Origin of the sequence: Clostridioides sp. ES-S-0048-02 (assembly GCF_020658495.1) — a bacterium.
In the GTDB taxonomy this organism is placed as follows: domain Bacteria; phylum Bacillota; class Clostridia; order Peptostreptococcales; family Peptostreptococcaceae; genus Clostridioides.
The window spans coordinates 57,672-113,362 of sequence record NZ_JACVWH010000012.1; the positions used below are offsets into that span (position 1 = coordinate 57,672).

Genomic DNA, 55,691 nt, shown 5'->3' on the forward strand with positions numbered 1-55,691 from the left:
CTTCACTCTTTTTAAGCTCTTGCTCTAATAATTTAGCAGAAGTAATATCGACAATTACACTACATAGTACTGAGTTTCCATTTTCATCAACTATTTTTCTTCCTTTTAATAAAATCCATATAATACTACCATCTCGTTTTTCAACTCTTCGTTCGCATGCAAATGTATCATTTACTTTAAGTTGCTTATTTATATCATCAATCATTCCAGCTCTATCATCTCTTAAAATCAGCTTGATTAATTTATTATCTAATTCATCTTCTAACTGTTTACGTGTGTATCCAATCATATTTAAATAACCTTCATTTAAATATATACTATCAAAATCATCATTTATCTCAGTTATCACTATTCCACCAACAATGCTATCATTGATAGTCTCTATTTCAAACCTTTTTGAGTCTAATTCTTCTTGTATTTTCTTGAGTTCTGTTATATCAGTTAAAACTCCCTGTATATACTCATTCCCTTTACTATCTTTTATAGATTTACTTCTATCTAAAACCCAAATTATACTTCCATCTTTTTTTACAATTCTATATTCAACTTCAATTTTATCTTGTCTTTTTAATTGATTCAAAACGATACTATTAACCTTGTCTACATCTTCTTTATAAATCATATTTTTAAATTTATTTTTAAAAACTACATCTAAATCCTCTTCAGAATAACCTGTAAGTTCCAAAAACCCCTGACTTACATAAGTCATAGTCATATATTTATCTTTTAAGCAGTTTTTAACACCTCCTAATATATTATCAGTAAGTGCCTTAAATTTTTCTTTTTCATTTATAATAGTCTTAGTATTGTTATTTATAATATAAGCTATATATACAACAAAAATTAATATAACTAATAATATTTCTAATGCAAATATGTATACATCATACGAAATATTATCTGACTGAATATATACTACTTCACTTGGTACAACAGAAAAAATATACCAATCATTAATTCCAAGTGGTTGATAATTTAACATAAATTTCTTATTATCTAAATTATAGTTAGAATATCCAGATTTATCATTTTTAATATTTTCTTTTATAACTTTTAAACAATTTACTTCCTCACAATTATCCTTATTAAAAAGTTTAAATACACATGATAACATTTTGCTATTTTCGTTTGTATTTTGAGCAATTACATCTCCATTTTTTTTGGCAATATAAACGTGTGCTTTTTTATCAAATGCAGATAAGCCTAATAATTCATTCAATTTAGTTGAATCATAAGCTCCACTTAAAACACCTGCTACTTTTCCATCTTTATAGATAGGAGTAGCTAAAACTATTATTTCTTTCTTATCAATAATGGATTTTAAAGATTCTGATATGTTTTTTTCTCCATTTTTAGCTTTTTTAAAATAATCTCTATCTTTTAAATTAGTAATAATTCCATCATTAGAATAACTTTTTCCATCCAGTGTAGAAACAGACATTCTAATTAAAGAACTTCGCTTTACTCCAGACTCCATTAAATTAATCATCATATCATTATTTATATTATCTAAATTTCCCATAAAACTAGCAATAGATTCAAGCATGTCAAATTGACCACTAAGTTTTGTCTTAAGATTAATTATGTTATGCTCCGTAAATTCTGACAAATATGTATGCGTGGTCTCTTTCAACTTATTATCCAATTTAAACTTAAACTTAAAAATAGCCCCACAGGTTAAAATAATTATAATAATAAACAAGATACTAATACCTAAAATTTTTGGCTTTAGTCTGTTCACCATACTCACATCCTCATTACATATAATATATTATATGTTTATATTATATCTTCCTATTTTTATACATATTTTATTTCTTCCTATATTAGAATCAAACAACATATAGTTAAATTTATCTATAAAATTTTCATTTTACACTTCTTTTAATTATATATTAATTGATGTATAAAAATTATTCTCTTTTGTAATACTTATATTAATAAATTCCTTATAATTCTTTTCATGCTTATAAATACCTCAATCAATTTTTTAAGTTCCTCTTAGATAAGATACTATTTAACATTGTCCCACTTTAATTTAAAGATAAAATTAAACTCAATATATCCTCATTTTCAACACTTTAATTTTAATGAATATTTTAAAAATATAACTTAATTTTCTTTTGATTTTAATAAGGCTTAATAACATAGTATATACTAATTATTATTCATTATTTTTCTAATTAATCACTATACTTTTTATATAATCAATCCTGTTTCCAGATTGAATTACCATTTTCTTAAGCTTCAACACTATAAAATAATTATAAGCTTCATACTCATCCTTGAAACTTAGTTTCCGAATAATAATTCTAGCATGTCACTTTAATATCCTTTTATTTTTCTAATTTTGCTCATATAACAATATAGTCTATAATAATAACAAATATCTTTTAACGCTTATTATAAATACTGTTTATATAAATTTCCATTCTAAATTATAACATACAATATTACTCTATTTCTGTTAAATGTAAATTTTTACTATATAAAAATCTAAAAAAAAGATAGCTTTTTAGAAAAACTATCTCTTATAATTTAAAATTACTATACTATTATTTTTAATTAAAAATTAAAGGCTAAAAAGTAGTAGAGTTTACTTTTTAGCCTTTAATTTTATTAATTATTCATTTATTTCGTGTAAGAATAGCCCACATCTTACCTTAGGTTCAAACCATGTTGACTTAGCTGGCATTATCTTGCCTGCATCTGCTACTTTTATTAAATCCTCAATACTAGTAGGATACATTGCAAACGCTACCTTCATATCTTCATTAACTCTTCTTTCTAATTCCTCAATACCTCTAATTCCACCAATAAAATCAATTCTTTTATCTACTCTAGGATTTTCAATTCCTAAAATAGCATCAATCACATAATTTTGTAGTATAGAAATATCTAATGAGTCAACTGGGTCTTCTATGTCTAATAAATTCTTATTTGCCTTCATTTTGTACCATTTATCACCCAGATACATTCCGAAAGTTCCTTTTTTGTCAGGTTTATATTTTTCTTTACCTTTCATTTGTTCTACATCAAAATTTTCTTTTATTTTATTTATAAATTCTTCTTCATTTAAACCATTTAAGTCTTTGATAACTCTATTATAATCTAAAACCATTAGATTTTCATCTGGTGCAATCATTGCTATAAAATAATTAAATTCTTCTTTTCCAGTATAGTTTGGATTTTTAACTCTCATTTCTTTAGCTACATTTTCTGCTGAAGCTGTTCTATGATGACCATCTGCAATATATAAATAATCTAATTTTCCAAATGCATTTACTAAATTACATATTATATCATCATTATCAATCTTCCACACTGTATGCTCTATCTTGTCATCTGTTATAAAATCATATAAAGGCTCATGATTATCCATAAAATCATTTATCATATCATCTATTAATCTTTGATGTTTGTAAGTTACAAGTATAGTTCCCGTATTAGCATCACAGTATTTTATATGATTAGTTCTATCAACTTCCTTTTCTGGTCTAGTGTACTCATGTTTTTTTATTGTTCCATCTAAGCTTTCATCAACTGAAATACATGCAACTATACCAACTTGAGCTCTGCCATCCATAACTTGTTTGTATATATATATACAATCTTTTTCCTCTTTTACTAGAATTTCTTGTTTTCGAAATTCGTCCAAATTTTCTCGTGCTTTTAAATAAACTTTTTCATCATATAAATTTATATTTTCATCTAAATCAATTTCTGATTTATCTATATGCAAAAATGAATATGGATTCCCTTTTGCAATTTCTCTAGCTTCTTCACTATTCATAACATCGTAAGGAAGTGCTGCTACTTTATCTACTATATATTTATTTGGTCTAATCGCCTTAAATGGTTTAATCGTTGCCATTACTAAATTCCTCCTAATTGTATAAAATATTTTATAATGCTACCCCTATTAGATTGTTGAAGTCAAGAAAGTAGTCTTGAATCACATTTACAATTTCTTCTCCAATTCTTTCTTGAGCCTCTACTGTAGATGCACCAATATGAGGTGTAGGAGAAACTCTTGGGTGATTTACTAAATCTAGATTTAATGTAGGTTCTTGCTCATAAACATCTATAGCTGCTGCTGATAATTTACCCTCATCTAATGCTTTTAGTAAATCTTTTTCGTCCACCAAACCGCCTCTTGCACAGTTTATTAAATAAGCTCCATTTTTCATCTTATTTATTTCTTTTTCAGTTATTACTGCCCCCTTATTCTTATCAAAAGGTATGTGTAAAGATAAGAAATCTGCTTTTTGTAAAACTTCTTCCATATCACAGAATCTATATTTGTTAAAGCCTTGTGCTTCACCCATTATATCAGTATATATGACATTCATTCCTAATAGTTCTGCCCTCTTTGCAACTTCTTTTGCAATTCTTCCAAAACCTATAAGTCCTAATGTTTTTCCATTAATTTCTGTACCTTTGTATTTTTTCTTTTCCCATTTTCCATCTCTCATAGTTACATTTGCAGTATTTATGAATCTTGCAAGTACAAATAATTGACCTATTGTAAGTTCTGCAACAGATATACTGCTTGCATTTGGAGTATTCATGACTTTTATTCCATTAGCTTCTGCATATTTAACATCTATATTGTCTAATCCTACCCCACCTCTTACTATCAATTTTAACTTTTTACCTTCTAATGCTTTGTCTATTACATCCTTAGTAACCTTAGTAGCTGAACGTACTACAAGCACATCAACATCTTTAAGTTTATCTCCTAAAACATCTTTTTCATAAAACTCTTCTATCACATTAAAATCTAACTCTCTCAATTTTCTCGCTGCATCTTTCTCTATTCCATCAGTAATTAATATATTATACATAACAAACTCCTCCAATTATATTCACTTAATTTTTCCAATTTTTATTTTTTAAAGTATTTTCATCACTAAAAAACTTTATTTAAATTACACTTTCTATTTATATAATTTTCAAAATATTTTTTATTAAAGTCATATCAAATTTCATTAATGTTTGTTAAAAATTTAATATGTAATTTTCATAAAACACATTTTATTTTATATATTTTAAATTTAACTTAAAATACACATAATTTTGTAATATTACTTATTAAAACCTAATATATCATCAATATTATCTAATAATTCTTGTACATCTTCGACAGTATAGTCACCCATATGTGAAATTCTAAAAGTTTTTTCTTTTAAATTGCCATAGCCATTTGCTATTTGGAATCCTCGTTCTTGTAATTTTGAATTTAAATTTGATACACTAATACCTTGAGTATTTTCTATAACAGTAAGTGTATTGGATAAGTGATTTTCATTGGTAAAAATTTGGAAGTGTTTTTTAGCCCAGATTCTAACTAAGTTTGCCATGTCTTCATGTCGTTTGAATCTGTTATCTAGGCCTTCATCTAATATATTATCTAATTGGAAATCTAAAGCGAACATGTGAGAAAGAGATGGTGTTGAAGGGTATTGGTAGTTTTTCTTGATTAAGTATTCATACATTTCTAACAAATCAAAATAAACTCCTCTAAAAGGTACTTGCTTAGCTCTATCGATTGCTTTTTGAGAAAATGTGCAAATAGACATTCCTGGTGGTAATCCCAGTGCTTTTTGTAATGATGTTATACAAATATCTATTCCAATCTTATCAACCTCGACTTTTATTCCACCGGCTGAACTTACAGTGTCTACACAGTAGACCACATCTTTATATTTTTTAACAACTTCTCCAATTTCTTCTATTGGATTTCTTATTCCAGTTGAAGTTTCATTGTGAGTTACGGTTATTAAATCATATTCTCCGGTAGAAAGCACCTTATCAACCATTTCTGGTGTTGTTGCCTCTCCTAATTCAACTTTAAATATATCCGCTGGGACATTATTAGCCACTGCCATTTTGTACCATCTATCACCAAAGGACCCACAGGAAAATACTGCTGCCTTTTTGGATGTACAGGAACGAATGGAGCCTTCCATTAAACCAGTTCCGGACGACGTGGATAAAAGTATCGTGTTGTTGGTATAGAATAGTTTTTGCATTTTTTCACTTATACTTTTTTGAAGTATAGATGCATCTTTCCCTCTATGTCCTATCATTGGTGTAGCCATCTTTTCCAAGACTTCTGCTCTAACATCAATAGGACCAGGAATAAATAATTTCTTACTCATTATAATTCCCTCCTTTTTTAGTTTGTAATATGGATAGTGTGTTTACTGTCCTTATTTTTAATATCTATAATATCAAGCTAAATTAAGTATGTCAACATAAAAATTATATTTTATATATAATTTATTTTCTATATTTTGTGAAATCATCCATTTTACACCTCATCATTAGTTTGAATTTTCTGAATTTTACCTATAAAAAAAATACACTTTTTAAATATATAAATTATTTTTTTTAACGTGTAAATTTAATGCTATTATAAGAATTTTTTTTAAGTATAGCTAAGTTATTTTTATCTTATGTTTTTCAATTTTATATTTTTTTACACATCATTTTACATAGCAAATATGTAATCACTTAAATCTCAATATATTCAACTTTTTCTTCTGATTCAGCAAAGAACCATTCTTCATCAGAAAAATCACCTTCTGCTATTTGACCAATAGGCATCTTCATATATTTTCCAGTTGCTGTTACTGCTATCTCTCCATTTGGCAAAATTATTTCTCCTGTACCTTCAAATAATTTTCTATTTTCTTTAGTTATCCTTCCAACTACTTTTATAGTAGCATCTGTTGGTACTGGCTTTTTATATTTCAATTCCAAAGATACTGTAACCCCCCATATTTGGTCATCATTTATACTTACAGCTCTTCCAATAGTCTCATCTAATATTGCAGCAGACATACCTCCATGAACTCTTCCTGGATAACTCTGATGCCAATCTTTTGTATTACAAATTGATACAAGTTCTCTATTTTCAAGTTCATAAAAATCTGCTTTTAATCCTAATTCATTTTGCGTTCCACAAACTAAACAAGATTTACTACTATTTTGCTTTTTTAAAACCTTATATTTTCCCAAAAACTCCATCTCCTAACTAATATTGACAGTCACTTAATATTCATAATACTAAAATATATTATATAATATTAATTAAATCCCTGCAAATTTCTAATAAACAAAAATAGGCTATTTCAGCATTAAAATCTTAATCCAAAGTGTTATTTTATAAAAAAGCACAACGTGATTTTATGTAATTAAAATTACCTAAAATCATGTTGTGCTTTAAAAATAAAATATCTCTTCTACCCCAAATATAAAACTATTTCACAATAAATTTTTTACTAATGCCCCCCATTATATGACCAAATCGTATTATATAAATTAAACTATAATTCTAAATTTCATTTACTATTAATTCTCCCATTTTCTTTGTACCAACAACAGTTCCTATACTATTATATATATCACTAGTTCTGTATCCTTTTCTAAGTACATTTTGTACTGCATCTTCAATGCATTTAGCTTCATCTTCTAGATTAAAGCTATGTCTTAACATCATTGCGACAGATAAAATAGTTGCAATTGGATTTACAATATCTTTTCCAGCTATATCAGGAGCACTCCCATGTATTGGTTCATACATTCCAAAGCTATCTTCTCGAAGTGATGCAGATGGTAACATACCTATAGAACCTGTAACCATGGATGCTTCGTCAGATATTATATCTCCAAAGATGTTATTAGTCACTATTACATCAAATTGGCTAGGGTCTTTCACAACTTGCATAGCAGCATTATCAACATACATATGTGATAGCTCTACATCATCAAATTCTTTAGCTAAGTTCTCCATAATACCTCTCCAAAGTCTTGAACTTTCAAGCACATTTGCTTTATCTATACTGACAAGCTTCTTCTTTCTATCTCTAGCGATTTCAAAAGCCCTTCTTCCAATTCTTCTTATTTCATTTTCATTGTATACCTCTACATCATAAGCCTCTTCAACACCATCAATAATCTTTCTTCCACGTTCTCCAAAATAAATGCCCCCTGTTAACTCCCTCACAACAACAAAATCAATGCCTTTTTCTACTATATCTGCTCTAAGTGGCGAAGATTCCTTTATACTTTCATATATAGTTGCTGGTCTCAAATTTGCAAATAAGCCTAAGGATTCTCTCAATTTCAAAAGACCTGCTTCTGGTCTTGCATCCCCTTTACATTTATCCCACTTTGGACCCCCAACAGCTCCAAGTAATACCGCCTCGTTTTTTCGACATATTTCAACAGTTTTATCAGGTAGAGGTTCTCCAGTTTCATCAATTGCACATCCTCCAGCCAATACATATTCACAATCAAATTTATGATTAAATTTATAACAAATTTTATTTAAGACCTTTATACCTTCTTTTATAATTTCTGGCCCAACACCATCACCTTTTATGACTGCTACTTTACAATTCATACACCATTACCCCCTGTTTACCTTTATTGAGTTAATTAAACCTTCATTTGTTATGATATTTTGCATAAACTCAGGAAATGGTTCAGCCTTATATTTTGTTCCTTTTGTTATGTTTTTTATTACACCTGTTGAAAAATCCACTTCTATAGTATCACCTTCTTCTATGCTATTAGCTGCTTCCTCACATTCAAGTATTGGAAGCCCTATATTTATAGAATTTCTAAAAAATATTCTAGCAAAAGTTGATGCAATTACACAGGATACTCCACTTTCTTTTATTACGATTGGAGCATGTTCTCTTGATGAACCACATCCAAAATTTTTAGTTGCAACTATAATATCTCCTGCCTTTACTTTAGATACAAACTTATCATCAATATCTTCCATACAGTGTGTTGATAGTTCCTTATAATCAGCTATATTTAAATATCTAGCTGGTATTATTACATCTGTATCTATATTATCACCAAATTTAAAAACTCTTCCATTAGCAATCATAAACTTTACCTCCCTTAAATTATTTCTGATGGTTTTGATATTTTTCCAGTTATAGCTGATGCTGCTGCTACAGCTGGACTGGCAAGATAGACTTCTGAATCAACATGACCCATTCTTCCTACAAAGTTCCTATTTGTTGTTGAAACTGACCTTTCTCCTGCTGCAAGTATACCCATATGACCTCCAAGACATGGTCCACATGTTGGTGTAGAAACAGCTGCTCCTGCTTCTATAAAGATAGTAATATATCCTTTTTCTATTGCTTCAAGATATACTTTTTGAGTTCCAGGAAATATCATCACTCTAACCCCATCTGCAACTTTTTTACCTTTCATGATTTCAGCTGCAACTTCAAGGTCTGATATTCTTCCATTTGTACAAGAGCCTATTACAACTTGGTCTATCTTTATATCGTTATCAATCTCATCTACTGTTTTAGTATTTTCAGGAAGATGTGGAAAAGCTACTGTTTCTTTTAATGTAGCTAAGTCAATTTCATATACTTCATCATAAATTGCATCTTCATCTGCTTCGTATACATTTACAACTTTTTCTGTTGTTGTACATTTATGTGAATTTATATATTCTATAGTTTTATCATCTACTGGAAAAATTCCATTTTTAGCCCCTGCTTCTATTGCCATATTACAAATAGTAAATCTATCATCCATAGATAGATTACTTACTCCATCTCCACAAAATTCCATTGATTTGTAAAGTGCCCCATCAACACCTATCTTCCCTATTATATGAAGTATCACATCTTTTCCAGTTATCCATTTATTTGGCTTATTCTTTAGGACAAATTTTATTGCACCAGGTACCTTAAACCAACATTTTCCTGTAGCCATGCCAGCTCCCATATCAGTTGAACCTACGCCAGTGGAAAAAGCGCCTAATGCTCCATATGTGCAAGTATGAGAATCGGCACCTATGACTACATCTCCTGCTGTTACTATACCTTTTTCAGGAAGAAGAACATGTTCTATTCCCATATCCCCTACATCAAAGAAATTGACCACTCCTTTGGATTTTGCAAAACTTCTTGTAAACTTACACTGCTCTGCACTCTTTATATCTTTATTAGGTGTAAAATGGTCCAAAACTATTGCCACTTTAGATTTATCATAAACATCCTCAATTCCTAACTTTTCAAATTCTCTAATAGCTACTGGTGATGTTATATCATTGCCTAAAACTATATCTAAGTTTGCTTCAATCAATTGTCCTTTCTTAACCTCATTTAAATTAGCATGTTTCGCTAAGATTTTCTGCGTCATAGTCATCCCCATTTTCTGCTTCCTCCTCAATATAACTTTTATTTATTGCATTCATAAGAGCATTAATAGCTGCTGTATTTATATTTTCTGATATGCTTACCCCAAAATAAACTTTATCATTATGTTCTATTCCCACATAGGCCACACCTCTTGAATGTGAACCTTCCTCTAATGCATGTTCCCAATAATATCTAAATTTATAATCTTTCATTCCACATTGTTTTAATGCATTATTAAATGAATCTACTGGCCCATTTCCTATTCCAACAATCCTTTGTTCATTACCCATATAAGTTACTCTTGCAGTCATCTCAATCATATTAGTATCATCAGAATCATCACTTTCATAGTTTATCTCATCCATTGATTTTATCTTATATTTCTTAACTTTATATGGACTCTCAACATCAATATATTCCTTCTTGAATAAGTTAAATATTGACTCACTGCTAAGTTCCGCTCCTATTCTATCAGATTCCATTTTAACCACATTTCCAAAATCAGCATGCATATTTTTAGGTATCATGAAACCATAATCTGTTTCCATTATATAAACAGCTCCACCTTTTCCAGATTGGCTGTTTATTCTAATGATTTCTTTGTATTCTCTTCCTATATCATGAGGGTCTATTGGTAAATATGGAACTTCCCAACAACCATCATTTCTATTGCTAATTGCTATCATACCTTTTCTAATAGCATCCTGGTGAGAACCTGAAAAGGCACAATGTACAAGATTTCCTGCATATGGATGTCTATCATGTACTGTAAGTTTTGTACAGTCTTCATATATTTCTATCATTTTATCAATATTACTAAAGTCTAATTCTGGGTTTATTCCTTGTGTATAAAGATTAAGACCCACATTTACTATGTCCATATTACCAGTTCTTTCACCATTTCCAAATAATGTACCTTCAAGTCTATCTGCTCCAGCTAATAATCCAAGTTCACTTGCTGCTGTACAAGTTCCCCTATCATTATGAGTGTGTAAACTCATTATAATAGAATCTCTACAGCTTATATTTTCACAAAACCATTCTATTTGGTCTGCATATATATTTGGTGTTGCCATTTCTACTGTTGATGGAAGATTTATTATAACTTTCTTTTGTGGCGTTGGTTTCCACACATCTATAACTGCCTCACATATCTCAAGTGCATAATCCATTTCTGTACCTGTGAAACTTTCAGGTGAGTATTCAAAAATAAACTCTGTTTCAGGATATTTCTTTGCTTCTTCATTGAATAATCTTGCTCCCTCAACTGCTATATCTATGATTTCTTGTTTACTCATATTAAAAACCACTTCTCTTTGAAGGACAGATGTAGAATTATATAAATGTATTATTGCTTTCTTACATCCTTTTACTGATTCAAATGTTTTTTCTATAAGATGAGCTCTAGATTGTGTAAGTACTTGTATAGTTACATCATCTGGAATCATATTTTCATCTATTAGCTTTCTTAAAAATGTATACTCTGTATTTGATGCTGATGGAAAGCCTACTTCTATTTCTTTAAACCCTGTATCCAAAAGCATTCGGAACATTCTGACTTTTTCTTCTACATTCATAGGTGTTGGCAGTGATTGATTTCCATCTCTTAAATCGACACTACACCAAACTGGAGCTTTTGTTATTTCGTTATCTGGCCATTTACGATTTACCATTTTCATTCTATTATATTTTTTATATTTTCCATATTTCATGTTATTTTCCCCCTTTTCTGTTTTTTGTATTCAGTATACCTTATATCGACGCAATTCTACCCCTTTTCAATTCATAAGTACAAATGTTAGATTTATCATTAGAATAAAAATAACCCCATCTCTAGTAAAACTAGAGACGAGGTTTTGCTCGCGGTACCACTCTATTTAGCTTTTTAAAAAGCTCCCTTAGTAATAGCTACTACTAATTATTATAATAGCTATTTTTCCTATAACGTGGAAATACGGTTATCCTAAGTTACACAACTCAGGAAACAGCTCCTAGACAAGTTCAGAATTATCAACTGCTAAATCACACCATACTTTAGCTCTCTGGAAGTTTCATGATTCTTACTACTTCTATTCATCGCTTTTAAAATCATTTAAATTTTCTAAATATTTTGATTTAATAGTTATTATATACACATTAAAATGTATTGTCAACATAAAAAAATAATTATCTGTATTTTTTTATTATTTATTTTTGTCAAGTAATATTCTAAATCATGCTAACTATTGAAAATAGTATGGTATTACCCCTTAAATTTTTTTATCTTTTCATCTATTGTACTCAATAATTTTTTTTCATCTTCCAAACTCAATGCATTTAATCTAATTTTGTAATTAAAATTATCAGCACATATATTTAATATATTTTTTGTTACTTCTATTTTTTCTATTACTTTATAGTTAAATTTTTGATTTTTTCTAGCTTTTATACTGAAAATACATTGATTATTTATTGATATTGAATGATTATCAAGAGTAAGATATACTTTTCCCTTATATCTATTTGAAAAATCACGACCTTGCTTAAAAAGAAAAACCGCTGTTATTATACATAAAAGATATAAAAATGTTGTTGAGTATATAAAAATTGTGGCCAAAATTATAAGAGCTAAAACCATATTTATAACCATTCCCTTTTTGAAATAACCATTGTCATAATAATTCATGTAGATAAACTTATTTTTACTCAAATTTTCTCACTCCTAAAATTCTAAAAATTTATATTAAAAAACTCTACAATTTCATCTTCATGATAATTTATTACTAGTTCTTCTGGAAAATCCACTGATTTTAAAACTTTCTCTGCACTTTCAAATTCACCTATAGAGTAACATATATGCGAATCTGTACCAAGAATAACTCTTACACCATATTGTTTACATAATAGTAACATTTCACTTGCATTTTCCCAAGTTCCAGTTCTATGAGAATTTGAACTTAATGAAGAGTTATTTATTTCTAAAAGAATATTTTTATCCTTTGCTTTTTTTACTATAGACTCATAATCTAAAGGATATCTACTATCATCTGGATGCCCAATTATCTTTACTCTAGGTTTATCCATCACTTTTAAAATAGCATTTGTATTTTCTTCTTTTGTACCTGAAGCTATACAAGGTCTATGCAAACTTGCAATTATATAATCTAAATGTTGTAGCATGTCTTCTGGAACATCTAAGTTTCCATCATAATCCATGATATTTCCTTCTATACCTCTAAGAATTTTTAAATCTTGTATTTGGCGTGGAAGTAGATGTAAATTATAGAAGTAAAATGGATGTGGTCCTCCTGGCATATTAGGACCATGGTCTGATATGCCTAAATATTTTATATTTTTTTGAATTGCTTCTTCAACATTTTCTTTAAAAGTACTATGTGCATGTCCACTTATTAAAGTATGACAATGTACATCTATAATAGCTTTTTTCATTAATTTTCCTCCTAATACTGTATATAAATTTTTATAGATAGTTGAAGGGCTATTTTAAAACTAAAGCTGTCAAAATAGACAGAGTAATGTTTTAAAACAGCCCCCCTTTTTGATTATTTTATATTTCTAAGTCTTTAAATTTATCTTTAAATAATTCTCCAATACTTCCTAGAGATTCTTCTACTTCTAAAAACTCTGTTATATCCTCTTCTGGCTCTCTAGTTGCTTCTTTTATCGAAACTAACATTCTCTTAGTTTTTGGTTTAAAATCAAGAATTTTAACTTTAATTTCGTCTCCAATATTAACAACATTAGTAACTTTAGCTACTCTAGTATCACTCAATTCAGAAATTGGTAAATAAGCATCTACACCTTCTTCGATTTGAACAAAAGCTCCCTTTTCTATAATTCTAAGAACTTTAGCATTAACAACATCATCAACTTGTAATTCTTTTGCTATTAAATCCCATGGGTCATTGTTTATATCTTTTAATGCTAGTGCAATTTTTTTAGTTTCTTGATTTACATCTAATACATAAACTTCCACTTCTTGACCTTCAGAGACAACATCTTCCACACTTTCAACTCTTGTCCAAGATAGGTTATTTATATGTGCTAATCCTTCAATTCCACCAATATCTATGAATGCACCATAAGACATTATCTTTGTTACTTTACCATCTCTTTTCTGACCAACTTCAAGGGAATTAAACAATTCTTCTTTAGCTAATCTAATACGAGCTTTTTCTTCTTCTCTTTCATGTTTTATTCTAGCTCTTTCGGCTTCCTTTTCTGCCTTAATTTGAACTCTTCTTTCTTCTCTCTCTTTATTTATACGTTCTTGTAATACGTCTCTATGAGATGCTACAAATCTATTTTTTCTAGCATCCATTTCTTTTATATATACTTCTAAGTTACGACCAACAAATTTAGACGTATCTGTAATAAACTTTGTGTCAAGCTGAGAAATTGGTATAAAAAATGTATATGTATTGTAATTAGCAAATACACCTTTTTCTATATTTTTTTCAACGTTTACAGTTATTATTCTATGTTCATCATAAGCTTTGTGTAAATCAGCAAAATCATTTTTTCTATCTAATTGTAACTTAGATAAAGTTATTGTTCCATCTTTTTGAGATACTTTTGTTATTATAGCAGTTATTTCATCATTTATATGATATAACTCTTCTATAGATTGATTTTTTTCTATGTTTAATTCACTTATAGGTATTATTCCATCAAACCCATAACCTAATTCTAGTTGTACTTCATCATTTCTCACTGCAGTTATTTTTCCAGTTATCAATTCCCCAACTTTCACTTTGCTGAACACTTGCTCTTGTTGCTCAAGTAGCTCTTGCATTGTTAAATCATTTTCCATTATATAAACATCCTTTCCTCTTATTGATTATCATATCTGTAAATATTATACCATTAATATTGCAAATACTTACATTTTTCTTACTATAATTTTAAATTTTAATTCTAGTTTGTATCTTTGTAAATTATAAAAAATATCTTCTTAAATTAAAATACAAATTTTAATTTTTAACTAATAATATATGCTCCTAAAAACTTTCTACTATTTATATTTTACTCCTCTATTACTTTAGGTTTTGATAGAGAACATTTATAAAACACAAAGAAACAAATTGCTGTAATAGTGGCTGCTGTTATATCTGCAATTGGCTCTGCTAAAAGTACAGCAAAAAGTTTTTCATCAAAAAACATTGGAAGTATAAATATTAAAGGTATCAAAAGTACAACTTTTCTAAGAAGAGCTAAAATTAAAGATATTTTTGCTTTTCCAAGCGCTAAAAATGTCTGCTGGCAAGCTAATTGTATTCCAAACATAAAAGAGCCAGCAAAATATATTTTTATACTCCAACTAGTCATACTAAGTAATTGTGGGTTTTTGTTAAATATACTTACAAAGAACGTAGGGAATATCATAAGTAAAATCCACAAAATTGCAGAGTATGTAAAACATGACAATAAACATAACTTAAAAGTCTTTTTTACTCTGTCAATCTGTCCTGAACCATAATTGTAACTTATTATTGGTTGTGCCCCTTGTGTAGATCCCATGTTAGGAAGCATAAGAATTTGCATTATACTACTCATTATTGCCATTGAACCTACTGCTAAATCTCCTCCATACATCTGTAATTTGCTATTTAGGGCTATAAGCACTAAACTTTCTGTAGATTGCATTATAAATGGAGAAATTCCCAGACCTAATACTGGCAAAATAATACTTGCTTTAGGCATCATGTATTTCTTTTTTATCTTAAGTATACTTTTCTTTCCAAATAGAAATACCAATACCCAAATAGCAGAAACTCCTTGTGCAATTATAGTGGCTAATGCAGCTCCTTTTACCCCCATACCAAATCCAAATATAAAAATTGGGTCTAGTATTATGTTTATCAAAGCTCCTATAGCAACCGTAATCATACCAGTTGTCGCAAATCCTTGAGTATTTATAAAGGTATTCATACCTAGTGAAATTTGAACAAATACTGTCCCTATTAAATAAATATTCAAATAATCCATTGAATATCCAATTGTAGATTCGCTTGCTCCAAATAGCCAAAGTAAGGGTTCTTTTCCAATCTGAAAACCTATAGTCAATAGTATCGCCAAAATAACTAATACAGAAAAACTATTACTCATTATTTTCTCTGCCCCATCATTATCTTGTTCCCCCATTTTTATAGCAGCTAAAGGTCCTCCCCCCATACCAATTAAATAACTACATGAAGTTATTATAATTATTATAGGAAATGCTACTCCAACACCTGCCATAGCAACTTCGCCACTTTCCATTCTACCAATAAAGATTCTATCTACTATGTTGTACAAAACATTCACAATTTGTGCAATAATAGCTGGTGTAGCCAATTTAAAAAGCAATTTGCCTACATTCTCACGACCTAAATCAGTATTTGAATTTTCCATCTTAAAACCTCCTTAATAATTTAATGTTTAAATCTATTACTATTAAAAATACATTTTATATAAAAACTTTATTTTATTGATAGGCAAGTTTAAATTAATTTCCTCATAAATACTACTATACTATATTTCTTTTATGATAGTAAACATTTTAAGACCAAATGAATTTAAATATTTTGTCTAAATAAAAAATATTTTTCACATATTTTCATAAAAAAACTATCCAATAGTATATTTGGATAGTTTTATATTATATGTAGAGAAAGGGCTGACACTATGACTCCAGACAATAAATTTCCTAAAAATACTCCTATAAAAGCATCTTTTATTCTCATTTTTAGTATTGAGGCTATCGCAGACGCAGTCCATGTTCCTGTTGTTGGAAGTGGTATGCCTACAAATAGTATTATACCTATTATTGAAACGCTTTTTAATTTCTTCATTCTTGAATTTATTTTTTTATCAATTGTGTTAGCAAGTCCCTTAAATAACTTTTTACCTTTCAAAAATTGCAATATATGTCTAAATGTCAATATCAAAGGAATTGATACTAATGTAGAACCAATCACACTAAATACATAAACCCATATAGGATTTAAGCCCATTGCAATACCTATAGGAATGGCTCCTCTTAACTCTGTTACAGGAACCATAGACAAAATTAATATGTGCAAATATCCCAAACTATCCCCTCCTATTCTAAGTGATATAAAGCTATGAATTTATTTGTTCTATAACCTCACCATTTTTCTTATTAACCAAAAATGCATTTTTAGCTAAGGAAAGCATAGGTAAATCACTTTTAGAGTCTGAATATGCATATGAATTTTCATAATCAATCTCAATTCCAAGCTTATCTAATACAGTATTTATTCTCTGTATTTTTTCAATTCCCTTGCAGTTTTCGCCAATGAATTGGTTTTTGTATCTTGAATTTTCACAAAATAGCTCAGTGCCTATAACCTCATCTGCGAAATCATAATACTTAAAGTACTTCATATATGCATATGGAGATGCAGTTATCATAATTACAACATTATGCTCTTCTTTGTTTTTATAAATTACTTTTTTTATAGACTCATTAATTTTTTTCATTATACAACTATCAAAAAAATCTTTTAACTCGTCTTCGCTAAAATCTACTATTGGATAAAAGATTGCCTCTTTTGCTTTTTTCAAAGGTACTATTTTAACCAAATACATCATTAGAGTAAAAATTATGTATGGCAATTTTATAATAGTCTTAAGTGTTTTATTTTTTAAAGAATAAATAAAAAAGTCTACCATACTATCAGTATTTATAACAGTATAATCTATATCGAGCAATAATACACTTTTTTTCATAAGTATTTTCCCATCCTATCACTAAAAAATTAATATTATTAAACATGTAATTACCCATAAGATTACGTTTATTTTTAAAGCATTATCTTTTAGTATAATGTCAGTAGGATTTCCTTCATTTGTTTTGTTAATTATATAATTATATCTAAGTACACCATAAACTACAAATATTGTTGTAAATATCATATCTGGTTTTTCTGGATTACTTGTAGAATATAATGCATAGCATACAATTGTAGAACTTAGTATAACTATCATCATTTGATTTAAATTTTCTATATCATAATCTTCTAGTATTTTTCTATGCTCAACTGCATTATCTTTTAAAATTATGATTTCTTTTTTGCGCTTTCCAAGAGCTAAATACAGAGATAAAAAAAATGTACATAATATTATCCAGTTTGATAATCTAACATCTATAGCTACACATCCTGCATAAACTCTAAGTATAAAACCAAGAGATATAGAAAACACATCTAATAGAATTATATTCTTTAACTTAAGAGAATATAATATATTATTTATCAAATATAAAATGAGAATTATAGTTAATTTAAAATTAATAACCGTTGACAAGCAAATTGAAATTAAAGCTAAAACAACAAATAATATATTCGCACTTCTTTTACTTATTCTTCCACTTGCTACTGGTCTATTACGTTTTTTAGGATGTCTTTTATCTTTATCCATATCTATAGCATCATTTAATGCATATGCTGATGATGATATCAAACAAAAACACACAAAAGCTATAAATGTATTTAACAATAGACTTATATTTAGTATATTGTTTGAAAATATTATAGCAGCAAATATAAATAAATTCTTTATATACTGCTTTATTCTCATTAATCTTATATAATCTGAAATTTTAGTAAGAAGATTAATTATTGTATTTGTCTGTTTCATAAACTTACTACCCTTTCAACATTATTTTTTAAACAGGATATGATTTTATCCCAATATTTAAAATTTCTATAAATCCATTTATATTACTAATTATTATAGTGACTAGCAACAATGATAAAAATATATTGTACATACTTTTTTCATTTTTTCTAAGTGCTTTAGTAAAGTAAGCTAACAAAACTATAACAGCAAAACTAAAATTTATAGTCATTATACTTGAATTAGTCAGATTGTACCCTATTATACCATGTAAAACTAAATTAAATAAAATTATTCCCATACACAATTTAGGAACTCTTTTTTCTGAGTTCTCAATAACAGCTAAAACACAAAAACAAAATGCTAATAAAGTAAGGATAACTGGTATCGTTGCAACTTCTCCATTTTGTAAAAATAGTCCTTTTTTAATCTCTGCTCCAGGAAAATAAAAAACTGAATACAATAATCTTTCTATAATCATTGCAACTTTTTCTAAAATAGGCTCTCCACTTATAAACTTTGTATCATATTGTATTACATTTCCAAGATTCATAAAACTTTCATAAGATTTTGTTGAAACTACACAAATATATGCCATTAAAATAAATGTAATTAAATGCTTTAATATTTTTCCTATTTTTAATTTAAATTCAAATATTATGTTGAGCAAATACAAATATATATTACTAATAGTTATTCCAAATAATGGTATAGCTGCTAATTCTACTAAATAAGAGTTTTTTCCGTTCATTTTATTTGCAATAAATATAAAAAATATTAATGTAAACTGACTATATATAAATCTTTCTACATTTAAGGTCATAAATAGTTGTGGAAAAGAAAATATCATTATCATAGTAAGTAAAATTAAGGTTAACCTCTGCATTTTTATTTTTTTAATATGATTAAAAACTAAAGTTATAGATATAGCACTAGTTACTATTTGTAGACAAATCAATCCAAATCCATAAGCAGTATTAAAATCAGTTGTCCCTGGATTTGCTATCGAAGTACATAGTAAATATATTGGATATGCAAAAATTGATATAATAGCTGAAAATAATACGTGCTTGCTATTGTCTTGATTTATAGCAAATACATTTAAATTGAATAGTACACCTGTATCTGTATCTAATAACACATCATAAGTGTTGTTCAAATCATAAAATATTGTAGTTTTAGAAAAGAATGCTATTGTTATTATTAAATAAGTTATTATGACTAATATAAATAAAAACATCTCATTTTTATATTTAAATATATTATTTTTCAATATATATCACCCTCCATTCATTATATAGGATTTGTTACTACCTACAATTTATTCTTTTAATTATAATAATCACTTTTATAATATCCTTACTTGTTTTATTGTAATTGAATAATTCCTTATTTACAACCACAATATTTACTTTATTAAAAGCTATAATTAAATAAAAATTATTTGTGTAATATATATTGAAAGCTTATAAAATTAGAGTTTGCAAGTAATTTTATTGTAAAATATTGGAATAATTCAATGTGAAAATAGATACTGTCAGTTAGTATAGATAAAATTTACCCATAATAAATTAAAGCATAATATATAAGGAGACAAAATCATAATTTGTCTCCTTATATATTAAACCTTATTAAATACTATACAAATTTTAAGTACAATATAAACTGACTATACTGTGACATTATTAACTCCATGTTCTTCCCATTGCTTAATTTCTCTTAATCTGTCAATTATCGGTAAATGTTGAGTACACTCAATTTCACATTTTCCGCAAGCTATACATTCTTTAGCTTTTGCTTTACTATTCATTGTATAATTCCAATGTGCTAGCCCATAGACCGATTTTGTCATTTCTTCATCACTCTTTTTAAACATCTGTTTTTCATTATAAAAAAGCATATATGCTGGAGTGTTTATATCTTTTGGACATACTTTACAATATCCACAACCTGTACATATTTCATTCATATTTTTACTTAATCTAGTTTCAATATCATGTATATCTTCATCTGAATATATTTTATGCTCATCTGCAATTTTACAAGCATCATCTATATCCTGCTTTTTATTAACTCCTATTAACGATATATTTATTTGTGGAATTCCTATGTTAAATCTTAAGGCTGATTCTATAGTACTTTCACCTTCTCTTGCTAGAAAAGAAAGCTCTTCATTGTACTTTGGAATAGTTCCACCACTTAATGGATTCATAGCTACAACACCATATCCATTTTCAATAGCATGTTTAGCACCTTTTAATCTATATGGAAAGTTTAGTATATTAATTCCCATAGTAACACCTTCAAACTTATTTTCATCAAGAACCTTTATGACTTCATCTCCTGGCTGATGAGATGAAAATACTATGTGGTCTATCAATCCTTCTTCTTTACATTTTAATAGACCCTCATACTGACCTCCAGGTCTCATTGCAAATTCATAATGTTCCATCTTTCTAATATTCCATATATGATAGAAATTTATTTTAGATACGCCCAATCTTTCTATTGACTTTTTCACAGCATCTACTGCTTTTTCTGCTGTGTCGTATACTTTTGGCTTTCCTTTTGTAGATACGTAAAAGTCTGTTTTACCTTCTTTTATCATTTGTCTAAAAGCTAGTCCAAATATATCTTCGCTTCTGTCATCACAATACCCTGGTGCTGTATCAAAATAATTAATGCCCTTTTCATATGCATATTTAATTAAATCTGCATTTTCTTGGTCATTTTTTTCTAAATCAAATCTTAATCCTCCATATCCAACTACCGAAACCATTTTCCCAGTCTTTCCATATTCAACGTATCTCATAATAAATTCCTCCTTAGGTATATTAAGACTTAATTTCTCTATAAAAAATATTATACCATAAATATTTTCTGAAAATATTTATGGTATAATATTTTTTTTATGAATTATAAATTTTTATACTTATGTCTTTATAATCAAATTAAAAGCTATAAAAAGGTTCAATATGCACTATTACCTGAGCATTTTCATTAATTTCTTCTTGTATTTGTTTCTCAATTTTATGTGTTAAGTCATGTGATTGCTCTACACTTATAAATGGGTCTACCATTACATGCATATCAATATAAATAACACTCTTACTACCTCTACTTCTAATATTATGAACATCTCTCACTTCATTAAATTCAAATACAATTTCCCTTATATACTCTTCATCTACAGCTACTCTATCAACTAAAATTCCAATAGACGGTTTAAATATTCCATAAGCTGAATAAATTATAAACCCAGAAATAATAATAGGAACTACAGATTCTATTATTACTGGAAATCCTAACTTAACACCAACTAAAGTAACCAATACTCCTAAAGACACAAATATATCACTTCTTGTATGCAATGAGTCTGAAATTAAGACATAACTATTCAGTTTAGTTCCAACTCTATACTCATATATACAGACAAAAATATTTATAAAAAGAGTAATGACTAGAGCAATTAAACTTTCTATAGTTATAGAAGGTGTAACTGGGTTTGCCAGTCTTGATATAGAACTAAGAATTATCTTAACTGCTATAACAAATAGCATACCACTAATAAATAAACTGGTTATAATTTCAAATTTTTTATGCCCATAAGGATGATCTTTATCTTTTGGTTTAGATGCAAAAAAAATACCTATTAATCCTACTATATTAGATGCTCCATCTGACAGAGAATGAAACCCATCTGCTGTCATACTATAACTTTTAATTTTATTACCAATAATTATTTTTAATAATGCTACAGCAAAATTGGCAAATAAAATTATCCATAACACTTGCTTCACTTTTTTATAATTATCCATAACTGTATACCTCCTCCCTTCGACTTAATCGAAAAAAGACTATGTATCAATATCAATTGACTAGATAAAGCAAATTGTATATATGCACACTTACTATATTTATATTCAAAGTTGGTTGTACTTGTTCATTCAATTTAAAAATTAATTATGAATTAAAAATCATAATATAGGTTTTGTATACAAAAAAATAAGTTATAAATAGTATTTAAAATACTATCTATAACTTAAGTTCATAATATAAACTATTAATTTTCTATACTAAACCTTCTTTAACTAAGAATGAATGAGCAACCTCTTCTGGTGATTTTCCAAGCTCATCAACTTGATAGTTAAGTTCTCTCATAGTTTCTTCATTTATTTTTCCTGAAAGCATATTCATCACTTTTTCTAACTCAGGATATTTCTTAAGAGTATCTTGTCTCACTAATGGAGCCGCATAATATGGAACAAAGAAGTTTTTGTCATCTTCTAATATCTTAAGATTAAACTTCTTAATAAGACCATCAGTTAAAAACGCATCTACAACTTGAGATTCATTATTATCTAAAGCTGTATATCTTAAACTTCCATTCATAGCTTTTATATCTTTGAATTTTAGACCATAATCTCTAGAAATACCTACAAAACCATCTTCTCTATTTTCAAACTCTAAAGTTGGTGAGAAAGTAAAGTCACTACTATATTTAGTTAAATCAGAAATAGTGTTTATTCCATATTTCTCAGCAGTTTTAGGCATCATGGCTAATGTATAAGTATTGTTAAATCCAATAGGGTCAAGTAAAGTTAATTGATTCTCTTTTTCCATAGTATCTTTAACAACTTTATATGCTTCATCAGCATCTTTAATTGGAGCATGCTTCATTACATTTACTAAAAGTGTACCTGTATAATCTACATACATATCAAGTTCACCAGATTTAATAGCATTAAATGCAACAGATGAACCACCTAGATTTAAATTCTTTTTAACATTAAGGTCTGTATTTTTCTCTATCAATTCAGCATAAACATTACCAAGAATAAGTTGTTCTGTATAATCTTTTGAACCTATAGTTATTGTCTCTTTTTTGCTTGAAAAACTTGAACCAAAAGTAACAAATAACATTGCAATAATTATTATAGCAGATACTACTTTAAGCCCTATATAATTTTTCTTTGGAGCCTTTGGATTTAAGCCTTTTGGAGTAACTGCAACTTCAATCTTACTAAATAAATAATCAACTAGCAATGCAATTATACATGATGGAATTGCTCCTGCTAAAATCATATTGTTATTTACAGTTTGTACACCTGAAAATACTAAATATCCCAGACCACCAGCACCTATAAATGCTGCAAGAGTCATAAGACCAACCGCTGTAACAGCAGAAATTCTAACCCCACCCATTATTATAGGCAAAGCTAAAGGAAACTGTATTTTAAATAAAGTTTGATTTCTTGTAAGACCAATACCTTTAGCCGATTCTAATACTACTGGGTCAATACTTGTTATACCTATATATGTGTTCTTTACAATTGGTAATAATGAATATACTACTACCATAAATATTGCTGGTTTGCTTCCTATACCAAGTACTGGTACAAGAAGACCCAAAAGTGCCATTGATGGAACTGCTTGAACTAAGTTTACAAATCCAAGCACAATTTTTCTAAGAGATGGTATTCTTGAAATAATTATTCCTAGAGGAACACCCACTAGTATAGCTATCAAAATAGATGTAACAGTTAAGCTCATATGTTGTATCAAAAGCTCTATAATCTTATCTTTTTGCAATAGTATAAAATTAAAAAAATTATCCAAGAACACTCACCTCCATCTCTAGGAATTGCTCACTTAAAACAGAAAGTAAACTACTTCTAGTAATCAGTCCTACTAATTTATTTTCACTTGAAACAACTGGAATATATCCAACTGAATTACAGTTCATTATATTTAGTATTTCTACTAAATTATCACCTTCATTTACATGCAAAGGCTCTCTTGACATAATATCACCAAGCAATGTCGATTTATCATGACGGTCTTTCATATCTTTTACAGTGACAATACCTTTTAGTGTTCTAGCTCTATCTATGATTAGTAAGCTATCAACCTTACTCGTTCTCATAATTTCTATACCTTGAGTTACAGTTCTTGTTGAATTAACAGCAATAGGATTTTTTATCATAATATCTTTTGCTTTTATATATTCTGGATTATCCCAGACTCTATCTTCTCCAATAAAGTCTTTTACAAAATCATTTGCTGGATTTCTAAGTATGTTCTCTGGAGTATCATACTGCGCTATTCTTCCATCTTTCATAATACAAATCTTATCAGCTATCTTTAAAGCTTCATCCATATCATGAGTTACAAATATTATAGTTTTTTTCAGTTCATCTTGAAGAGAAAATAATTGTTCTTGTAAAGATGTTCTTGTTATTGGGTCTAAAGCACTAAAAGGCTCATCCATTAATATTATTTCAGCATCAGTTGCAATGGCTCTTGCAACACCAATTCTTTGCTGTTGACCCCCACTAAGCTCTGAAGGATACTTATTTAAAAAATCATCACTATCAAGACCTACCATTTCAAGTAATTGTAAAGTTCTTGCCTCAATTTCTTCAACTGACTTTTCCTTTTTTAAACGTGGAATTAACTCTATATTCTCTTTTATTGTAAGATGAGGAAATAGACCTGTGTTCTGTATAACATATCCTATTTTCCTTCTAAGTTCTATTTCATTTTCTTGAGAAATTGGTTTACCATTAATATATATTTCACCAGATGTAGGTTTTATTAATTTGTTTATAAGCTTCAAAGTAGTAGTTTTCCCACAACCACTTGAGCCAATTAAAACTACCAATGTGCCTGTTTCGACAGCTAGAGAAATATCATCTAATATTACATTATTTCCCATTTTCTTGGTTACGTTTCTTATCTCTATCATAATTTATCATCCCCTCTTTCGACAAGCAACCCTTGCCAACGCAATAAGTTGTTTTTATAATTATATCACAATATCCCCTTTATGTAAACAAAGTACGACTTTTGGGTTAATACATATTAGTAAACATTACTATAAATATCAAGTATTTGTATACAATACTCAAATTTAAAAGATATAAAAAAAAATAAAAAAATCTTAATAAAACAATACAACACTAGCCTTAATTATATATAATTAAGGCTAGTGTTAATTCATTCATTTAAACAAATAGTCATCACTGAATACTATCCATATACTCAAATAAAGTAATGTCTTTGTAAGTTTCTTTTTTGTCGCTTAAGTTTGATATTGTAACTCCTAATAGTCTAATTTGTTTTCCATTCATTTCAACATTTCTCAATAAATTGTCAACACTATTTCTTATATCATTATATTCATCAATATAATGTTCTAAACTAAGACTTCTAGTTATCTGTGTAAAATCCTCATACTTAACTTTTAATGTCAACGTCTTTCCAAATTTCTCAGAGTTTTTTAATCTATGGCACACTTCCTCACAAAGTTCATCAAGGATATTACGTGTTTCCTCTTCGTCAATATCCAAGTTATGACTTAGTGTAGTCTCTGCTCCAACAGATTTTCTAACTCTATTTGGCTCTACTGGTCTATCATCTATACCCCTTGCAAATTTATATAAGTCATATCCTTTTTTCTTAAATATGTTCTCAAGTTCAAATAAATCTAAACACCTTAAATCATATCCTGTTTTTATCCCTAAATTTTTAAGAGTATTTGAAGTGACTTTTCCAACACCAAAAAATTTATTTACAGGCAATTTATCTAAAAAATCCTGAGCATTTTCTTCATTTATTACAGTCAAACCATTAGGCTTTTTTAAGTCTGATGCTATCTTAGCAAGAAACTTATTATATGAGATACCCGCTGAAGATGTAAGTCCAACTTCCCTAAATATATCTCTTTTAATTTGCTTTGCTATTTCAATTGATGAATCAATATTCTTTTTATTTTTTGTTACATCTAAATATGCTTCATCTAAAGATAGTGGCTCTACTAAATCTGTGTATCTATAAAATATATTTCTTATTTGATTTGATACACTTTTATATACCTCAAATCTAGGTCTTACAAAAACTGCATATGGACATCTATTGTAAGCTACAGTGGATGGCATAGCTGAATGTATGCCAAATTTTCTAGCCTCATAAGAACACGTTGCAACTACTCCTCTGCTTTGTGGATTTCCACCAACAACCACAGGTCTACCTTTTAATTTTTTATTGTCTCTTTGTTCTATAGACGCATAAAAAGCATCCATATCTATATGAATTATTTTTCTATAAAATTCCATTCTTATCACCTTAAAGTATAACTAGATTAAATTTATTTACATCACTGTTTTAATTATACCAAACTTATGTTTCTTTATGCTATTTTTTCATCTATTTTATTTATATGTCAATACTTTCTCTTACTAAAACAGTTTATAATCAATTAATTCAATACAATTTATAAAAAATCATAAAAAACACTTGCAAAAACTAGGTAAAAGCTTTACAATAGGTATTCCAAGGAACTAAATTAAAATTCCTTATGGATAACAGTATATATATTAATTTAAATGGGATGTTTTAAAAATAAAAGACTGCCTTATACAAGACAGTCTACTGATTTTATTATAATTGTAATGGACTGCTCAAACTATTACTTTAAAACAGCCCATATTTTTTTGTATAATTATATTTTTAGCTATAGTAAAGATTTTGTGAAGGATACTCTGGGTCACAAGTTACATCTATACCAAGCTTTCTAAATGTTTGTTCATCATCTCTATTTAATATAGTAGTAGAATGTGCTTGACACCCTTTTAATAAAGCTAACTTTTCCATAGCAAATTGTGCAGTTGGATTAGTTACAGCACAAATACTAAGAGCAGTTAAAACCTCTTGACAACTAAGTGAAACATTTCTACTTGCTAAAGTTTTTGTTTTTAAATTTATAATAGGCTCTAATATTACAGGTGATATTAAGTGCATATCATCAGATATATTAGCTAAATGCTTAATTGCATTCAGTACTGCTGCTGCTGTTCCATTCATTAAGTCAGAACCTTTACCAGTTAATATTGTCCCATCTTCTAATTCTAGTGCCACTACAGGACAAGTATCATTTTTATCAGCATTTTCTTTTAACTTATTACTGTAATTTCTAGCAGGTAAAACAACGTTTCTATCTTCTGGCTTTAAATTAAGCTCTTCCATAATCATTTTCATTCTATCATAAGCACCTTTATCAACTTGTCCCTTTTTATACTCACAAGCAGTTTTAAAGTATCTTCTTATAATTTCTTCTATAGAAGCTTTTCTTATTACTTCATCATCTATTATTCCAAAACCAACTCTATTAACACCCATGTCAGTTGGAGATTGGAAAATTGATTCTTTTCCAGTTATTTTTTCTATTATTTTTTTTAGCACTGGGAATAACTCTAAATCTCTATTATAGTTTACTGACATTTCACCATACGTTTCAAGATGGAATGAATCTATCATATTTACGTCTTTTAAATCTACTGTAGCTGCCTCATAAGCTATGTTTAAAGGATGTTTCACAGGTATATTCCAAACTGGGAATGTTTCAAATTTAGAATATCCAACTACATTTCCTCTTTTATTTTCATGGTATAACTGACTTAAACAAGTACCAAGTTTTCCACTATTAGGTCCTGGTGCTGTTACTACTACAATTGGCTTTGTAGTTTCTATATAATCATTTGCTCCATATCCTTCATCACTAACTATAGTTTCAACATCTGAAGGATATCCCTTTGTTGGATAATGTTTATAAACTTTGATTCCTCTACGCTCTAACTTATTTATGAATACAGTCGTTGCAGGTTGTCCCTCAAATCTAGTGATTACTACACTGTTTACATCTAGCTCATAACCTCTTAAATCATCTATTAATCTTAAAACTTCCATATCATAAGTGATACCAAAGTCACCTCTTATTTTATTTCTTTCTATATCTCCTGCATACACACAAATTACAACTTCAACTTTTTCTTTCATATGTTGTAATACTTTTATCTTTGCATTTTCATCAAACCCTGGAAGTACTCTTTTTGCATGAAGGTCTCCCATTAATTTTCCTCCAAACTCCAAATAAAGCTTGTCAAAATTATTTACTCTTTCTAAGATATATTTAGACTGCTCTTCTAAATATTTTTTGTGGTCAAATCCTATTTTCATCTTAACACCTCACTAAATTAAATTTCTTTTTGATAACAGTATATTTATATATATTTTTTTAGTAAAACATCTTATAAAAAAATGTTAATACTTTTTCACTCAAAGTAATATTATACATTTAAGATTAATTTTTTTCAAGATAGTTTTATGGTAAATAAGATATACTTATATTATTAATAAAATAAGAATATTATATTTAAATATATAAAATATAATATTCTCATCTTAACATTAATTTATTTTAATATATTTATACATGCTTTATTCTAAATTTAAAACTTTCCTAATATCTTCTATCCCTTGATAAACTTCTTGTTTAGAAAAATTCATAGCCTCTAATTCTTCATCAGTTTTTTCCATAAGCATAGTATAAAATTCTATTGCTATATACTGCATATTTTCACTATTTACAGTTTTAGCTTTATCAAATAAAATTTCTTCTGCTTCATTCACATTTCCCTGGAAAACTAATCTTTTCAAGGTTATTAATATAACTTCTTCTTCAGTATTATATACTAAATCTTTCTCTTCATATTCACTGTATTTTTTCCCCAATAAGAATCTTGCAACCATCAATTTTATCTCATTGAAAATCTTATCCACTATAGCCATATTTACATCTCCTATAAATAAAATTTATTTTCTTTTTAATTATACCAAACTTTATAGAAAAAATTATTGTATGTAAATAAAATGATGAATAAATAAATTTTAAATAATAAAAAAAAGAAGGTAGCGGGGGATCTCCGACTACCTTCAAACACTAGATTGTGATTGGTTTGGTATTTTGTTTATACCCACCATAAGCTTTTTTAAATCATTTAAATTGATTTTTTTAGCATCCACATCCTCCATCAAAACCGTCACCACATTCGCAAAGTATTAATAATAATATTAAGAAAGGTATCCATGCACATAAGTCCATCTCAGCCCAACAGTCTTGGAATGCTAAGAATAAGAAAAATAATATTATTATCCACCAAGCACATCCGCCAAATCCGCCTTCACCAAAAAATCTATCCAACATAATATGTTACCTCCTAGTTATTTTGTATGTGGAGTTTCAGCTCCTAAAATATACTATGTTTAAGGTCTTATATTTGCTAATGATTTTTTTAAATTTTTTTATACAATTTTTCAGAAAACACTATTGACTTACACTTAATTTATTTCCATCACTATCTATAACTATCTCTCCATTATTAAGTAAGAAAAGTTTTTATATCTAATTTTTTTAATATTTCTAATACTTCTTTATCAGGTTCTTTTTTTTGTGAGCAAGTAATAGCAGCATATTTTGGTGAAATAGATTTTAAAAATGCTTCACTTAATTTATCATACCTTCCATGATGAGGAATTTTCACAAAATCGTATTTTAAAGTATTTTCACTTATAAATTCAGCTAAACGTTCTTCTTCTGCATCTCCTGCAAATAAAAAATTGTGTGTGCCATAATTTATACTAGTGATTATTGAGTAATCGTTTGAACTCTCATACTCACTTTTTAAAGCTGGTTGTATGCTTATATTTGCATTATTAACTACAATATTCATTTTTTCTTTCAATATTATGGGCTCTATACCAGTTTTTTTAAGTGAGTTAACATATTCATCATATTGTTTACTGTCTTTTTTATAATTTGCTTGTATTAAATTATTCACTTTAACACTGGACAACACACTATCAACTCCACCTATATGGTCTTTATCTAAATGAGTTAAAATTAGATAATCAAGTGTATTTATTCCTTTTTCTTTTAACTTATTAACTATTTGTTCACCATCTTTATCTTCTCCTGTATCAATCATTATGGCTTTTTTGCCTATCTCAATTAATATGCAATCTGACTTTCCAGTATTTAGTATAGTAGTTTTAAATGCAGTATTTCCTATATCATTTTGAATATTATTTTGACTCATACTATTTTTCTCACTATCTAAATAAGATTTACTTGTTGACTCTGTCTTACCATTAGCAGTTACATTTACTACAATCAATAGAACTGCAATCAAAGATACTGTTGTAATTAAAAACATGATGTCTTTTAATATTATTTTCTTCATCCAAAAGCTCCTATAAATTTTATTTATTACATATTTATAGTATAGCAATGCTGACATAATAAAATACACCTAGAAAAAGGGCAAATTCTAGGCATATTTGTGGCATTAAATATAACAAATAGTTTAGTTTTATAATTGTAACTAAGTATTTTTTAAAATATTAATTAATACTATCTTTCTAAATTTAAATCTTCAAACTCTTTTATTTTATCATTAGATAAAACACTCTTCTTAGTTGACTGTCCATTTTTTCTATCAAAAGTATTTTTAGCTTTTGCACCTGATAAGAACTTACCAGCTCCATTAATACAGCCTTCTTCGCACATCATTCCTTCTATAAAATTACCTTCTAATCTACCTAATTTAGCCATTGTCATTGTTTTCTTAATTTGTCTTGGTCCAGAAACTTTTATAGGCTCAAAATCAAAACTGATACCTTTTTCAGCAATATAATTTTGTATTGATTTTGTGAACCCACCAGATGCTCCAAATCCTCTTCCAAAAATTGAACCATCATTTATATCATCATTTGAGCATTTTGACAAATCTACATTAAAAGCTTCAAATAATGCCATTAATTCTTCAAAAGTAAGTACATAATCTACTGCATCTTTTAAACATTCCTCAGTTGCCTCACTCTTTTTTGCAGTACATGGACCTATAAATACTACCTTAGCATCAGAATCAAATTTTTTTACGAATCTTCCTGTGGCTACCATAGGTGATACTGTAGAAGATATTTTATCAACTTCATCTGGGAACATCTTCTCTATATACTTAAAGAAGCCAGGACAACATGAATTGGTCATATACTTATCTCCAGATTTTATTCTTTCAATAAATTCATTACTTTCATGAACTGTAACTGCATCTGCTCCACAAGAAGCTTCTATCATATCTATAAATCCTAGTGATTTTACAGCATTTTTTAATTGTCCATATGTAATATTACTATCAATTTGACCTGTTATTGCTGGAGCTACTATAGCATACATATTTTCTTTTCTTGCAAGTTTTTTTGCAACTGGTGCTATCAAACTCTTGTCACATATTGCTCCAAATGGACAGGCTGACATGCATGCACCACAATTTATACAATTATCTTCATGTATCATAGCCTTCATAGTATCCCTGTTAAAATCTAACGCCCCAGTTGGGCATACACTTTTACATGGTCTTACAACTTCTGAGATAGCATCATATTGACATGAACTTTTACACATTCCACAAGCTTTGCATAAATCATGGTTTATATAAGCTCTTCCATTTATATAAGAAATTGCTCCAAACTTACAAGCTTCTTTACATCTATGTGCCAAACACCCTCTACAAAGTTCTGTTACTGTAAATTCATTTATTGGACATCTATCACATGCAGCTTCTACTATATACATAATTTGCTCATTAGAACCTAAATTTACTGAATCTGGATTTATATTTTCATATTTAGCATTTGGTGTCAAACTCAGTGCAAGCTGTGCTCGTTCAAGAACTACCTCTCTCTCTTTATAAACGCAACATCTATATCTTGCTTTCTCTCCTTTAATTATTTCATATGGAATTTTTTCTATATTTTCTTTTGTTAAATTTTCTTCAATTGATAACTTTGCTACAACTGTTAAAACTTCATGTTTTAATCTTTTTAGCTGTGTTTCGAACTCAAACATAAGTACTCCTCCCTATAAATCACCTATTTCACCTATATTTATACTATTATGTATATTGTATTTTTTATTTATTTCCATAAATTATTATAACACAGGCATAGTTTTTGTTAAGTTATATACAAAATATTATATATCTAATTTTTATTTTAAGTACTTAAACATCTTGATATAAATCTAAATAAAAATAGAGTTATCCTAATGTTAAATTACAACTTAGAACAACTCTATTCTCCATCTATATTTTTTATGATTATCTATAGATTTATTTTTCTAGATTTATATCACTAAAATCTTTTATTTTTGTATTTGCTAAAACACTTTTCTTAGTTGATTGAGAATTTTTTCTATCAAATGTAGCTTTAGCTTTTGCTCCTAGTAAGAACTTACCAGAACCATTAATACATCCACCTTCGCACATCATACCTTCTATAAAGTTTCCTTCTAATTTCCCTAAATTAGCCATAGTAATTGTCTTCTTAATCTCTCTTGAACCAGAAATTTTTACAGGTTCGAAATTAACTCCAATACCTTTTTCAGCAAGATAATTTTCTATAGCTTTTGTAAGTCCACCAGCAGCACCAAAGCCTCTTCCAAATATTGATGCATCATCTATATCTTCATTTGAACACTTAGCTAAGTCTATATCAAAGGCTTCAAATAGTGCCATTATTTCTTCAAAAGTTAGTACATAGTCAACAGCTCCTTTTAATTCCTTTTTAGCTGCTTCATTCTTTTTAGCTGTACAAGGACCTATAAATACTACTTTTGCATCAGGTTCATAATTTTTTATAAATCTTCCACTAGCTATCATAGGAGATACAGTAGAAGATATTTTTCCTACAAGGTCTGGGAATGTCTTTTCTATGTAACCAACAAATCCTGGGCAACAAGAGTTTGTCATAAAAGTGTCTCCTTTTTCCATTCTTTCAGCAAACTCTAAACTTTCATGAACTGTAACTGCATCTGCTCCACAAGCTGCCTCTAGTACATCGACAAAACCTAATGATTTTATAGCATTTTTTATTTGACCATATGTAACATTTGCTTCAACTTGACCTGTTATAGCTGGAGCTACTACTGCGTACATTTTTTCTTTTTGTACTAATTTTCTAGCTACTGGAGCTATCAAACTCTTATCAGATATCGCTCCAAATGGGCATGCTGACATACAAGCACCACAGTTTAAACATTTATCTTCATGTATCATAGCTTTCATATTTTCTCTATCAAACCCTAAAGCATTAGTTGGACATACGCTCTTACATGGTCTTACAACCTCTGAGATGGCATCATACTGACAAGCTTTTTTACACATTCCACAAGCCTTACATAATTCATGATTTATATAAGCCATTCCTCCAACATGTGTAATAGCCCCAAATTTACAAGCTTCTTTACATCTATGTGCTAAACAACCTCTACAGATATCAGTTACTGTAAATTCATTTATTGGGCAACTATCACATGCTGCTTCTAAAATATATATTATTTGTTCATCTTCTCCTACATCCATTGTATCTAAATCTATTTTATCTTGACCTGGCAATAGTCCCATACTTACATTTACTCTTTCAGATATTATAGCTCTTTCTTTATAAACACAACATCTGTATGTAGGTTTCTCGCCTTTTATTATTTCATATTGAATATTATCCATTGCTTCTCTTGTAAGGTTATCTTCTTTTCCAAGCCTAGCTATTGCAGTTAAAACATCATGTCTTAATTTGTGTATTTGTGTTTCAAATTGAAACATGTTAATACCACCCCCGTAAATAATTTTATACGGTATTATTATAGCATAATATTTCCTTTTATTAATATATATGTAAAATATTATATATTTAATTTTTATTTTATCGAATTCATATATTGTTTTTTTATTTTATTATATAATAATAGTGATATTTCTGAAATTTCACTATTTTTAAATTTTATTTTTAACCTATTTTATAATATTTTTTATTATTTTTTTAAATTTTATTTTTTATTTTTCAATTTATATATTACATTTTTTGATATTAAATTTACCAGACTCTCTCAGATTTCTATTTTATTTTCTTTCATTATTAATATATTTTTTAATAAATTTTTTTAAATTATAAAATTGATTAACTTTTTTTAAAATTTCAATTGCTTTTTTTTAAAATTTATGCTATATTAATAGAACAGACTTAATTTATTTAGTTTGTATTTTTTAATAAAGCGGAGGTTTTTTTATAATGAAAAACGGAATAGTAAAATGGTTTAATAGTGAAAAAGGATTTGGATTCATATCAGTAGAAGGAGAAGATGATGTTTTTGTACATTTCTCAGCTATACAAACTGATGGATACAAAACTTTAGAAGAAGGCGAAAAGGTTAGCTTTGATATAACTCAAGGTAATAGAGGACCTCAAGCTGAAAACGTAAATAGAATATAATTATTTAATTTAAATATATATATTTTAGAAAAAGGAGCTACATAAGGCTCTTTTTTATTGTTTAAATTTATTGTTTAAAAAATAAAGAAGTTACCTTAAAAAAGTGCTAAGCTTAAAACAACTTATTTAAAGTAACTTCTTTATTTTATAGTATATTATTTATACAGACTTCTCTACCTAAATTTACTTGATATTATTAAACATAATTCTCTCAATACTTTGCATGCTATAACTGTTGATACTCCTGTCGTATCATAATCAGGGCTAAGCTCTACAATATCACAACCAACTATATTTATATTAGATTTTTTTATAATCTTAAAAACATCTTGAAATTCTCTATAATTTATACCACCAGGTTCTGGCGTGCCTGTTCCTGGAAATACAGATGCATCCAACACATCTAAATCTATAGTTAAATAAACATTTTTCCCATTCAATTTATTAATTATCTTTTCAAATGTATTTATTCCACCGACTTCCATATAGGTATGTTTTTGTTCTATTGCAAACTTAAATTCTTCTCTTGTTCCAGACCTTATTCCAAATTGAAATATTTTATCATCTCCAACAATATCCCATACTCTTTTAATTACTGTTGCATGAGAATTTTTACTGTTATTATATTCTTCTCTTAAATCTGTGTGAGCATCAAAATGAATTACATACACATCATTATACTTCTCATAAACTGCTTTAAAGGCTGGTAAAGTAACTAGATGTTCTCCACCAATCATAAATGGAATCTTTAAATCTTCAACTATACTAGCAGTTTCATCATATATTTCTTTCAAAACTTGTTCTGTATCTCCAACACTAATTTCCAAATCTCCATAATCACATATATTATAATCTTCTAAATCCAAGTCTAAAAAAGGACTATATGTCTCAAGACCATAAAATTCTTTTCTCATTGAGCTACTTGCAAATCTAGCTCCAGGTCTATTTGAAGTAGTTCCATCAAACCCTACTCCAAACACTATCAGATTTGATTCTTCATAACTTTTATCCATACCCATAAATGTATTTATATGATAGAAATTACTCTTCATTTAGCATCTCCTTTACATATTGAGGTAACATAAATGAACCTAAATGGATATCACTATTATAATACTTCGTTTTTAAATTTAATTTTTCCCAGCCATCTCTATCTTGATTCTTTATTGGGTCTAGTTTTTTTGAAGCAAAGCCAAATAACCAATGTCCAGATGGATATGTTGGTATATGTGCTTGATAAACTTTAGCTATTGGAAATATCCCTTTTAACTTATCGTTGGCTCTTTTCATTTCCTTAGCATTAAACTCGAAATAAGGACTTTCACTTTGATTTACCAAAATTCCATCATCAGTTAGTATTCTATAACAATCTCTATAAAAATCATTTGAAAAAAGTCCTTCTCCTGGTCCTATTGGGTCAGTTGAATCTACTATTATCAGGTCATAAGATTTGTCATAAGCTTCCTTAACAAATTTAACTCCATCTTCAAAATATAAATTTACTCTTTCATCATCTAATTTACACGAACATATATCTATATACTCTTTAGACACATCCACAACCATTTTATCTATTTCAACCATATCAATTTTTTCTATTTTAGGATAACGACTTAACTCTCTTACTGTACCGCCATCTCCACCACCTATAACTAAGACTTTTTTAATATTTAGATTTGTAGCCATAGGAACATGAGTTATCATGTCATGATATATAAACTCATCTTTATATGTCACCATCATTAAACCATCTATTGTCAGAAACTTACCAAATTCCTCACTATCAAACACATCTATTCTTTGAAATTCAGATTTTCCTTCAAACAAATGTCTATCTACTTTTATAGAAAATCTTACATTTTTTGTCCATTCCTCTGTATACCAAAGTTCCATATAATAATCCTCACTTTCATTTATCTATTTTACGTTTATACTGCTTCAGGTTTATGAGTGATTTTACCTAAATCTTTTTTTGAATATTTTTTTATTTTTGTTGTCAATCCTCTTGGAATTTCTGTGGACTCACTTCTTTCTGATTTTAGAAGCTGTTCCAATAATTCAAAACTTTTCCATGGGTCTATATCACCACAAGTGAAAAAATCCGCCGCTGCATAACCATATTCAGGCCAAGTATGTATTGTCAAATGAGATTCAGCAATTATTACAGCACCTGAAACCCCCCAAGGATTAAAATGGTGAAATACAGAATCAACAATTGTAGCCTTTGCGTTTAATGCTGAATCATTCATAAAATTTTCTATAAGATGTGGGTCTTTAAGTATACTCTCATCACAGTTATAGTATTCTACTAGTATATGTCTTCCTAGTGTTTCAAATTTCATTTCAATCCCAACTCCTTTTACATATTTATATGTACTATTGTATTTATCCAATAACACAATTTATTTTATAACGAGTATTGTATCTAAGTTTTTATCTTGCATATCAGTCAAATATGCATTACTCTTTTTTAAAAAAACAATATACTCCATAATTTCTTTTGTTATTAATTCTCCTGGAGTAACAATTGGTATGCCTGGTGGGTATGCCATTATTGATTCTCCACAAATTCTACCTATGCATGACTTAATATCTATGCTTTCTTTAGATGCATAAAAAGCTTCTCGCGGATTAAGCTCAATAGTTGGATTTATTTGAATCATATTAAACTCATTTAACTTGGTTTCTTTTCTATAATTTTTTTCAATTATAGAAAGAGCCTTAACCAATCTGTCAATATCTGATTTGTTGGTTCCAATAGACACAAGTGCCAAGATATTGTACAAATCGCCTAGTTCTACTTGAATTGAAAACTTTTTATACAACAAATCATACACTTCAAAACCAGTTAAATTTAACCCTTTTACATTTATACATAATTTAGTTTCATCTATAAATTTAACACCTTTTCTTTTTAATATTTCGGTAGACAAAACATCTATTCCATCTATTTTATTTAATCTAGCTTTTGCATATCTAGATAAATTTAATGCTTTTGATAATTGTTCTTCTCCATTTTCAACTAGGTTAACTCTTGCTCCATCTATACTTGCCATAAGTAAATAAGATGCAGATGTAGACTGTAACATGTTGATTGACTGAAGTACTTTTTCAACTCTTATATTTTCTCTATTCAATAAAAGTGCTGAAGATTGTGTCAATGCTCCTCCAGTTTTATGTATACTTACAGCCACCATATCTGCTCCTAAACTTATTGCAGAAGGAGGTAAATCTAAATGAAATGGAAAATGAGCACCATGAGCTTCATCTACTAATACTAAAAGATTATTTTTATGACATAATTCTATGATGCTCTCAAGGTCTGCACAAGCACCATAATAAGTTGGATTAAGTAAAAATAAAGCTTTTATATCGCAGTTTTTTTCTATTTCCTCTTTAACTTTATCAATAGTAATATTTAAACTTATACCTAATTGCTCATCAAATTCTGGTTGTATAAATATTGGTATTCCTCCACAAAGTATTAAAGCATTTATTACTGACTTATGAATATTTCTTGGTAGCAATACTTTTTCTCCTGGATTTATTACACTTAAAATCATTGCATGTATTGCTTGTGTAGTACCATTAGTTATAAAGAATGCTTCATCAGCCATATAAGCCTGTGCTAATAAATCTTGTGCATTTTTTATGACTCCAGTTGGATTAGATACATTATCCATAGTGGGTGATGAGTTTATATCCATTTTCATGAGATTTTCACCTAGATATTTATTTAATATATCTACACCTCTATTTTTCACATGTCCAGGTACATCAAAGCAAGCTATATCTCTTTTTGAATATTCTTTTAATGATTCCAATAATGGAGCACATTCATAGTTCAATTCAACTGCATTTGCGAACTCACTGTCCATGACTTTAAATTCATCCCCTCTCTATATTCTAATATTTTCATTGTTTTTATTTATTATTTCTATTTTTTATTTTTACTTTTATTAAACTCATGATATTTATTATATTAACAAACGAGTATTTTTACAAGTATTTTTTTATTTCATATCAAAAACCTATACCTTAGTGTTATCAATATTTATAAACTTTTATATTTTTTATTGTTTATATTAATTTTTTTTAAAATTAGTATTTGTAAACTTTCTTATTTTTAGTCAATTTTTTATTTTTATTTTTTTCAAGTTTTACTAACGCTTTAAGTTTAATATTTTTAATTAGTATGTATTCTATTACTAAACTTTTATACTATTTTTATTTTATATATTAAAATCCATAGTTTAGTGTAACTAAATAATTTTCATATTTGTAGATTTAAATTTTTTATAAAAATTATTAAAATTTAATCTAATACTATAGAATAAATTCTATTTGTACAAACAAAAATAGAGTAGTAAATAAATTCACTACTCTAGATTTATAGTATCATAACATTATAGACTTATAGCATTTTTTGTACATTCCTTTATATTTGCTACTTTACTCATAATTATAACTGTTAAAAGTTCTGAAACAGCCATACTTACCCATATTCCATTTACTCCAAATAACTTAGAAAAAACAAGTAGTATAATTGGCAACAGTAGGATTGAACGTAAAACGCCTATAATATTAGAATGTACTGGCATTTCTATCGCCTGATAATACATCATAGTTGTCAAATTCTTCCCAATCATAAGATAGGCTAAATTAGCCATATTAAGTGCAACATAGGCCATTAAAATAATTTCTCTATCACTTGTAAATATTTTTATAATTTCTTTTCCAAATAAAAAACATATTACTGTAAACATTATAGATACAAAGAAACTCATTTTTGTTGCCATATTATAATAGCCTAACATTTTTTTACTTTCTTTAGAACCAAAATTATAGCTTATAAGTGGTTGAACACCTAAAGTTATACCCATTAAGAGATTATAAATATTAGTAGTTACATAGTTTACTACAGCATAAGCAGAAAGACCTACATCTCCAACAACTCTTGTCAAAACTATATTATGTGCAAGTATAATTATTGAAAAAGCACTCTCTGCAAAGAATGAGGGAAATCCTATATTAAATAATTCTTTTAAAACACCCTTTTCTATCTTTGCTGAACCAAAAGATAACTTACCTTTTTTAAACATAAAATGAGGTAACATTATTATAAGTGTAGATAGTTGACCTAAGCCACTTGCAATTGCTGCACTTTTTACACCAAATCCAAGCTTAAATATAAATAGATAATTTAAAGTTATATGAAATATTGTTCCTGACACAGTAGCTATCATAGCAAGTTTTGGTCTTCCATCATTTCTTAAAAAACTACAAAAAACAAGACCTAGCAAATTTGGTAGACAGAAAATAGCATAAAATGTTAAATATTCAGAAGATAATCCTACTAAATTTTCTGTTGCTCCCATAATTCTAACTATATGCTCTGAAAAAAGTATACAAATTATTGTAAGAGATAAACTACCTATTATTAAGATTTTTATCACTTGTCTAAATATATTTACAGCCCTTTCATCATCTCTAGAACCAAATTTTTTGGAAACTAGTACTCCTCCTCCAACTGCCATTAAACTGGATAATCCTAAAAATACCATTACAAGAGGCATTACTATACTAACAGCTGTAAGTGCTGAATCGCCTAGTCCTTTTCCCAAAAATATTCCATCTAATATTGTATTAAATGATGATACAAACATAGCAAGAGCTGATGGTATAGCATACTCTAAAAATTTTTTTGCCATTAAAAATCTCCCTCCCATAGATTATTATAATAAATATTATTTCACTATATAAAATACTAATCTATCCTCTGAGGGTAGAGTCAAGTTTTTTTGTATACTATTTTTTTCTTATTTCTAATTGAACCAATGTCTTTTCTTTTGTATCTGAATCTACTCTGGAAAGCATCCATATTTCATTAAAATTTCCAACAAGTTCTATATTATTATTCTTTGCATAATCTATTATTTTTTGATAATAATCATAGGCATTATTCCAATTATCATCATATATAATTGTTAAATATTCACCTGCTGGTAAAATATGCTCATTCTCATATTCTTCTCTTTCTTTAAAATCTACTATATCATCATATAATAATGCTTTACCTTCTTTGATTACTTTCTCATATGAAATACTACCTGAGATTATAGGATATACATCATTATACTTATCTTGAATGTGTAAAATAATATGTCTCAGATACATCTCAAGTTCCACTTCATCCTTTGAATTACATTTATATACATTTACTTTTCTTTCTTTATTGTATTTTATAAATACATTATTTAAATCATATTTTAACAATTCATTTACTTTAAATTCTATATCATTTAGATAATTTTTCACATCTGATAGTTCTTTTATTTTATTTTCTATCATTTTATTTTGTCTATCAATTGTATTCATCATAGAATCAATTGAACTGTCTGAATCAATTAATTTTTTTATATCTTCAAGAGCCATCCCCATAATCTTACAGTACTTAATTACATCTATACTCATAAATTGTTCTCTTGAATAATACCTATATTTATTTTCTTGATTTACATATGCTGGTTTTAATATACCTACTTTATCGTAGTATCTTAGAGTTTTTATTGATAAATCAAAAAGTCTAGACACTTCTCCTATTGAAAAATATGTTTTTATATTATCCCCTCCCTTTATATTTTGCATTAAAATAGTACTACATTAACCTATAAATATCAATATAAAAATTAATTGTATTTTTAATTAATTTTATATTGATATTTATATATTAAAAATAATAAAATAATGATAGAATTATAAAAAAATAAGAGAAGCTTTTAAAAGCTTCTCTTATTCCATCTCTGCTATAGGTATCGTTTTCCAATGTTTTCTTAAAATTGCTTCAACATTTTCTGAATCCTTTGCTCTCATAAACTTCACTGCCTCAATATGTTGATTATTGCTGTAAGTTAGCATTTTATACAATTCTTCTTCATTGTCGCTAGTATATGACTTTGACATAAAATTATATCTAAGAGAGTTCAACATATTTATTAACACCTGATTATCTGATTTTGCTATGTATATATCGTGAAATTCATTGCTTAGTTTTAAGTAGTTATTGTAATTTTTATACTTTATAGAGATAGCCATCATTTCTGTTAACTCGTCCATTTTTATTAAATCTGATTCAGTTAAATTTTCTAAAGATGAAGAGCCTGCTAACGCATCTAACATACCAATTACAGAGTATGTGTCTAGTTTTTCCTTTTCCTGAAACTCTTTTACCACAAATCCCTTATTAGGTATCTTTTCTAGTAAATTTTCACCTGCCAACCTCGTTAGTGCTTCCCTTGCTGGTGTTCTACTAACTCCAATAGAGTTACAAATTTCAGATTCAGTAATTCTCTGATTAGCTTCATACTCTCCATTTTGGATTTTTTTTGATATATAGTCATAGACTTGAGTTGTAAGTGGATCTACTTTCATAAGACACTCCTCCATATTAAGATTATAAAAGTTAAATCTCCCTACAACTTCAGTAGAGAGGTTTTGTTTTATCTTACTTATCTATATAATATCATAACTTCTATATTTTTTACACTTCTTTGTCTATTTTGAAATACTAAAATTTTTATGATAATTTAAAACAAAAATGTAGCAAAACCTTTGATAAATCAAAATTTTTGCTACATTTTTATTTTTAACTTAAATTATTATACTTAAAATACACTAAAAATAATAAATGATTTAGAATCCATATGGATTTTTAATTCATTGTTTTCTATCTGTATATTTTTATTTATATTTTTAAGATTATACTTTATAGGTATTTCCTCTATAAAGTTACCTTCTATATTTAATGATATATTTTCAGGATTGTTACTTCTATTTATTAAAATCAGTATCCTATCATTATATTCATTAAATCTTATAAATGCAAACACATTGTCATTTTTAGTATATATGAATTCTGTTCCTCCAGAACTTAAAATTTTATTTTTATTTCTGATTTTTATAATATTTTTATAAAAATTTAACATATCTTCATCTTCATTTTTCCATGGATATGTTCTTCTATTGTCTGGGTCTACATCTCCACAAAGACCTGCCTCATCTCCATAGTATATATATGGTACTCCTTCAAATGTCATCTGCGTAGCTACAGCAAGTTTCATCAAATCTATATCATTATTTAATTCAGTTTTAGCTCTTGTGACATCATGTGTTCCAATTAAATTTAAATTAGACTTAAATGATTCTTCTGGATAATTTTCTTTAATTTGCATATATTTATTGCTAAGTTCATATGAATTAATTTCTCCTTTTAAAAATGAAAACATATTATTTCTAAATGGATATCCCATAACAGAATCTAATTCTTCACCTAATAAATAGCTTCTCCTTTGACCATAACTAATCTTATTTGAGGCATCTTCCCATACTTCCCCTATAAGTATAGAGTCATTATCAGCTTCTTTTAGTTCCTTTCTCAGCTCTCTTATAAACTCAGTTGGCAGTTCATCTGCAACATCCAATCGCCATCCTTTAATCCCCATATTCATCCATTTGTTTATGACACTATCCTTGTCATATATTATATAATCCATATAGCTTTTTTCTAATTCATTTGTATTTGGCAAGGTCTTTATATCCCACCAACTTTTATATTTATGAGGAAATTCTTCAAACACATACCATGAATAATATGGTGATTCTTTTGATTGATATGCACCTAAACTATCATAATTTCCATACATATTAAAATACTTACTATCTGCTCCAGTGTGACTAAAAACACCATCAAGTACTATTGATATATCTTTTTCTTTTGCTTTATCAATTAATTCTTTAAATGTATCTTCATCTCCAAACATAGGGTCAATCTTTTTATAATTTCCTGTGTCATACTTGTGATTACTAGAAGCTTCAAATATAGGACTCAGATATAATATACTCACTCCTAATTTTTTTAGATACCCAAGTTTATTAATTATTCCCCTTAAATTTCCACCATGAAAATCCCATCTTATAATATCCCCTCTATTGTCCTTTATGTACATAGGTATATCGTCCCAATTGCCATATATAAAGCTGTTTTTTTTAGGATTATCAACCTTCCCATTACGATTTCCATTGTTAAATCTATCTACAAATATATGGTAAAGTACTCCTTCTTTGTACCAGTTTGGCACTTTAAAGTCTCTATAAACAGTAATTTGATATTTATTGATATCATTATAATTATATTCACAAGTGTATCCATTTTCTCTATTCTTTCCATAGAATACAGTCTTTTTCTCACCATTTATTTCAGCAATCACTTTAAAATAATAAAAATAAACACCAGTTATATCAAATTTTCCAACCTTACAATAAAAATACTTTCTAAGTGTATTATTGTTTAATTCTTCATTTAAAATTATTGTTTTTGATTCATCCTCTTTGTTTATTTCTAGGGAAATAGACTCAACATTATATCCTTCATTTACTTTGACATTAATCATCAATTCTTCATCAAATTTTAAAGCTCCAAACGGAGCCTTAAAATTTTTATCCCAAGAGTTATATTCTATTATGTTTTGCATTTATAATCACACCCTTTTAAACCAAATGTCTTTTGCATATTCAGAAATTGTTCTATCAGAAGAAAAAAATCCTGAATTAGCTATATTAACCAAAGACATTGTATTCCATTTTTCTTTATCACGATATAGTTTGTTTATATTTGCTTGAGCTTGCCCATAATTTTCAAAATCCCTCAATACAAAGTATTCATCATTGTAAGTGGTAAGTGAATTATAAATACTTCTACCTTCTTCACCTAGGTTAGGAATAAATCCATTTATTAAGTCATCTACTACTCTTTTTATATCCATGTTAGAATGATACAAGTCAAGTGAAGAATATCCACCAAACTTATTATAATTAAGTACTTGCTCTGCACTAAGTCCAAATAAAAACATATTTTCTTTTCCTACTTGTTCACATATTTCTACATTTGCACCATCTAATGTTGCTAAAGTTATAGCACCATTCATCATAAACTTCATATTACTTGTTCCTGATGCTTCTTTTGTTGTCGTTGAAATTTGTTCACTCACATTCGCTGCTGGTATTATTATCTCTGCTAATGATACACCATAATTCTCTATAAATACGACTTTTAACTTGTCCTTTACTCTAACATCATTATTTATAGTACTTGCAACTGAATTTATAAATTTAATTATGCACTTGGCTAAATAATATCCTGGTGCAGCTTTTGCTCCAAATATAAAAGTTCTTGGGTCAATATTTAAATTAGGATTGTCAAGTAATTCATGATACATATGGAGTACATTAAAAATATTCAATAGCTGCCTTTTATAAGCATGCAACCTCTTAACCTGAACATCAAATATAGAATTAGGGTCGATATTTAAATCGTATTTATCATTTATAAAATTTGCTAAATTTACTTTATTATTGTATTTTATATCATCAAGTCTTTTTAAAACAGAAGAATCATTTTTAAATTTTTCAATATTCTTTAGCTGTAAAGTATCTGTTTTCCATGAATCACCAATTAAATCTGTTATTAAATTGCTAAGTTGCGGATTTGAACTTATAAGCCATCGTCTATGTGCAATTCCATTAGTTTTATTGTTAAATTTATTTGGTTCGTCTTGATAAAAATCTTTTAAAACTTCTGTTTCAAGAATTTGAGTATGAAGCTTAGCAACTCCATTTACACTGTGACTTGTTACAATACATAAATTTGCCATATTTATGTTGTCCCAGTCTATTATACTCATTCTTCTTATTTTATCTTGGTCATATCCTTTATTATTTAATTCTTCTACATACCTTCTGTTTATTTCTTCTATTATCATATAAATTCTTGGTAATAACTCTTTTATCATACTTACAGGCCACTTTTCCATTGCTTCTGACATTATAGTATGATTAGTATAAGATACTGTTTTTTTAGTTATCTGCCATGCTTCATCCCAAGATAAGCCTTCTTCATCAAGTAAAATTCTCATAAGTTCTGGTATACACAAGGTAGGATGTGTATCATTTATATGAATTGCCACCTTATCAAATAAATTACTGATGTTTAGTTTATTCTTTTTATACTTCCTTATTATATCTTGTACTCCTGCACTTACAAAGAAATACTCTTGCTTCAGTCTCAATAATTTTCCTGCATAATTTGAATCATCAGGATACAACACCTGTGAAATTTCTTCAGTATAGTACTTGTGTTTTAGGGCCTCTTCATAACTTCCTGAATAATTTAGAGCATTTGAAGTAAGTTCTCCAAAGTCTCTTTTTGGTATCTCACTTTTAAATAATCTTAAAGTATTGATACACTGATTTTGGTATCCGATTATTGGTATATCATAAGGCATTGCCATTACAGGAAGATAGTTTTTATGGACTACTTTTAAATGGTTTCCCTCCTTAATCAACTCTACTTCTCCACCAAACTTTACCATCGTCGCTTCATTTGGTCTTACAGTTTCCCATGCATAGCGTCCTTCTGTAAGCCAGTTATCAGGTACTTCGACCTGATAACCATTTACAAATTTTTGTTCAAATAAACCGTATTTATATCTAATTCCATATCCTTGACCACTTATGTTCAAAGATGCCATAGAATCTAAAAAACATGCTGCTAATCTTCCAAGACCACCATTCCCTATAGCTGGGTCTACCTCAGCTTTGATTAAATCATCTAAGTTAATTCCTAATTCTAGTAATCCTTCTCTAACTTCTTCTTCAATATTTAAATTTAGTAAATTAGATTTTAATTGTCTTCCTATTAAAAACTCTAGACTAAAATAATAAACCTCTTTTTTCTTATCTAATTTCGTAGCAACCCATTTTTTTGCTATTTCATCTTTCAGTAGACTACATAATACATTTAACAATTGTTCATCAGTAGCTTCCTTGATAGACTGTGCATATAAGCTATACATTTTCACTTCAAATTTTTGCTTGAATTTCTTTTTGCTTATTGTTACCAAAAAAACCACTCCTTTAATCACATATGTCTCTATATGTTTCTATATACTCCTTAGCTGATTTTTTCCAACTATTATCAGTATTCATTGCATTCTCAACTACTTTAATCCATTTTTCTTTATCTTTAAAAACTTTAATTGCATTTTGCAAACAGAAAAACATCTCATGAGCATTGTAATTTTTAAAACTAAATCCATTACCTTCTCCAGTAAATTGATTGTAAGGTATTACAGTATCTTTAAGTCCTCCAGTTTCTCTAACTACTGGTAAAGAACCATATCTCATAGCTAGCATTTGACCTATACCACAAGGTTCAAATAGTGATGGCATCAAGAATATATCACTTGCAGCATAAATTTGTTGAGCCAACGATGCATTGAATGTAATTCTAGCAGATACTTTATCTGAAAAATTAGAATCATAATAATTAAACATTGATTGATATTGATGTTCCCCAGTTCCTAAAATGACAATTTGTAAATCTTCCCTCATAAGCTCAGGCATCATATAGGCTATTAAATCAAATCCTTTTTGAGAAACTAGTCTTGAAACTATCCCTATTAATGGAATAGATGAATCCTTTTTTAATCCTAATATATCTTGTAATCTTAATTTATTTTCCAATTTTTTCTCAATAGAATTTACATTGTAATTGACAAATATATCCTTATCTTTCTCAGGGTTATTCAGGTCATAATCTATGCCATTTAATATCCCTTTTAATTTGCCTGATTCCTTTCTAAGTAAACCATCTAATTGTTCTCCATAAAAAGATGTTTGTATCTCATTTGCATAAGTAGGACTAACAGTTATAACTTTATCTGCAAAATTTATTCCAGCTTTCATAAAATTTATTGAACCATAATACTCTATATCTCCATTATCAAAATATTTTTCAGGTAAATCTAATATATCGTTTAAGACATACTTATCAAATACACCTTGATATTGTAGATTATGTATAGTATACATAGTTTTTATATTTTTATACCCCTCAAGGGTTGCATATCTCTCTTTTAAAATTAATGGTAACATACCTGTGTGCCAATCATTTATATGTATTACATCTGGATAAAAGTCAATTCTACTTATAGCTTCTAAGACAGCATCTGTAAAGAATGTATATCTTTCTGCATCATCTCCATACCCATAAATACTCTTTCTCTCATCTTCTCTTCTAAAATAAAATTCATTGTCTATAAAATAAAATTTAACACCATCTAGTTCCATTTCTAAAAGACCACAATATTGATTTCTCCATCCAACACGTACACTAAAAACGGCTATTTCTTTTAATTGATCTTTTAAATAACTTGGTATAGTTGAATATTTAGGCATTATTACCCTTACATCTACACCTTCTTTTTTTAATTCTTTAGGCAATGCATAAGATACATCTCCTAATCCTCCAGTTTTAGCAAAGGGCCAACACTCTGCTGTTACATAAAAAACCTTCACTAGCTATTCCCCCTTCTAAAAAATATTTTTATATATTCGTATTTTTTTCTACTACAATAGGATATTTTTCATCTCCTTTTAACTCTTTTCCTTTTGATACACTTGTATTTTTATCTAGTATTGCATTATATAGTTTTGCATTTGACTTTATTACACAATTTTGCATTACTATTGAGTTTTCTATAACTGTTCCTTTTTCAACATTAACTTTTCTAAATATAATGCTATCTTTTACAGTACCTTCTATTAAGCAACCTGATGCTATAAAACTATTTTCTACCTTTGCACTATCTGTGTAAATTGTAGGTGACTCATTCTTTTCTTTAGTAAATATTTTTCTTTCAGAATACAGTAATTCATCAGCCACTTCTATTTCTAATAAATCTTTGCTCATTTGAAAATATGATTCAACAGAATTTACACATTTCAAATATCCTGTATACTCATAAGCTCCTATTTTCATATTTTCTGCTTCTTCAACAATGAACTCTTCTAAATAACAATAATTCCCTTTATTTACAATATTATATATACATTCTACAAAATCTTCACGTTTCATAATATATGTTTCCATACATATATTTGCTCTAGGGAATTTTCCTAAATTATTTCCTACATTTATTACTCTGTTATTACTATCTAAGTTTAAGGTTAGATTACCAGCAAAATCTTTATTTGCATTGTTTACATTTTTATATATTATAGTTATATCATTATGAGATTTTTTATGGTACTCCAAAGCCTGAGAGTAATCTAGGTTACATAACATATAACTTGGAGCTATTAAAATGTATTCTTCTTCACTTTTCTCTATATAATCAAGATTAGCTAGTATTGTGTATATATCTCCTTCTCTATGTGAGTAAGTATTTCTATACTTAGTATTTTCTGGGCTAAAAATTGATAAACCGCCCTTTTTTCTACTTAAATCCCAATCTTTTCCACTACCTATATGGTCTGTCAATGATCTATACTTTTCTTTTGCGAATATTCCAACTTTTGTGATTCCTGAATTTATCATATTAGATAGAGCAAAGTCTATTATTCTATATCTTCCAGCTATTGGTGTAGAAGCTATCGGTCTTCCATAATTAAGTTTATTTATTGCAGGGTCTCCTTTTTTGTTTAAATTTATTATACCTAAACATTCATTTCTCATCTTAAAGACCTCCTTCTATTAATACGCATCTAGGCTCTATATTTTCATATTCAGAAACTACACTTATCTCATTATTTACATTTTTTATCTGAACATTGTCATTTATAGTTGCACATTCACCTATCATAGCTTTTTCTATAGTTACATTTTCTCCTATTACAACATTTGGCATGATTACTGAATCAATTACTTTACTTCCTTTTCCAACAACAACTCCATGTGATAATACAGAGTTTCCTACTTCTCCTAAAATTCTACAACCATCAGCTATCATTGATCTATGAACATTTGCACTTTTGCCTATATATTGAGGAGGCATTGCCATTGTATTTGTATATATCTTCCATTTAGGGTCTGATAAATCCAGTGTTTCTGGAGATTTAATTATATCCATATTTGCATCCCATAAACTTTGTATAGTTCCTACGTCTCTCCAATACCCCTTAAATGGATATGCATACATTCCAACATTATCCTCTAACATTTTAGGTATTAAATTCTTTCCAAAATCATCATAATTTATATCTGAATTTTTTTCTGCTTCTTTAAAATAACTTCTCAACATTTTCCAATCAAATATGTATACTCCCATAGATGCCAAATTACTTTTAGGTTCACCTGGCTTTTCTTCAAATTCATAAATACTTGAATCTTCATTTGTATTCATTATGCCAAATCTAGAAGCTTCATCCCAAGGTACTTCAATTACTGCAATCGTAGCCTTAGAGCCTTTTTCTTTATGAAATTTTAGCATTTTACTATAATCCATCTTATATATATGGTCACCAGATAATATTAATACATATTCTGGATTATAGGTATCTACAAAATCCATATTCTGATATATAGCATGTGCTGTACCATTATACCAATTTCCCTCTTTTTCATTCATAAATGGTTGTAATACATATACTCCACCATTTATTCTGTCTAAATCCCAATGACTTCCCATACCTATATGAGAATTTAATATCAGTGGTCTATATTGAGTTAAAACACCTACAGTATCTATACCAGAATTTGAACAATTACTTAAAACAAAGTCAATAATTCTGTACTTTCCTCCAAATGATACAGCTGGTTTTGCAATTCTCTTTGTGAAAACTCCAAGTCTTGAACCTTGCCCCCCTGCCAAAATCATAGCTAACATCTCTTTTTTCATTTAATGACACTCCCCTCATCTAGTAATTAATATTTATAATTGCATTTTTACCTTTATAAACTTTTAGTCAATAAATGTTGTGTATAAATTTTGCCCAAATGATAATGTAATAAGAGTAAAATAATATAAACTATACAATTTCTATAATGTATACCCCATAATTACTTTATTGAAGTATACATTATTTTCCATAAGTGCTATAGTACTTATAATATTCAATTCCTAGTTAGAAAATAATATAAACATTTATTTTATAGATATAAAAAATATTTTTTATAAATCAATTTATATCATACAAACATACTTAAATTTTTATGCTTTTTTGATTTGATAATAATAGAACATAATATGACATGATTATCTAAAAATCTTTAAATAATTACTAGCTAATTTTATTTTTTGTTATTTGCTCATCTATGATTAAATCAGTGAATTATAAAATTTTAGTTCTATTGTTAGACATATTCATTATGTTTGATATTTTTATAACTATATATGTTATCAATATAAATATCCAAATTAAAGTTACTTTCTTTTCCTATATGTTTTATTTAATATTATATAACACTTTTTACATTAGTAAAGGGTAAATTGTATAAAAATTCTGTTAATTTTTTTTTAAAATCGCGTTTTATAAATAAAAACAAAGAAGAAGACCTAAAAAACTATAAGTCTTCTTCTTTTCAATGTGCATTCTATACTATATTTAATTAATTCGACATTTAATTTCCATTTCCTTCCTACTATAAAAAAACTCTTTTATTTTTTTAATGAATCATTTCCACTAAATGCATCTTTTACATCTAATATATCATTTTTATCATCACTCATGACTTCTTTTATTCCTTTGAATGTTCCTAAGAAATTAACTGCTTCTGAAGGTAAAACCAATTTTGTTGACTTACCTTCAGCCATTTTTTCAAGTGCTTCCATAGATTTTAATGCTAAGATATTATTGTCAATGTCAGACTCTTTCATAGCTGAAAATACTAATTTCAAACCTTCTGCAGTAGCCATTTGAGTTCTTTTAATCATTTCCGCTTCACCTTGTGCTTTAGCAATAGCTGTTTGTCTTATAGCCTCAGCTTCACCTTCTGCTACCAATATAGCAGACTCTTTTTCTCCTTCTGCTACACGTACCATAGCTTCTTTTCTTGCTTCTGCTGTTAATATAGCAGATTGTTTTTCTCCTTCTGCTTGTAATATAGCAGCTGACTTATTACCTTCTGCTTGAAGTATTGCTTCTCTTCTTTCTCTTTCCGCTCTCATTTGCTTTTCCATCGCAACTTGAATATCATGAGGAGGCATTATGTTCTTTAACTCTACTCTATTTACTTTTATTCCCCATTTATCTGTTGCTTCATCAAGGATTGTTCTCATTTTTACATTTATTATATCTCTTGATGTTAGTGTTTCATCTAAATCAAGTTCACCAATTATATTTCTTAAAGTTGTAGCTGTTAGATTTTCAATAGCAGCTATTGGATTTGCTATTTCAAATACATATCTAACTGGGTCTGTAACTTTATAATATACAACTGTATCAATCTGCATAGTTACATTATCTTTAGTTATAACTGGCTGAGGTGGGAAATCTATTACAATTTCTCTCAAGTCAATCACATATGCCATTTTATCTAAAAATGGTATCAAGAAATGTACTCCTGTTTCAGCCACTTTTTGAAACTTACCAAGTCGCATTATTATACCTACTTTAGATTGTTTTATTACTCTTATACAAGTTAAACTTATTGCTACTACTACTATTATTAATACAATACTTAAAACAACTTTCATGCCCATAAATATATCCTCCTTTTATTTTATTGATTCGTCACACTAGTTGCAGAATTTACTTTTTTAACAACTAGCTTTACCCCTTCTATTTTTAATACTTCTACTGTAGAACCCTTATCAATCTTTTCATCATCTATAGAAATAGCAGTCCATGTTTCATGTTCAACTACAACTAAACCAGTTTGATTTGGAGAAATTTCCTCTGTAACAACACCTTTTTTAGATATCATTGCTTGTAAATTGGTATTAGATTTATAAGTTTTATCTTTTTTTACAATTTTCTTAGTAGCTACAACTAACATAGCTATAGAAATTACAGCAAATATTAAAACTTGTAAAAATATACTCTTTATAAAAGTACTTAAAAATATAAGTATTACTGCTCCCACACTAAACCATATTAGTGTTAAGCTTGGAGTCAACATTTCTGCTATTCCAAATAAGACTGCTACTATTAACCATATCAACTTCATACTATCTACCCTCTTTTCATATGAATTATCAAACACTATATAAATCATATTCTTTATACAATATATTTGAATATGATTTTAAACAATCAACCAAAAACCAATAAAATAAGTCAATTTGAGATTAATTTAATAGTATTATATCAGCATACTTTGTTAAAGTTGTTACAAAGTAGTATCAAATATTAGTAATTAAATAATCAAAAACTTGTTCATTGTTAACGAAATGTTACTTATTAAATCTGTTGCATTTACTGTATACATACTTTTTCCTAACTTATCTCCTATATAACCATGTACATATGCTCCACTCACTGTAGCTTCAAGTATATCCATACCTTGACCTACAAAAGAAGTAATCATACCAAGTAAACAGTCTCCCATTCCACCAGTTGCCATACAACTATTTCCTGTAGGATTTATATATGTTTCTTTACCATCTGTTATGATAGTTTGATATCCTTTTAAAAGGACAACTACATTGTATTTTTGAGCAAATTCTTTTGCCACATCTACTCTATGTTCTCTTATATACCCAATTGAGTCACCTGTCAACCTGGCCATTTCTCCCAGATGTGGAGTAATTACAAACTTATTTTTCCACTCTAAAAACTTATAGCATCTATCCTTCATAACATTTAATCCATCTGCATCCAATATTATTGGACAACTAGAGTTTTCTACTACTCTAAGTAATCTCTCAAAAGTTTTGTGATTATCTCCCATTCCTGGACCAAAACCAATTGCATTGCTAGAGCTCAATAGTTTATCAACTCTCTCTTCTTCAAAATTTACAGTCATTGCTTCAGTGAGTCTAATAGATACTTTTTCTTGTACATCTTTACTACTAATCAAAGTTACAAGACCACTTCCACTTTTAACAGCAGATTCAGTTGCTATGAAACTAGCCCCATAAAATCCTTTTGAGCCTGCAACTATAGATACTTTTCCAAAATCACTTTTAAATCCATTCTTATCTCTTCTTCTAATATTATTTTTTACAAAACTCTCATCAGTTATGAATTCATCATTATGGTATTTTCTTGTAATAAAATCTGGAATACCTATTTTTTCTACAATTACATCACCAATAAGTGAGTTTACATCATAATTTAAAAAACCTCTTTTATAAAACTCAAAACTAATTGTTTTTTTTGCTTTAATACAAATTCCAAGTATACTTCCTTTGTCACTATCTATACCAGATGGTATATCTATAGAATATGTATTTTTGCTGTTATCATTTACTATATCAATTACTTCTTTAAAAATACCAGTTATTTCTCTCTTTAGTCCTGTTCCAAATATTGCATCTATTACAACATCACTTTTAGATACTGCTTCCTTAAACATTGTTAAATTTTTATTTTTAATTATACTCTGTTTTTCTGTTTCAATAATTTTATCTACTTTATTTTTATTTATATAGTCATTATATTCCTCGCTTAAATCATTTTTATCAATATTTATAATATTGATCCCCATATTTAAAAGTATATTATAATTGATTTTAGAACATTCACTTAGTTTCTTGATATTACCAATTAAAAAGACATTTACATTTTTTTCTTTTAGCTTTAAATGTCTTGCTATTCCAAGACCATCTCCACCATTATTTCCAACACCACATACAATTGTATAATCATTATATATATCTATATCCATGTTTCTCATTGCAGATATTACTGCATTTTCCATCAATACAATCATTGGAATTCCCAATTCTTCTACGCATGCATTATCAACACTTCTACTTAAATTCGCTGTACCTATCAACACATATCATCACTCCTATAAAATTAAATACTTCCTAAAATATTTAAATAAAAACATATAAATATCTACTGAAGTCTTTTTAATCTTGTAAACATCTTGAATAAAAACATCAAAAATAAGATTCCTAAAAATAATTAAAAAAATAATAAAAATTCTGAATTGAAATAATCATTCAATTTATTATATCATATAATTTTGGTCATTATATTACTTCAAAATCTATTTTCATTAATTCTATAAAAAGTTTACCTTTTGCTCAATTTGTTTCTAAAATCCAAATGAATTTTAATTTTTATTTATAAATTAAAATTTAAGAAAACTACCCAATCCTATACATAAAACTTTTTTTATTCGAACTCAATTTTCTGACAATTTAATAATTTTTCAAAATTTATTGTTGACTTTTATTTTTTACTGTATTAAACTAATTACTATACAAAATATAAAACAAAATTTTCAAAATTATTAAATTAAAAGGAGAGGTAAATATGAAGACTTTATTAAACAAACAAGTACGATTTTTTAGTAGCCAATTTAGTTAGGGTTTGTAGCTAAGTTAAGACAAATTGTCATAACATAGATACAGACCCCTTAGGATTACCATTTTTAAGGATTGTATCTATGTTGGCTATAGTGATTGTTGTTAAAGTTTTTATTTTATCATCATATTATAGAGAGCCACATGGATTATACTGTGTGGCTCATTCGTGTTTTTGCCATACAGTTATACGTACTGTGTGGTTTTTTTATATCCAAAATTTAATTTTCAATTATATTTAAAAAATTATTTTAAAATATTTTCAAAGGGGTGTTTTATTTATGTCAGGTATTATATCTGTAATGACGCAAAGTTTAATTTTATCAATCATGGCACTGGGGGTTTATATAACTTACAAAATCTTAGATTTTCCCGATATGTCTGCTGATGGTAGCTA

At 27.9% G+C, this 55,691-nt stretch carries 43 protein-coding genes, 1 pseudogene and 1 other annotated feature (1 of these 45 only partly in view); of the genes and pseudogenes, 1 reads left to right on the forward strand and 43 read right to left on the reverse strand.

The window, feature by feature from the left end:
* The 28 genes and pseudogenes from IC173_RS14790 to IC173_RS14925 form a co-directional block, all read right to left on the reverse strand.
* On the reverse strand, positions 1 to 1,744 hold the beginning of the coding sequence (locus IC173_RS14790) for a diguanylate cyclase domain-containing protein (RefSeq protein WP_227855780.1). 1,805 nt of this gene lie to the left of the window's left edge; the window shows 1,744 of its 3,549 coding nt (coding positions 1-1,744); its start codon is at positions 1,742 to 1,744; its stop codon lies beyond the left edge, outside the window.
* 879 nt (positions 1,745 to 2,623) lie between these two features.
* Positions 2,624 to 3,874, reverse strand: coding sequence for a DUF1015 domain-containing protein (locus tag IC173_RS14795; protein WP_227855781.1), 1,251 nt, complete (start codon positions 3,872 to 3,874; stop codon positions 2,624 to 2,626).
* A gap of 31 nt (positions 3,875 to 3,905) precedes the next feature.
* A complete protein-coding gene (locus IC173_RS14800) occupies positions 3,906 to 4,847 on the reverse strand; it encodes a D-2-hydroxyacid dehydrogenase (protein ID WP_227436698.1) in 942 nt (313 codons plus the stop codon).
* 240 nt (positions 4,848 to 5,087) lie between these two features.
* Positions 5,088 to 6,164 (reverse strand): pyridoxal-phosphate-dependent aminotransferase family protein, encoded by a 1,077-nt coding sequence (locus IC173_RS14805; protein WP_227436700.1) that lies wholly within the window; start codon positions 6,162 to 6,164, stop codon positions 5,088 to 5,090.
* Positions 6,165 to 6,519: 355 nt separating this feature from the next.
* Entirely contained in the window at positions 6,520 to 7,035 is a 516-nt protein-coding gene (locus IC173_RS14810; protein WP_227855782.1) for a PaaI family thioesterase, read from the reverse strand.
* A 307-nt stretch (positions 7,036 to 7,342) separates the two neighbouring features.
* Positions 7,343 to 8,413, reverse strand: coding sequence for a 3-isopropylmalate dehydrogenase (gene leuB / locus IC173_RS14815; RefSeq protein ID WP_227436704.1), 1,071 nt, complete (start codon positions 8,411 to 8,413; stop codon positions 7,343 to 7,345).
* A 6-nt stretch (positions 8,414 to 8,419) separates the two neighbouring features.
* Positions 8,420 to 8,911: a 3-isopropylmalate dehydratase small subunit gene (leuD, locus tag IC173_RS14820; protein WP_227436706.1), complete on the reverse strand. Its 492-nt coding sequence runs from the start codon at positions 8,909 to 8,911 to the stop codon at positions 8,420 to 8,422.
* A gap of 14 nt (positions 8,912 to 8,925) precedes the next feature.
* Positions 8,926 to 10,203, reverse strand: a complete 1,278-nt coding sequence (gene leuC, locus IC173_RS14825; protein WP_227436709.1) for a 3-isopropylmalate dehydratase large subunit — start codon at positions 10,201 to 10,203, stop codon at positions 8,926 to 8,928.
* Positions 10,160 to 11,902, reverse strand: coding sequence for a 2-isopropylmalate synthase (leuA, locus tag IC173_RS14830; RefSeq protein ID WP_227436712.1), 1,743 nt, complete (start codon positions 11,900 to 11,902; stop codon positions 10,160 to 10,162). Before leuA ends, leuC begins: the two co-directional genes overlap by 44 nt.
* Before the next feature lie 129 nt (positions 11,903 to 12,031).
* Positions 12,032 to 12,276: a binding site (T-box leader), on the reverse strand.
* A 156-nt stretch (positions 12,277 to 12,432) separates the two neighbouring features.
* Positions 12,433 to 12,879, reverse strand: a complete 447-nt coding sequence (locus IC173_RS14835; protein WP_227845900.1) for a hypothetical protein — start codon at positions 12,877 to 12,879, stop codon at positions 12,433 to 12,435.
* Between the two features lie 20 nt (positions 12,880 to 12,899).
* Positions 12,900 to 13,619 carry a phosphatase gene (locus IC173_RS14840; protein WP_227482944.1) on the reverse strand — a complete coding sequence of 240 codons (720 nt, stop codon included), beginning with the start codon at positions 13,617 to 13,619 and terminating at the stop codon, positions 12,900 to 12,902.
* A gap of 118 nt (positions 13,620 to 13,737) precedes the next feature.
* Positions 13,738 to 15,003 carry a 30S ribosomal protein S1 gene (locus IC173_RS14845; RefSeq protein WP_227855783.1) on the reverse strand — a complete coding sequence of 422 codons (1,266 nt, stop codon included), beginning with the start codon at positions 15,001 to 15,003 and terminating at the stop codon, positions 13,738 to 13,740.
* 212 nt (positions 15,004 to 15,215) lie between these two features.
* Positions 15,216 to 16,583, reverse strand: a complete 1,368-nt coding sequence (locus IC173_RS14850) for an MATE family efflux transporter (RefSeq protein ID WP_227855784.1) — start codon at positions 16,581 to 16,583, stop codon at positions 15,216 to 15,218.
* 242 nt (positions 16,584 to 16,825) lie between these two features.
* Complete coding sequence (locus IC173_RS14855) at positions 16,826 to 17,263, reverse strand: COG2426 family protein (protein WP_227436720.1); 438 nt, start codon at positions 17,261 to 17,263, stop codon at positions 16,826 to 16,828.
* Between the two features lie 31 nt (positions 17,264 to 17,294).
* Positions 17,295 to 17,924 (reverse strand): HAD family hydrolase, encoded by a 630-nt coding sequence (locus IC173_RS14860; protein ID WP_227436722.1) that lies wholly within the window; start codon positions 17,922 to 17,924, stop codon positions 17,295 to 17,297.
* 21 nt (positions 17,925 to 17,945) lie between these two features.
* A complete protein-coding gene (locus IC173_RS14865; RefSeq protein WP_227824770.1) occupies positions 17,946 to 18,833 on the reverse strand; it encodes a decaprenyl-phosphate phosphoribosyltransferase in 888 nt (295 codons plus the stop codon).
* Positions 18,834 to 18,861: 28 nt separating this feature from the next.
* Positions 18,862 to 20,085, reverse strand: a complete 1,224-nt coding sequence (locus IC173_RS14870; protein ID WP_227436727.1) for a DUF6080 domain-containing protein — start codon at positions 20,083 to 20,085, stop codon at positions 18,862 to 18,864.
* A 396-nt stretch (positions 20,086 to 20,481) separates the two neighbouring features.
* A complete protein-coding gene (locus IC173_RS14875) occupies positions 20,482 to 21,624 on the reverse strand; it encodes an aldo/keto reductase (RefSeq protein ID WP_227855785.1) in 1,143 nt (380 codons plus the stop codon).
* 139 nt (positions 21,625 to 21,763) lie between these two features.
* Entirely contained in the window at positions 21,764 to 22,630 is an 867-nt protein-coding gene (locus IC173_RS14880) for a cation diffusion facilitator family transporter (RefSeq protein ID WP_227436730.1), read from the reverse strand.
* Between the two features lie 253 nt (positions 22,631 to 22,883).
* A complete protein-coding gene (locus tag IC173_RS14885; RefSeq protein WP_227855786.1) occupies positions 22,884 to 24,431 on the reverse strand; it encodes a glycine betaine ABC transporter substrate-binding protein in 1,548 nt (515 codons plus the stop codon).
* A complete protein-coding gene (locus IC173_RS14890; RefSeq protein WP_227436734.1) occupies positions 24,424 to 25,560 on the reverse strand; it encodes an ABC transporter ATP-binding protein in 1,137 nt (378 codons plus the stop codon). The genes IC173_RS14885 and IC173_RS14890 overlap by 8 nt, the downstream gene beginning before the upstream one ends.
* 274 nt (positions 25,561 to 25,834) lie before the next feature.
* Positions 25,835 to 26,929: a DNA polymerase IV gene (gene dinB / locus IC173_RS14895; RefSeq protein ID WP_227482947.1), complete on the reverse strand. Its 1,095-nt coding sequence runs from the start codon at positions 26,927 to 26,929 to the stop codon at positions 25,835 to 25,837.
* 394 nt (positions 26,930 to 27,323) lie between these two features.
* On the reverse strand, positions 27,324 to 28,829 hold the full coding sequence (locus tag IC173_RS14900; RefSeq protein ID WP_227436738.1) for a DUF1846 domain-containing protein: 1,506 nt from the start codon (positions 28,827 to 28,829) through the stop codon (positions 27,324 to 27,326).
* A gap of 261 nt (positions 28,830 to 29,090) precedes the next feature.
* Positions 29,091 to 29,441: a DUF6483 family protein gene (locus IC173_RS14905; RefSeq protein WP_227436740.1), complete on the reverse strand. Its 351-nt coding sequence runs from the start codon at positions 29,439 to 29,441 to the stop codon at positions 29,091 to 29,093.
* A 223-nt stretch (positions 29,442 to 29,664) separates the two neighbouring features.
* A complete protein-coding gene (locus tag IC173_RS14910; RefSeq protein WP_054272897.1) occupies positions 29,665 to 29,856 on the reverse strand; it encodes a hypothetical protein in 192 nt (63 codons plus the stop codon).
* Positions 29,857 to 29,976: 120 nt separating this feature from the next.
* Positions 29,977 to 30,892, reverse strand: a pseudogene (locus IC173_RS14915) (ComEC/Rec2 family competence protein).
* Positions 30,893 to 31,062: 170 nt separating this feature from the next.
* Entirely contained in the window at positions 31,063 to 32,559 is a 1,497-nt protein-coding gene (locus IC173_RS14920) for a 4Fe-4S dicluster domain-containing protein (RefSeq protein WP_227855787.1), read from the reverse strand.
* A 262-nt stretch (positions 32,560 to 32,821) separates the two neighbouring features.
* On the reverse strand, positions 32,822 to 34,312 hold the full coding sequence (locus IC173_RS14925) for a 4Fe-4S dicluster domain-containing protein (protein ID WP_227482949.1): 1,491 nt from the start codon (positions 34,310 to 34,312) through the stop codon (positions 32,822 to 32,824).
* Positions 34,313 to 34,778: 466 nt separating this feature from the next.
* Here IC173_RS14925 and IC173_RS14930 point away from each other — a divergent pair, with 466 nt between their 5' ends.
* Positions 34,779 to 34,979, forward strand: coding sequence for a cold-shock protein (locus tag IC173_RS14930; protein WP_227436749.1), 201 nt, complete (start codon positions 34,779 to 34,781; stop codon positions 34,977 to 34,979).
* A 173-nt stretch (positions 34,980 to 35,152) separates the two neighbouring features.
* Here IC173_RS14930 and speB read toward each other — a convergent pair whose 3' ends face one another.
* The 15 genes from speB to IC173_RS15005 all read right to left on the reverse strand — a co-directional run bounded on the left by speB (position 35,153) and on the right by IC173_RS15005 (position 54,759).
* Entirely contained in the window at positions 35,153 to 36,031 is an 879-nt protein-coding gene (speB, locus tag IC173_RS14935) for an agmatinase (protein ID WP_227436751.1), read from the reverse strand.
* Positions 36,021 to 36,872, reverse strand: coding sequence for a polyamine aminopropyltransferase (gene speE, locus IC173_RS14940; protein WP_227436752.1), 852 nt, complete (start codon positions 36,870 to 36,872; stop codon positions 36,021 to 36,023). Before speE ends, speB begins: the two co-directional genes overlap by 11 nt.
* A gap of 35 nt (positions 36,873 to 36,907) precedes the next feature.
* Complete coding sequence (gene speD / locus IC173_RS14945) at positions 36,908 to 37,321, reverse strand: adenosylmethionine decarboxylase (RefSeq protein WP_227436754.1); 414 nt, start codon at positions 37,319 to 37,321, stop codon at positions 36,908 to 36,910.
* Positions 37,322 to 37,381: 60 nt separating this feature from the next.
* On the reverse strand, positions 37,382 to 38,857 hold the full coding sequence (locus tag IC173_RS14950) for an aminotransferase class I/II-fold pyridoxal phosphate-dependent enzyme (RefSeq protein WP_227855788.1): 1,476 nt from the start codon (positions 38,855 to 38,857) through the stop codon (positions 37,382 to 37,384).
* Positions 38,858 to 39,385: 528 nt separating this feature from the next.
* The gene (locus IC173_RS14955; RefSeq protein ID WP_227855789.1) at positions 39,386 to 40,690 is read right to left on the reverse strand and encodes an MATE family efflux transporter; all 1,305 of its coding nucleotides are present in this window, start codon (positions 40,688 to 40,690) and stop codon (positions 39,386 to 39,388) included.
* A 97-nt stretch (positions 40,691 to 40,787) separates the two neighbouring features.
* Positions 40,788 to 41,627, reverse strand: a complete 840-nt coding sequence (locus tag IC173_RS14960) for a MerR family transcriptional regulator (protein ID WP_227436759.1) — start codon at positions 41,625 to 41,627, stop codon at positions 40,788 to 40,790.
* 144 nt (positions 41,628 to 41,771) lie between these two features.
* Entirely contained in the window at positions 41,772 to 42,410 is a 639-nt protein-coding gene (locus IC173_RS14965; protein WP_227436760.1) for a GntR family transcriptional regulator, read from the reverse strand.
* 233 nt (positions 42,411 to 42,643) lie between these two features.
* Entirely contained in the window at positions 42,644 to 44,509 is a 1,866-nt protein-coding gene (locus tag IC173_RS14970) for a glycoside hydrolase family 13 protein (protein ID WP_227855790.1), read from the reverse strand.
* A gap of 6 nt (positions 44,510 to 44,515) precedes the next feature.
* Entirely contained in the window at positions 44,516 to 46,936 is a 2,421-nt protein-coding gene (locus tag IC173_RS14975) for a glycogen/starch/alpha-glucan phosphorylase (protein ID WP_227482953.1), read from the reverse strand.
* Positions 46,937 to 46,949: 13 nt separating this feature from the next.
* Positions 46,950 to 48,392 (reverse strand): glycogen synthase GlgA, encoded by a 1,443-nt coding sequence (gene glgA, locus IC173_RS14980; protein ID WP_227824764.1) that lies wholly within the window; start codon positions 48,390 to 48,392, stop codon positions 46,950 to 46,952.
* 28 nt (positions 48,393 to 48,420) lie between these two features.
* Positions 48,421 to 49,551: a glucose-1-phosphate adenylyltransferase subunit GlgD gene (glgD, locus tag IC173_RS14985; RefSeq protein ID WP_227436767.1), complete on the reverse strand. Its 1,131-nt coding sequence runs from the start codon at positions 49,549 to 49,551 to the stop codon at positions 48,421 to 48,423.
* Between the two features lies 1 nt (position 49,552).
* Positions 49,553 to 50,713: a glucose-1-phosphate adenylyltransferase gene (locus IC173_RS14990; protein ID WP_227855791.1), complete on the reverse strand. Its 1,161-nt coding sequence runs from the start codon at positions 50,711 to 50,713 to the stop codon at positions 49,553 to 49,555.
* 759 nt (positions 50,714 to 51,472) lie between these two features.
* A complete protein-coding gene (locus tag IC173_RS14995) occupies positions 51,473 to 52,516 on the reverse strand; it encodes an SPFH domain-containing protein (protein WP_227436770.1) in 1,044 nt (347 codons plus the stop codon).
* Between the two features lie 20 nt (positions 52,517 to 52,536).
* On the reverse strand, positions 52,537 to 52,983 hold the full coding sequence (locus IC173_RS15000; protein WP_227436772.1) for an NfeD family protein: 447 nt from the start codon (positions 52,981 to 52,983) through the stop codon (positions 52,537 to 52,539).
* A gap of 189 nt (positions 52,984 to 53,172) precedes the next feature.
* Complete coding sequence (locus IC173_RS15005) at positions 53,173 to 54,759, reverse strand: NAD(P)H-hydrate dehydratase (protein ID WP_227482955.1); 1,587 nt, start codon at positions 54,757 to 54,759, stop codon at positions 53,173 to 53,175.
* Positions 54,760 to 55,691: the final 932 nt, after the last annotated feature.

Excerpts from the sequence above, each read along its gene's own strand:
- IC173_RS14875 (WP_227855785.1), bottom strand. The coding sequence starts at position 21,624 with ATGAGATACGTTGAATATGGAAAGACTGGGAAAATGGTTTCGGTAGTT.
- IC173_RS14810 (WP_227855782.1), bottom strand. The coding sequence starts at position 7,035 with ATGGAGTTTTTGGGAAAATATAAGGTTTTAAAAAAGCAAAATAGTAGT.
- speB (WP_227436751.1), bottom strand. The coding sequence starts at position 36,031 with ATGAAGAGTAATTTCTATCATATAAATACATTTATGGGTATGGATAAA.
- IC173_RS14960 (WP_227436759.1), bottom strand. The coding sequence starts at position 41,627 with ATGCAAAATATAAAGGGAGGGGATAATATAAAAACATATTTTTCAATA.
- IC173_RS14910 (WP_054272897.1), bottom strand. The coding sequence starts at position 29,856 with ATGTTGGATAGATTTTTTGGTGAAGGCGGATTTGGCGGATGTGCTTGG.
- leuC (WP_227436709.1), bottom strand. The coding sequence starts at position 10,203 with ATGGGGATGACTATGACGCAGAAAATCTTAGCGAAACATGCTAATTTA.
- IC173_RS14840 (WP_227482944.1), bottom strand. The coding sequence starts at position 13,619 with ATGAAAAAAGCTATTATAGATGTACATTGTCATACTTTAATAAGTGGA.
- IC173_RS14950 (WP_227855788.1), bottom strand. The coding sequence starts at position 38,857 with ATGGACAGTGAGTTCGCAAATGCAGTTGAATTGAACTATGAATGTGCT.
- IC173_RS14900 (WP_227436738.1), bottom strand. The coding sequence starts at position 28,829 with ATGAAAATAGGATTTGACCACAAAAAATATTTAGAAGAGCAGTCTAAA.
- IC173_RS14795 (WP_227855781.1), bottom strand. The coding sequence starts at position 3,874 with ATGGCAACGATTAAACCATTTAAGGCGATTAGACCAAATAAATATATA.
- glgD (WP_227436767.1), bottom strand. The coding sequence starts at position 49,551 with ATGAGAAATGAATGTTTAGGTATAATAAATTTAAACAAAAAAGGAGAC.
- leuA (WP_227436712.1), bottom strand. The coding sequence starts at position 11,902 with ATGAAATATGGAAAATATAAAAAATATAATAGAATGAAAATGGTAAAT.
- IC173_RS14990 (WP_227855791.1), bottom strand. The coding sequence starts at position 50,713 with ATGAAAAAAGAGATGTTAGCTATGATTTTGGCAGGGGGGCAAGGTTCA.
- speE (WP_227436752.1), bottom strand. The coding sequence starts at position 36,872 with ATGGAACTTTGGTATACAGAGGAATGGACAAAAAATGTAAGATTTTCT.
- IC173_RS14970 (WP_227855790.1), bottom strand. The coding sequence starts at position 44,509 with ATGCAAAACATAATAGAATATAACTCTTGGGATAAAAATTTTAAGGCT.
- leuB (WP_227436704.1), bottom strand. The coding sequence starts at position 8,413 with ATGAATTGTAAAGTAGCAGTCATAAAAGGTGATGGTGTTGGGCCAGAA.
- speD (WP_227436754.1), bottom strand. The coding sequence starts at position 37,321 with ATGAAATTTGAAACACTAGGAAGACATATACTAGTAGAATACTATAAC.
- IC173_RS14955 (WP_227855789.1), bottom strand. The coding sequence starts at position 40,690 with ATGGCAAAAAAATTTTTAGAGTATGCTATACCATCAGCTCTTGCTATG.
- IC173_RS14995 (WP_227436770.1), bottom strand. The coding sequence starts at position 52,516 with ATGGGCATGAAAGTTGTTTTAAGTATTGTATTAATAATAGTAGTAGTA.
- IC173_RS14890 (WP_227436734.1), bottom strand. The coding sequence starts at position 25,560 with ATGATAGAGATAAGAAACGTAACCAAGAAAATGGGAAATAATGTAATA.
- leuD (WP_227436706.1), bottom strand. The coding sequence starts at position 8,911 with ATGATTGCTAATGGAAGAGTTTTTAAATTTGGTGATAATATAGATACA.
- IC173_RS14930 (WP_227436749.1), top strand. The coding sequence starts at position 34,779 with ATGAAAAACGGAATAGTAAAATGGTTTAATAGTGAAAAAGGATTTGGA.
- IC173_RS15000 (WP_227436772.1), bottom strand. The coding sequence starts at position 52,983 with ATGAAGTTGATATGGTTAATAGTAGCAGTCTTATTTGGAATAGCAGAA.
- IC173_RS14920 (WP_227855787.1), bottom strand. The coding sequence starts at position 32,559 with ATGTTTGAGTTCGAAACACAGCTAAAAAGATTAAAACATGAAGTTTTA.
- dinB (WP_227482947.1), bottom strand. The coding sequence starts at position 26,929 with ATGGAATTTTATAGAAAAATAATTCATATAGATATGGATGCTTTTTAT.
- IC173_RS14860 (WP_227436722.1), bottom strand. The coding sequence starts at position 17,924 with ATGAAAAAAAGTGTATTATTGCTCGATATAGATTATACTGTTATAAAT.
- IC173_RS14805 (WP_227436700.1), bottom strand. The coding sequence starts at position 6,164 with ATGAGTAAGAAATTATTTATTCCTGGTCCTATTGATGTTAGAGCAGAA.
- IC173_RS14965 (WP_227436760.1), bottom strand. The coding sequence starts at position 42,410 with ATGAAAGTAGATCCACTTACAACTCAAGTCTATGACTATATATCAAAA.
- IC173_RS14850 (WP_227855784.1), bottom strand. The coding sequence starts at position 16,583 with ATGGAAAATTCAAATACTGATTTAGGTCGTGAGAATGTAGGCAAATTG.
- IC173_RS14800 (WP_227436698.1), bottom strand. The coding sequence starts at position 4,847 with ATGTATAATATATTAATTACTGATGGAATAGAGAAAGATGCAGCGAGA.
- IC173_RS14845 (WP_227855783.1), bottom strand. The coding sequence starts at position 15,003 with ATGGAAAATGATTTAACAATGCAAGAGCTACTTGAGCAACAAGAGCAA.
- IC173_RS14880 (WP_227436730.1), bottom strand. The coding sequence starts at position 22,630 with ATGGATAATTATAAAAAAGTGAAGCAAGTGTTATGGATAATTTTATTT.
- IC173_RS14865 (WP_227824770.1), bottom strand. The coding sequence starts at position 18,833 with ATGAAACAGACAAATACAATAATTAATCTTCTTACTAAAATTTCAGAT.
- IC173_RS14905 (WP_227436740.1), bottom strand. The coding sequence starts at position 29,441 with ATGGCTATAGTGGATAAGATTTTCAATGAGATAAAATTGATGGTTGCA.
- IC173_RS14925 (WP_227482949.1), bottom strand. The coding sequence starts at position 34,312 with ATGTTTCAATTTGAAACACAAATACACAAATTAAGACATGATGTTTTA.